This is a genomic window from Marinobacter alkalisoli, assembly GCF_045449855.1.
In the GTDB taxonomy this organism is placed as follows: domain Bacteria; phylum Pseudomonadota; class Gammaproteobacteria; order Pseudomonadales; family Oleiphilaceae; genus Marinobacter.
In genome coordinates, this window is record NZ_JBJJLC010000005.1 from 1 (window position 1) to 56574 (window position 56574).

At 59.7% G+C, this 56574-nt stretch carries 52 protein-coding genes (1 of these 52 only partly in view); 37 read left to right on the forward strand and 15 right to left on the reverse strand.

Annotated features, from left to right (window positions below; genetic code table 11):
- Positions 1-67 precede the first annotated feature (67 nt).
- From ACJO5Y_RS02140 to upp, 3 genes are read right to left on the reverse strand one after another with little or no spacing between them, the layout of a single operon-like run.
- Positions 68-922, reverse strand: a complete 855-nt coding sequence (locus ACJO5Y_RS02140; RefSeq protein WP_406984732.1) for a class I SAM-dependent methyltransferase — start codon at positions 920-922, stop codon at positions 68-70.
- Positions 903-2159 carry a uracil-xanthine permease family protein gene (locus tag ACJO5Y_RS02145; RefSeq protein ID WP_406984734.1) on the reverse strand — a complete coding sequence of 419 codons (1257 nt, stop codon included), beginning with the start codon at positions 2157-2159 and terminating at the stop codon, positions 903-905. Before ACJO5Y_RS02145 ends, ACJO5Y_RS02140 begins: the two co-directional genes overlap by 20 nt.
- A gap of 2 nt (positions 2160-2161) precedes the next feature.
- Positions 2162-2800: a uracil phosphoribosyltransferase gene (upp, locus tag ACJO5Y_RS02150; protein ID WP_406984736.1), complete on the reverse strand. Its 639-nt coding sequence runs from the start codon at positions 2798-2800 to the stop codon at positions 2162-2164.
- Positions 2801-2997: 197 nt separating this feature from the next.
- On the opposite strand from upp, the gene flhA reads away from it, so the two are divergent.
- The 14 genes from flhA to ACJO5Y_RS02220 all read left to right on the forward strand — a co-directional run bounded on the left by flhA (position 2998) and on the right by ACJO5Y_RS02220 (position 17215).
- Entirely contained in the window at positions 2998-5163 is a 2166-nt protein-coding gene (flhA, locus tag ACJO5Y_RS02155) for a flagellar biosynthesis protein FlhA (protein ID WP_406984737.1), read from the forward strand.
- Positions 5164-5224: 61 nt separating this feature from the next.
- Entirely contained in the window at positions 5225-6526 is a 1302-nt protein-coding gene (gene flhF / locus ACJO5Y_RS02160) for a flagellar biosynthesis GTPase FlhF (protein ID WP_406984738.1), read from the forward strand.
- A 103-nt stretch (positions 6527-6629) separates the two neighbouring features.
- Positions 6630-7442 (forward strand): MinD/ParA family protein, encoded by an 813-nt coding sequence (locus tag ACJO5Y_RS02165; protein WP_406984739.1) that lies wholly within the window; start codon positions 6630-6632, stop codon positions 7440-7442.
- Positions 7443-7472: 30 nt separating this feature from the next.
- Positions 7473-8219: an RNA polymerase sigma factor FliA gene (locus tag ACJO5Y_RS02170; protein WP_406984740.1), complete on the forward strand. Its 747-nt coding sequence runs from the start codon at positions 7473-7475 to the stop codon at positions 8217-8219.
- 140 nt (positions 8220-8359) lie between these two features.
- On the forward strand, positions 8360-8743 hold the full coding sequence (cheY, locus tag ACJO5Y_RS02175) for a chemotaxis response regulator CheY (RefSeq protein ID WP_012136125.1): 384 nt from the start codon (positions 8360-8362) through the stop codon (positions 8741-8743).
- A 21-nt stretch (positions 8744-8764) separates the two neighbouring features.
- Entirely contained in the window at positions 8765-9550 is a 786-nt protein-coding gene (locus ACJO5Y_RS02180; protein WP_406984741.1) for a protein phosphatase CheZ, read from the forward strand.
- Positions 9551-9566: 16 nt separating this feature from the next.
- Positions 9567-11657 carry a chemotaxis protein CheW gene (locus tag ACJO5Y_RS02185; RefSeq protein ID WP_406984742.1) on the forward strand — a complete coding sequence of 697 codons (2091 nt, stop codon included), beginning with the start codon at positions 9567-9569 and terminating at the stop codon, positions 11655-11657.
- Positions 11658-11689: 32 nt separating this feature from the next.
- Positions 11690-12847, forward strand: coding sequence for a protein-glutamate methylesterase/protein-glutamine glutaminase (locus ACJO5Y_RS02190; RefSeq protein WP_406984743.1), 1158 nt, complete (start codon positions 11690-11692; stop codon positions 12845-12847).
- On the forward strand, positions 12847-13587 hold the full coding sequence (locus tag ACJO5Y_RS02195; protein ID WP_406984744.1) for a flagellar motor protein: 741 nt from the start codon (positions 12847-12849) through the stop codon (positions 13585-13587). The genes ACJO5Y_RS02190 and ACJO5Y_RS02195 overlap by 1 nt, the downstream gene beginning before the upstream one ends.
- A 15-nt stretch (positions 13588-13602) precedes the next feature.
- Complete coding sequence (gene motD / locus ACJO5Y_RS02200) at positions 13603-14388, forward strand: flagellar motor protein MotD (protein ID WP_406984745.1); 786 nt, start codon at positions 13603-13605, stop codon at positions 14386-14388.
- A gap of 170 nt (positions 14389-14558) precedes the next feature.
- Complete coding sequence (locus ACJO5Y_RS02205) at positions 14559-15356, forward strand: ParA family protein (RefSeq protein ID WP_406985028.1); 798 nt, start codon at positions 14559-14561, stop codon at positions 15354-15356.
- Entirely contained in the window at positions 15349-16131 is a 783-nt protein-coding gene (locus tag ACJO5Y_RS02210) for a chemotaxis protein CheW (RefSeq protein WP_406984746.1), read from the forward strand. Before ACJO5Y_RS02205 ends, ACJO5Y_RS02210 begins: the two co-directional genes overlap by 8 nt.
- Before the next feature lie 129 nt (positions 16132-16260).
- A complete protein-coding gene (locus ACJO5Y_RS02215) occupies positions 16261-16749 on the forward strand; it encodes a chemotaxis protein CheW (RefSeq protein ID WP_406984747.1) in 489 nt (162 codons plus the stop codon).
- Between the two features lie 73 nt (positions 16750-16822).
- On the forward strand, positions 16823-17215 hold the full coding sequence (locus tag ACJO5Y_RS02220; RefSeq protein ID WP_406984748.1) for a DUF2802 domain-containing protein: 393 nt from the start codon (positions 16823-16825) through the stop codon (positions 17213-17215).
- An 18-nt stretch (positions 17216-17233) separates the two neighbouring features.
- On the opposite strand, the gene ACJO5Y_RS02225 is transcribed toward ACJO5Y_RS02220, so the two are convergent.
- Both ACJO5Y_RS02225 and fliK read right to left on the reverse strand, forming a co-directional pair.
- A complete protein-coding gene (locus tag ACJO5Y_RS02225) occupies positions 17234-17539 on the reverse strand; it encodes an EscU/YscU/HrcU family type III secretion system export apparatus switch protein (RefSeq protein ID WP_406984749.1) in 306 nt (101 codons plus the stop codon).
- Positions 17536-18882 (reverse strand): flagellar hook-length control protein FliK, encoded by a 1347-nt coding sequence (gene fliK, locus ACJO5Y_RS02230; protein WP_406984750.1) that lies wholly within the window; start codon positions 18880-18882, stop codon positions 17536-17538. Before fliK ends, ACJO5Y_RS02225 begins: the two co-directional genes overlap by 4 nt.
- A 202-nt stretch (positions 18883-19084) precedes the next feature.
- On the opposite strand from fliK, the gene ccmA reads away from it, so the two are divergent.
- The 9 genes from ccmA to ccmI are packed head-to-tail and all read left to right on the forward strand — an operon-like array spanning position 19085 to position 26249.
- Positions 19085-19720: a cytochrome c biogenesis heme-transporting ATPase CcmA gene (gene ccmA, locus ACJO5Y_RS02235; protein ID WP_406984751.1), complete on the forward strand. Its 636-nt coding sequence runs from the start codon at positions 19085-19087 to the stop codon at positions 19718-19720.
- The gene (gene ccmB, locus ACJO5Y_RS02240; protein ID WP_406984752.1) at positions 19710-20435 is read left to right on the forward strand and encodes a heme exporter protein CcmB; all 726 of its coding nucleotides are present in this window, start codon (positions 19710-19712) and stop codon (positions 20433-20435) included. The genes ccmA and ccmB overlap by 11 nt, the downstream gene beginning before the upstream one ends.
- A 20-nt stretch (positions 20436-20455) precedes the next feature.
- Positions 20456-21199 (forward strand): heme ABC transporter permease CcmC, encoded by a 744-nt coding sequence (gene ccmC / locus ACJO5Y_RS02245; protein ID WP_406984753.1) that lies wholly within the window; start codon positions 20456-20458, stop codon positions 21197-21199.
- 4 nt (positions 21200-21203) lie between these two features.
- Positions 21204-21443, forward strand: coding sequence for a heme exporter protein CcmD (gene ccmD / locus ACJO5Y_RS02250; RefSeq protein ID WP_406984754.1), 240 nt, complete (start codon positions 21204-21206; stop codon positions 21441-21443).
- Between the two features lie 15 nt (positions 21444-21458).
- The gene (gene ccmE, locus ACJO5Y_RS02255; protein WP_406984755.1) at positions 21459-21890 is read left to right on the forward strand and encodes a cytochrome c maturation protein CcmE; all 432 of its coding nucleotides are present in this window, start codon (positions 21459-21461) and stop codon (positions 21888-21890) included.
- Positions 21891-21914: 24 nt separating this feature from the next.
- Positions 21915-23918 (forward strand): heme lyase CcmF/NrfE family subunit, encoded by a 2004-nt coding sequence (locus ACJO5Y_RS02260; protein ID WP_406984756.1) that lies wholly within the window; start codon positions 21915-21917, stop codon positions 23916-23918.
- Complete coding sequence (locus ACJO5Y_RS02265; RefSeq protein ID WP_406984757.1) at positions 23915-24451, forward strand: DsbE family thiol:disulfide interchange protein; 537 nt, start codon at positions 23915-23917, stop codon at positions 24449-24451. The genes ACJO5Y_RS02260 and ACJO5Y_RS02265 overlap by 4 nt, the downstream gene beginning before the upstream one ends.
- Positions 24451-24930, forward strand: coding sequence for a cytochrome c-type biogenesis protein (locus tag ACJO5Y_RS02270; protein WP_406984758.1), 480 nt, complete (start codon positions 24451-24453; stop codon positions 24928-24930). Before ACJO5Y_RS02265 ends, ACJO5Y_RS02270 begins: the two co-directional genes overlap by 1 nt.
- 41 nt (positions 24931-24971) lie before the next feature.
- A complete protein-coding gene (gene ccmI, locus ACJO5Y_RS02275) occupies positions 24972-26249 on the forward strand; it encodes a c-type cytochrome biogenesis protein CcmI (protein WP_406984759.1) in 1278 nt (425 codons plus the stop codon).
- Positions 26250-26277: 28 nt separating this feature from the next.
- On the opposite strand, the gene ACJO5Y_RS02280 is transcribed toward ccmI, so the two are convergent.
- From ACJO5Y_RS02280 to ACJO5Y_RS02305, 6 genes are read right to left on the reverse strand one after another with little or no spacing between them, the layout of a single operon-like run.
- Complete coding sequence (locus ACJO5Y_RS02280) at positions 26278-28017, reverse strand: BatD family protein (RefSeq protein WP_406984760.1); 1740 nt, start codon at positions 28015-28017, stop codon at positions 26278-26280.
- Positions 28011-29822, reverse strand: coding sequence for a VWA domain-containing protein (locus ACJO5Y_RS02285; protein ID WP_406984761.1), 1812 nt, complete (start codon positions 29820-29822; stop codon positions 28011-28013). Before ACJO5Y_RS02285 ends, ACJO5Y_RS02280 begins: the two co-directional genes overlap by 7 nt.
- Positions 29815-30858, reverse strand: coding sequence for a vWA domain-containing protein (locus ACJO5Y_RS02290; protein WP_406984762.1), 1044 nt, complete (start codon positions 30856-30858; stop codon positions 29815-29817). The genes ACJO5Y_RS02285 and ACJO5Y_RS02290 overlap by 8 nt, the downstream gene beginning before the upstream one ends.
- A complete protein-coding gene (locus ACJO5Y_RS02295; RefSeq protein WP_406984763.1) occupies positions 30852-31319 on the reverse strand; it encodes a DUF4381 domain-containing protein in 468 nt (155 codons plus the stop codon). Before ACJO5Y_RS02295 ends, ACJO5Y_RS02290 begins: the two co-directional genes overlap by 7 nt.
- A complete protein-coding gene (locus ACJO5Y_RS02300) occupies positions 31319-32266 on the reverse strand; it encodes a DUF58 domain-containing protein (RefSeq protein WP_406984764.1) in 948 nt (315 codons plus the stop codon). The genes ACJO5Y_RS02295 and ACJO5Y_RS02300 overlap by 1 nt, the downstream gene beginning before the upstream one ends.
- 9 nt (positions 32267-32275) lie before the next feature.
- A complete protein-coding gene (locus ACJO5Y_RS02305) occupies positions 32276-33238 on the reverse strand; it encodes an AAA family ATPase (protein WP_406984765.1) in 963 nt (320 codons plus the stop codon).
- Positions 33239-33381: 143 nt separating this feature from the next.
- Between ACJO5Y_RS02305 and ACJO5Y_RS02310 the strand changes: the two genes are divergently transcribed.
- The 4 genes from ACJO5Y_RS02310 to ACJO5Y_RS02325 all read left to right on the forward strand — a co-directional run bounded on the left by ACJO5Y_RS02310 (position 33382) and on the right by ACJO5Y_RS02325 (position 40464).
- Positions 33382-38265: an NAD-glutamate dehydrogenase gene (locus ACJO5Y_RS02310; protein ID WP_406984766.1), complete on the forward strand. Its 4884-nt coding sequence runs from the start codon at positions 33382-33384 to the stop codon at positions 38263-38265.
- A gap of 66 nt (positions 38266-38331) precedes the next feature.
- On the forward strand, positions 38332-39009 hold the full coding sequence (gene can, locus ACJO5Y_RS02315) for a carbonate dehydratase (RefSeq protein ID WP_406984767.1): 678 nt from the start codon (positions 38332-38334) through the stop codon (positions 39007-39009).
- Positions 39010-39133: 124 nt separating this feature from the next.
- A complete protein-coding gene (locus ACJO5Y_RS02320) occupies positions 39134-39307 on the forward strand; it encodes a hypothetical protein (protein WP_406984768.1) in 174 nt (57 codons plus the stop codon).
- A 110-nt stretch (positions 39308-39417) separates the two neighbouring features.
- Positions 39418-40464, forward strand: coding sequence for a methyltransferase (locus ACJO5Y_RS02325; RefSeq protein ID WP_406984769.1), 1047 nt, complete (start codon positions 39418-39420; stop codon positions 40462-40464).
- Between the two features lie 87 nt (positions 40465-40551).
- On the opposite strand, the gene ACJO5Y_RS02330 is transcribed toward ACJO5Y_RS02325, so the two are convergent.
- The gene (locus ACJO5Y_RS02330; RefSeq protein WP_406984770.1) at positions 40552-40998 is read right to left on the reverse strand and encodes a hypothetical protein; all 447 of its coding nucleotides are present in this window, start codon (positions 40996-40998) and stop codon (positions 40552-40554) included.
- Positions 40999-41117: 119 nt separating this feature from the next.
- On the opposite strand from ACJO5Y_RS02330, the gene ACJO5Y_RS02335 reads away from it, so the two are divergent.
- Positions 41118-42275: a class I SAM-dependent methyltransferase gene (locus tag ACJO5Y_RS02335; protein ID WP_406984771.1), complete on the forward strand. Its 1158-nt coding sequence runs from the start codon at positions 41118-41120 to the stop codon at positions 42273-42275.
- Here ACJO5Y_RS02335 and ACJO5Y_RS02340 read toward each other — a convergent pair.
- Positions 42248-42868, reverse strand: coding sequence for a riboflavin synthase subunit alpha (locus tag ACJO5Y_RS02340; RefSeq protein WP_406984772.1), 621 nt, complete (start codon positions 42866-42868; stop codon positions 42248-42250). The two genes, ACJO5Y_RS02335 and ACJO5Y_RS02340, sit on opposite strands and share 28 nt — an antisense overlap.
- 178 nt (positions 42869-43046) lie before the next feature.
- On the opposite strand from ACJO5Y_RS02340, the gene ACJO5Y_RS02345 reads away from it, so the two are divergent.
- The 5 genes from ACJO5Y_RS02345 to ACJO5Y_RS02365 are packed head-to-tail and all read left to right on the forward strand — an operon-like array spanning position 43047 to position 47373.
- Complete coding sequence (locus ACJO5Y_RS02345; RefSeq protein WP_406984773.1) at positions 43047-43970, forward strand: hypothetical protein; 924 nt, start codon at positions 43047-43049, stop codon at positions 43968-43970.
- Between the two features lie 60 nt (positions 43971-44030).
- Positions 44031-44705 carry a TetR/AcrR family transcriptional regulator gene (locus tag ACJO5Y_RS02350; RefSeq protein ID WP_406984774.1) on the forward strand — a complete coding sequence of 225 codons (675 nt, stop codon included), beginning with the start codon at positions 44031-44033 and terminating at the stop codon, positions 44703-44705.
- 59 nt (positions 44706-44764) lie between these two features.
- Positions 44765-45271, forward strand: a complete 507-nt coding sequence (locus ACJO5Y_RS02355) for a L,D-transpeptidase family protein (RefSeq protein WP_406984775.1) — start codon at positions 44765-44767, stop codon at positions 45269-45271.
- Between the two features lie 56 nt (positions 45272-45327).
- Positions 45328-46578 (forward strand): mechanosensitive ion channel family protein, encoded by a 1251-nt coding sequence (locus ACJO5Y_RS02360; RefSeq protein WP_406984776.1) that lies wholly within the window; start codon positions 45328-45330, stop codon positions 46576-46578.
- Positions 46579-46590: 12 nt separating this feature from the next.
- A complete protein-coding gene (locus tag ACJO5Y_RS02365; RefSeq protein ID WP_406984777.1) occupies positions 46591-47373 on the forward strand; it encodes an S-methyl-5'-thioinosine phosphorylase in 783 nt (260 codons plus the stop codon).
- Here the strand turns inward: ACJO5Y_RS02365 and ACJO5Y_RS02370 are convergent.
- Entirely contained in the window at positions 47354-48043 is a 690-nt protein-coding gene (locus ACJO5Y_RS02370) for a CsiV family protein (RefSeq protein ID WP_406984778.1), read from the reverse strand. The genes ACJO5Y_RS02365 and ACJO5Y_RS02370 overlap by 20 nt on opposite strands.
- Before the next feature lie 58 nt (positions 48044-48101).
- The gene (gene mfd / locus ACJO5Y_RS02375; RefSeq protein ID WP_406984779.1) at positions 48102-51611 is read right to left on the reverse strand and encodes a transcription-repair coupling factor; all 3510 of its coding nucleotides are present in this window, start codon (positions 51609-51611) and stop codon (positions 48102-48104) included.
- 126 nt (positions 51612-51737) lie between these two features.
- On the opposite strand from mfd, the gene ACJO5Y_RS02380 reads away from it, so the two are divergent.
- From ACJO5Y_RS02380 to ACJO5Y_RS02395, 4 genes are all read left to right on the forward strand, one after another.
- On the forward strand, positions 51738-53249 hold the full coding sequence (locus tag ACJO5Y_RS02380) for a glyceraldehyde-3-phosphate dehydrogenase (protein ID WP_406984780.1): 1512 nt from the start codon (positions 51738-51740) through the stop codon (positions 53247-53249).
- Between the two features lie 381 nt (positions 53250-53630).
- Entirely contained in the window at positions 53631-54977 is a 1347-nt protein-coding gene (locus ACJO5Y_RS02385; RefSeq protein WP_406984781.1) for a Na(+)-translocating NADH-quinone reductase subunit A, read from the forward strand.
- Positions 54978-54981: 4 nt separating this feature from the next.
- Positions 54982-56187 (forward strand): NADH:ubiquinone reductase (Na(+)-transporting) subunit B, encoded by a 1206-nt coding sequence (locus ACJO5Y_RS02390; RefSeq protein ID WP_406984783.1) that lies wholly within the window; start codon positions 54982-54984, stop codon positions 56185-56187.
- Positions 56180-56574, forward strand: the 5' end (the start) of a protein-coding gene (locus ACJO5Y_RS02395) for a Na(+)-translocating NADH-quinone reductase subunit C (protein ID WP_406984785.1). 409 nt of this gene lie beyond the right edge of the window; the window shows 395 of its 804 coding nt (coding positions 1-395); its start codon is at positions 56180-56182; the stop codon falls past the right edge of the window. The genes ACJO5Y_RS02390 and ACJO5Y_RS02395 overlap by 8 nt, the downstream gene beginning before the upstream one ends.

Sequence of the window (56574 nt, forward strand, 5' to 3'; positions counted from 1 at the left end):
TGGGAGGGGGCAACCACAACCATCTTCCCCCATACCCATCAGGCTACAAGATCAAAAAGCCCAAAGCTCAAACCCGAGCACTAACAACCCGAACCATAGGATCATGGCGGCTTTCAGGAATCGGCAGCAGGCCATAAAACTCACGGGGATTGTAGACGCGAACCGAAGGAAACCCGGAAGCCTGGAAATGGTCACAGGCCTGCTGGTCGTCCTCGAAGTGGAAGCTGACCTGGCTGCGGGTCAGGGTGCCCAGGAGGCCGCCGAGGGTTTTCAGGGAGTTTCTTAGCAGCGGTTGCCTTGGCATCAGGTAGCTTTCGGACAGGTACACCGAGCCGGGGCGGTCGGCCAGGAGTTTGGCCAGGCGTTGCCAGAATTCGGTGATGACTTCCAGGGAGAAGTAGCTGGTCAGGCCCTCGGTGACCACCACGATGGGCTTGGTGTTGTCGAAGGCGCGGGCGACTACGGCTTCCAGGGTGTAGTCGCCGGATTCGGCCAGGATATCGATCGGGGTGACCTGGTGGTGCTCCCCAAGGTGACCTGCGGCCAGGAGACGGGCGGCTTTGCGGGTGGCCATGTCGGGCAGGTCGGCTTCCACCATCTTCAGGGTGGGGTGCTTCTCCCGCAGACGGATACCTCTGGGGGACATGCCGCAGGCGATTTCCAGGACCTGGTCGACGCCGTCCTCCTGGACAGCCTGGTCAATCAGGTGGTCGATGATCAGGTGGCGTTGCAGCAGGAAGGTGCGGATGTTGCCGCCGATGGCCGCCTTGCTGGCGGTTTCGAAGGGGCTCATCAGGTGGTAGAGCCAGCGGCCCTGTTCTGTGGACAGGGCGTCGTCGGAAAGCCCGTGCCGGTGCCAGACGGCACCGGTGTAGAGGGCAGTAAAGCTGATGCCGGAACTGTCAGTCGGCTTTTTGCTCATAAATGGCCTTTCCCCAGGCTTCACGTGTGCCCGGCAGTATCAGGTTAAGGGCAATCGCCACCACGGCGCTCAGGGCGATGCCCTCGAACTGGCCGATGGCCATGCCACCGATGCCGAACACCAGGGTGATGGCAACGATGACCAAGTTGCGCGACTGGGACAGATCGACCTGGTGGCGGATCAGGGTATTCAGGCCCACCACCGCGATCGAGCCGAATAGCAGGCAGAGGATGCCGCCCATGACCGGTACCGGGATGGTCTGCAGGGCGGCGCCAAATTTGCCGACAAAGGCCAGCACGATGGCGATGATCGCAGCCCACCACATCACTTTCGGGTTGAAATTGCGGGTCAGCACCACGGCGCCGGTGACTTCCGAATAGGTGGTGTTGGGCGGTCCGCCGAGCAGGGAGGCGGCGCTGGTGGCCAGGCCGTCACCCAGCAGGGTGCGATGCAGGCCCGGCTTTTCCAGGTAGTTCTTGCGGGTCACGTTGCCGATGGCGAGGATGTCGCCGATATGCTCAATGGCTGGCGCGATGGCCACCGGGATCATGAACAGGATGGCGCTCCAGCTGAATGCCGGTGCGACAAAGTTGGGAACGGCAAGCCAGGGCGCTTCCTGAATGGGTGTCAGATCCACAATGCCGGCGAACGCGGAGAGGGTATAGCCGACGATCACGCCAAACATGATGGGAATCAGCCGGAAAATGCCTTTGGCCCACACCGACATGACGACGGTTACCACCAGGGAGATCATCGCAATCCAGATGGCGGTGTCGTAGGGCACCAGTTCGGCGGCGCCGTCGCCGCTACGGCCCGAGGCCATGTGTACAGCGACGGGTGCCAGTCCCAGACCAATCACCATGATCACCGGGCCGATCACCACCGGCGGCAGCAACCGTGTGACAAAACCGGTACCACGGAGTCTGACGGCGCCACTGAGGATGATGTAGAGAATACCGGCAGCCATCAGGCCACCCAGGGTTTCTTCCAGGCCGAAGCGGCCCTTGGCGGCGATGACCGGGGCGATAAAGGCAAAGGAGGAGGCCAGGAAGATGGGGATCTGGCCGCCGGTGACAATGTGGAAGATCAGCGTGCCGAGACCGGCGGTAAACAGCGCGACGTTGGGATCAAGGCCGGTGATCAGTGGCATCAGCACCAGTGCGCCAAAGGCCACCAGCAGCATTTGCGAGCCCGCGACAACCTGTTTCCAGGTCGGGTCGGTGGTGTGATCCTGCATGTTCAGACGTCCTTTTGCTTGGTGCCGAAAATTTTGTCGCCGGCATCACCAAGTCCGGGAAGGATATAGCCTTTTTCGTTCAGGCGCTCGTCAATTGAGGCCGTATAGATGGACACGTCCGGATGTTTCTCCAGAACCTTCTGCACGCCTTCCGGCGCGGCCACCAGAATCAGCGCGCGAATTTCGGTGCTGCCGGCCTTTTTCAGCAAATCAATGGTGGAGATCAGGGAACCGCCGGTGGCGAGCATGGGGTCAATGATCATGGCCATGCGCTGATCCAGTTCACCCACCAGTTTTTCCAGATAGGTGCTGGCTTCCAGGGTCTCCTCGTTGCGGATCTGGCCGACCACGCTGACCCGGGCACCGGGAATGAGGCTGAGGACACCGTCCAGCATGCCCATGCCGGCACGCAGGATCGGCACGATGGTGACTTTCTTGCCCTGGAGCTGTTCGATTTTCACCGGACCGGCCCAACCCTCGATGGTTTTTTCCTGCAGGGAGAAATCCTGGGTGGCTTCGTAAGTCAGCAGGGCGCCAACCTCCTGTGCCAGTTCACGAAAATTTTTGGTGCTGATGTCCGCGCGGCGCATCAGGCCGAGTTTGTGGCGGATCAGGGGGTGTTTAACCTCGTGGATTGGCATGGGCTCACCTTTCATCTGTCGGCTGTGTCGGATTGGCGCAAGGATACCGTATCTGAAAGGTTGCGTCAGGCACTGAAAAGTGAAATCCCGTAAGGGCTGGTACGGATCTTGCGAAGACCCCTGCAAACGATGCGTCAGCGTCATAATTCCGACCCTTTGAATGCCATCAGGCATGGCCACGCGGAGAGTTTCCTGGCATGGACAGAGCTTTAGTCCTGAACAACGTCAAATCCCTGACACGGGGAAACCTGGGCATACCCATCATGCTGATGGGGCTGCTGGGAATGATGATCCTGCCCATGCCGGCGTTCATGCTGGATGTTTTCTTTACCTTCAACATCACCCTGTCCATCGTGATCCTGCTGGTGTGCGTGTACGCCTTGCGGCCGATGGAGTTCGCCTCATTCCCGACGGTGCTGCTGGTGGCTACGCTGTTGCGCCTGGCGTTGAACGTGGCCTCAACCCGGATCGTACTGCTGAACGGTCATGAGGGCGGAGATGCCGCCGGTAAGGTGATCGAATCCTTTGGTGCGGTGTTGATCGGCGGCAATTACGCCGTCGGCCTGGTGGTGTTCGCCATCCTGATGATCATCAACTTCCTGGTGGTGACCAAAGGCGCGGGCCGGGTTTCCGAGGTCAGTGCGCGTTTTACCCTGGACGCCATGCCCGGCAAACAGATGGCCATTGACGCCGACCTGAACGCTGGTCTGGTCAATCAGGAGGAGGCCAAGCACAGGCGTTCGGAGGTCGCCCAGGAGGCGGACTTCTACGGTTCCATGGACGGCGCCAGCAAGTTCGTGAAAGGTGACGCGGTTGCGGGCCTCCTTATCCTTGCCATCAACCTGATCGGCGGTATTGCCATCGGCATGTTGCAGCATGGCCTGGATTTTGGCACCGCCACGCAGAACTACGCCTTGCTGACGATTGGTGATGGTCTGGTGGCGCAGATTCCTTCGCTGCTGCTGTCGACGTCAGCCGCGATCATGGTGACCCGTGTAACCTCCAGCCAGGATATGGGTGGCCAGATTCTGCAACAGATGTTCAGCGCGCCCAAGGCGCTGGCTATTGCTGCAGCTATCCTGATTATTCTCGGGCTCATCCCCGGTATGCCCCACGTTGCGTTTCTGGGGCTTGGCGGTATCGCTGCCACCGCTGCTTACCTGATCTGGCAACGTGAACGCCAGACGGTCGAGGAAGATGGCGTGTTCCCTGTTCGCGGAGGCGCGCAGCCTGCGGGTCGGGATATTCCACCCGGAGGGGATGGCGGAGACCAGGGGCAGGCTCTGCCTGCGCCGGGCGAAACCCGCGAGCTGGGATGGGACGATGTGGCCACCGTCGACATCGTGGGTCTGGAAGTTGGGTACCGTCTGATCCCGCTGGTGGACAAATCCCAGGGCGGTCAGTTGCTGAGCCGTATCAAGGGGGTGCGCAAGAAGCTGTCCCAGGATCTGGGGTTCCTGATGCCTTCGGTCCACATTCGCGACAACCTGGACCTGATGCCGAACGTGTACCGCATCACCCTGATGGGCGTGACCCTGGCCGAGGCCGAGATTCACCCGGACCGGGAGCTGGCCATCGACCCTGGCCAGGTGTTTGGCAAGATCGAGGGAATTGCAGGCAAGGACCCGGCGTTTGGTCTGGATGCCAGCTGGATTGAGCCCGAAAAGAAAGATCAGGCCCAGACCCTGGGGTACACGGTGGTGGATGCCAGTACCGTGGTGGCCACCCACCTGAACCAGATATTGCAGAAGCATGCCCACGAACTGCTTGGCCACGAAGAAACCCAGAAGTGGCTGGACCAGTTGGAGAAGGTGTCTCCCAAGCTGGCGGAAGAGCTGGTGCCAACCACCATTTCCATCAGCCTGCTGTTGAAGGTGCTGCAGAATCTGCTCAAGGAAGAAGTGCCGATCCGTGATATGCGTTCGATCGCGGAGTCCATTGTTAACGTTCATCCGAAGAGCCAGGACCCGAAGCTACTCACCACCGTTGCCCGTCAGGCCCTGCGCCGAATGATCGTTCAGAGCATTTGTGGCAACGAGCAGGAGATCCCGGTGATCACCCTGGACCCGGACCTGGAACAGTTATTGCTAAAGTCAGTTCAGCAGAGTCAACAATCCGGCGGTCAGGAAGACATCGGGCTGGTGCTGGAGCCGAACATGGTGGAGAAACTGCAGCGATCCCTGCAGGAGAGCGTCCAGCGCCAGGAGATGCTTGGCAAGCCAGCGATTCTGCTGGTGTCAGGCCCGTTGCGACCGGTGCTGGCGAAGTTTGCCAGTTATGGGGTGGAGCGATTGCACGTACTGTCTTACCAGGAAATTCCGGATAACAAACAGATCACCATTGTGGCGTCCGTCGGGCAGTAACGGCGACGGATGACAAAGCGGACAACGCAGGCACGGCGTTGCCGGTGGAGGATGAGGCACCATGAAAGTAAAACGTTTTTTTGCTCAGACCATGGCAGAGGCCCTGAAGCAGGTACGGGAACAGATGGGCCCGGACGCCGTGATACTCTCCAATCGCCGGGTGGACGGCGGTGTCGAAATCGTGACGGCGCTGGATTACGACGAGAATATGGCGCGTCAGCGTCTTGGTGAGCAGGCCCGGGAGGCCACCAACGGGTCCCGTCTTGCGGAAATGCAGGCGGAACAACATCGCCGGTTGGAGCACGAGCTGGGGCGTTCCCGGGACCGTATTCGCGAGGTTCGCGAGAAGCGGGCAAGCGTTGGCGCCGGGTATGCCAATAACTCGGCGTTCATCGACGATTCGGCGCTGGGGCTTGAGTCTGCCGCAACGGAGTCCGGATCGGCTGCCTCATCCGGCGCACCGGGTGGTTACTCCGATGAGCTTGCACAGATGCGGGCCGAGATCAGTTCATTGCGGGACATGGTGGGAGCCCGGGCCGCCGAGCCGAAAAAACCGGCGACCAACGCGGTTCAGCAGCGCCTGTCCGAACGTTTGCAGGAATTCGGCCTGAGCCTCGATCTGTCCGGTTCCCTGTCCCGCCGCCATAAAGGCGGGCGCCTTGACGATGGCTGGAAGCAATCCCTGAAAATGCTGGCCACCGGGGTGAAAACCTCACGAACCGAGTGGCTGGATCAGGGGGGCGTATACGCCCTGGTGGGGCCCACCGGATCCGGCAAGACCACCACCATTGGCAAACTGGCGGCGCGCCATGTCCTGCGTCATGGTGCGGATTCCCTGGCGCTGGTCACCACGGACCGTTATCGCGTGGCCGCCCATGAGCAGCTGTTTGTGTTCGGTCGCATCCTGAATGTGCCGGTGCGGGTGGTGGATGAGAGCCATTCCCTTGATGATATCCTCGACGAGTTGTCGGATCGCCACCTGGTGCTGATTGATACCGCCGGCCTGACCAGCACTGACAAGGGCTATGAGCAACAGCTGTCAGAACTGGCCAGGAGCCATCACCGGATTCGTACACATCTGGTGGTGTCAGCGACCAGCCAACCGCGTATTATGAAATCAGTGTGGCATTGCTATAAGATGGCTAATCTTGCGGGCTGTGTGATGACAAAAGTCGACGAAGCCCTGACCCTGGGTGAATCTTTGGGGTTTGTCATGGAGTCCGGTCTGCCCGTGGCGTATTACACGGATGGCCAGAAGATTCCCGAAGATCTGCACCACGCCGAAGCGGTGCCCCTGGTTCGACTGGCCGTGGAGCGGCTTAAAACACTCCAGCAACAACAGGCGGTGGCAGAGGGGGCCTGAAACACTCCCCGGCCATACCGGATGACGGACTATCCGGCGTGAACAGGCGCCGTTGAAATACAACTGAGCCTTCGGTCAAACGTGGCGAGAGATAAAACCAAGTATGAGCAAACCACATCCGGTACAGGTGATTGCAGTTTCCGGCGGGAAGGGCGGCGTTGGTAAGAGCAACGTGTCAGTTAACCTGGGCATTGCCCTGGCCCAGAAAGGCCGTCGTGTCGTGTTACTGGATGCTGACCTCGGTCTGGCCAACATAGATGTTCTGCTGGGTATCACCGCCAATCGCAACCTCTCGGATGTGCTGGCGGGTGATTGCGACTTGCGTGATGTTCTGGTTGATGGCCCGGGCGGTATCAAGATTGTGCCGGCCTCCTCGGGAACCCAGCGCATGACCCAGCTCACCTCCATGGAGCACGCCGGTCTGATCAATGCGTTCAGCGAACTCGGTGACCAGATTGACGTCCTCATCGTCGATACCGCAGCGGGGATCTCCGAATCCGTCATCAGTTTCCTGAGGGCCTCCCAGGAACTGTTGCTGGTGGTGTGTGACGAACCCACTTCCATCACCGACGCTTACGCTCTGATCAAGCTGATGAACCGTGAGTATGGCACCCACCGTTTTCGTATTCTTGCCAACCAGGTCCGGAACGAGCAGGAAGGGAAACATCTTTTTGAAAAGCTGACCCGGGTCACTGAGCGGTTCCTAGACGTGGCACTACACTACGTGGGTATGGTGCCTTACGACGAAGCTGTCCGGAAAGCGGTGCAGAGGCAGAAAGCGGTGCTGGACGCCTACCCCAGGGCGAAAGCGTCACTGGCGATCAGGGCTCTGGCGGAGAAGGTCGATAACTGGCCGCTGCCGTCATCTCCCCGCGGACACCTGGAATTCTTTGTGGAGCGGCTCGTCGAAGTCTGACATTGATCCTGTCACCAAAAAGCTGGATACATGACATTGGCGAATAACCTGGGAATCTACCAAAAAACCGGCGTCGGGGGCGCTTCCCGGCTAGTGGAAGAACATGCTCCGCTGGTGAAAAAGATCGCGTTGCACCTGATGGCCCGGTTGCCGGCCTCGGTGCAGCTGGAAGACCTGATGCAGGCCGGCATGATCGGGCTGCTTGAGGCCGCTCAGCGGTACAGCTCCACCAAGGGGGCGACCTTTGAAACCTACGCCGGTATCCGTATCCGGGGCGCCATGGTGGATGAAATCCGCAAGGGCGACTGGGTACCCCGTTCCGTTCATCGTAATGCCCGCCGTATCTCCCAGGCCATCAAGGCTGTTGAGGATCGTCTTGGCCGTGAGGCCCAGGACCAGGAAGTCGCTGAAGAGCTGGAGATGTCCCTTGATGAATACCACTCCAGCCTGAGCGATGCCAACAGCGGCAAACTTTTTAGCCTGGATGAGCTCAATGAATCCGGCGACCTGCCGATAGAGGAAGCAGAGGCCAGTGATAATCCGCTGGACGATATTACGTCTGATGCTTTCAAGCGCAGTCTGGCGGAAGCGATTGGCGAGCTCCCCGAGAGGGAAAAACTGGTGCTCAGCCTGTACTACCAGGAGGAACTGAACCTCAAGGAAATCGGTGCTGTCCTGGGAGTGAGTGAAAGCCGGGTCAGCCAGATCCACAGTCAGGCCGCGCTGAGGCTTCGGGGCAGGCTGACGGGCTGGCGACACGAGCCCAACGTGTATTGAGGTTGGCTGTCTGTAGCTTTTGGTAACCGGCGCTTTACAACGGGTTCAAACACCACACAATAAGCGGTTAAACCACCGGCCTGCCAGAGTCTGGCAGAAAGATAAAACGCATTCCGGGTGTGACAAAACTGGAGGTCCCATTGGACAAGAACATGAAAATCCTCATTGTGGACGACTTTTCCACAATGCGACGGATCATCAAGAACCTGCTGCGTGATCTGGGATTCACCAATACCGACGAAGCGGATGACGGCAACACCGCGTTGCCCATGCTGCAAAGCGGTAAGTACGATTTCCTGGTGACTGACTGGAACATGCCGGGTATGTCCGGTTTTGATCTGCTGAAGGCTGTACGTGCCGATGAAAACCTGAAAACCCTTCCGGTTCTCATGGTTACCGCCGAAGCGAAGCGGGATCAGATTGTGGCCGCCGCGCAGGCAGGGGTGAATGGCTATGTCGTGAAGCCGTTTACCGCCGCTGTACTCAAGGAGAAGATTGAGAAAATCTTCGAACGAATCCAGTAACCAAAGGTCGGATGGGCTCTCATGAGCGATAGCAAAAAGAACCCGCAGGGCCTGGATCCGGAGGTGACGGAAAAGCTCCGCGCACAGGCCAACGAGCTGGTTGAACAGGTCAATGCCGGTGACTATGCAGGGGCTATGAACGTAATCAATGATCTCAGCGAAGTCCGGGATCAAAGCCTGTATCGGGAAGTCGGGCGGCTTACCCGCAGCCTCCACGAAGCCATTCGCAATTTCCAGATCGATCCCCGCAATGCCGAGCAGCAGGAAGCGCTGTCAAAAATGACCGATGCGTCCGACCGCCTGGAATACGTTGTGCAAATGACCGGTCAGGCTGCCAATCGCACCATGGACCTGGTCGAGGAAACCATGCCTCAGGCCTACGCCATCCGTGATGAGGCGGCGATATTGAGAGACGAATGGCAGCGCCTGCGTCGGCGGGAAATGGAGCCGGCGGAATTCCGGGACCTCTACGGCCGGATTGACCAGTTCTTTGTAACGCTGACCCGGGATGCCGACACCATGTACAACAACCTCTCGGAAATCCTGCTGGCCCAGGATTTCCAGGACCTGACCGGGCAGGTGATCCAGAAGGTCACCGACCTGGTGAAGGAAGTGGAGGAACACCTGCTAGGCCTGGTGATGATGGCGAGCCATGTCGATCAGCTGACCGGCACCGTGCATGAGATTGAATCAAACGAAGTGTCGGCAGAGCAGGGTGTAGGCCCGCAGATGAACGCCGATAAGCGTGAAGATGTGGTATCGGGTCAGGACGATGTTGACGATCTTTTGTCCAGTCTCGGTTTCTGAATTAAGAGGGTAACCCATGGCGTTTGATGCCGATGAAGAGATCCTGCAAGACTTTCTGGTTGAAGCAGGCGAGATACTCGAAAAGCTGTCTGAACAGCTGGTGGATCTTGAACAGAATCCGGATGACAGTGATCTCCTCAACGCCATATTCCGTGGCTTTCATACCGTAAAGGGTGGCGCGGGTTTCCTTCAGCTGGAAGCCCTGGTGAACTGCTGTCACTCTGCAGAGAACGTCTTCGATATTCTCCGGAATCACAAGCGCAAAGTGGATTCGGAGTTGATGGATGTGGTGCTGGAGGTCCTGGACAACGTCAATGCGATGTTCGAGCAGGTGCGTAACCATGAGGAACTGACGCCAGCTCCAGAAGCTCTGATTGCGGCCCTGGACGCCCTCGCCGAGCCGGAAGGGACATCCTCCGGGGGTGCCGACAAAGCCCCGGTGCAAACCACAAGTGACGCCGCCAGCGGTGATGACCATGGCGATATCACCGATGACGAATTCGAACAACTGCTGGACGCGCTGGATGGTGAAAAAGCCGAAGCCGACAAGGCATCCGGCCCGGGAGCTGCCTCTGATGCAGCAGGGGACGACAGCGCCGCCAGTGACGATGACATTACCGATGACGAGTTCGAGGCACTGCTGGATGAGCTCCATGGCAAGGGGCAGTTCGCCGGTGCGCCCGCCGGTGATGCTGATATCGAGCCACCGACCGAGTCCGGTGATCAGGCCAGCAAAAGCAGTGACGACCTGATCACGGACGATGAATTCGAGAAGCTGTTGGATGACCTCCACGGCAAGGGCGGCGGCCCCACGGCTGAGAGCAGCCCGAAGGCGGCCAGCAAGCCCGCGTCCGATACTGCGAAGTCGGCGCCGGCCGCCAAAGCGGAGACGCCCGAGAAGGCCGAGACCCGAGCACCCGCAGCATCGAAAGAACAGGCGCCCGCAACTGAGACCTCTGTCCGGGTGGACACCAAGCGCCTCGACGACATCATGAATATGGTCGGCGAGCTGGTGCTGGTGCGTAACCGCTTGCAGCGTCTGGGCGCCGCAAGCGAAGACGAACACATGCACAAGGCGGTGTCGAATCTGGATGTGGTCACCACTGACCTCCAGTCAGCGGTGATGCAGACACGGATGCAGCCGATCAAGAAAGTCTTTGGCCGCTTTCCCCGGGTGGTGCGGGACCTTGCCCGGAGCCTCAAGAAAGAAGTCAGCCTGGTGATGCACGGGGAAGACACCGACCTGGACAAGAACCTGGTGGAAGCCCTCTCGGACCCCCTTGTTCACCTGGTTCGTAACTCGGTGGACCATGGTATCGAGGCGCCGGATGTTCGTGAAAAGGCTGGCAAACCCCGGTGCGGTACAGTGACCCTGAATGCCGAGCAGGAAGGGGATCATATCCTGTTGTCCATCGAGGATGACGGTGCCGGCATGGATCCCGAGGTGTTGCGTCGTAAGGCCGTTGAAAAAGGCATATACGATCAGGACGCCGCGGACCGGCTTACCGAAAGCGAGTGTTTTAACCTGATCTTTGCCGCCGGCTTCTCCACCAAGGACCAGATTTCCGATGTGTCCGGCCGTGGTGTCGGCATGGACGTGGTAAAAACCAAGATCGGCCAGCTGAACGGTCAGTTGAATGTCGAATCGGAACTTGGCAAAGGCTCGCGAATTGTCATTAAAGTGCCGCTGACCCTGGCCATCATGCCTACGCTGATGATCATGCTGGGTGAACAGTCGTTCGCGCTGCCACTGGTGAATGTGGTGGAGATCTTCCACCTGGACCTCAGCAAGACCAACATCGTCGATGGCCGCGAGTGCATTGTGGTGCGGGAGAAGGTCTTCCCGCTGTTCCACGTCAAGCGCTGGCTGGTGAAGGGCGCGTCCGCTGAACCGGAGCCGGAGAACGCCCACGTTGTCATCGTCGCGATGGGCACCCGGAAAGTTGGCTTCGTTGTGGACCAGTTGATCGGCCAGGAAGAAGTGGTGATCAAACCCCTGGGCCGCGCACTCCAGGGCACGCCGGGTATGGCGGGGGCGACGATTACCGGGGATGGGCGTATTGCCCTGATTATTGACGTTCCCAGCCTGCTTCAGCAGTACGGTTGAGGCGCACGGCCTGCACGGTTTAGGAGAGTTGGATGACAGTTTCTGTCCTGGTTGTTGATGACTCGGGATTTTTCCGCAAGCGTTTGACGGAAATCCTGACGGCATCCGGTCAGATCAAAGTCGTTGGCGCGGCCACCAACGGCCGGGAAGGGGTGGAGCTGGCGGAAAAGCTGCGGCCGGACGTCATCACCATGGACTACGAAATGCCGATCATGGACGGCATTTCAGCCGTTCGCGAGATCATGAAGCGCCACCCGGTGCCGGTATTGATGTTCTCGTCCCTGACCTACGAGGGCGCCCGGGTGACGCTCGATGCCCTGGAGGCCGGCGCGGTCGATTTCCTTCCCAAGAATTTTGAGGAAATCGCCCGGGATTCCAGCCAGCTCCAGAAGATCCTGATTGGTCGTATACTGGATGTTGCCGGTAGCAGCCCGGGCGCAAAAGCCGCACCTGCTGCACCACCGGCGACAAAATCGGCCGCAGCGCCCGCGCCTCGTCAGGAAAGGGGGATACCCCGTGGGCGTCCCCGTACCGATACGCCTGCGGCGCGGCCCACGCAACCGGAACCCCCCGCAGAAGAGGAATCCTCCAGGCGCGCCACCCGCCGGGGGCCGGCCAGGCACTACAACGTGGTGGGCATCGGAACCTCCACTGGCGGTCCGGTTGCCCTTCAGAAAGTGTTAACCGCGTTGCCGGCCAGTTTCCCTGCGCCTATCGTGCTGGTTCAGCACATGCCGGCCAGCTTCACGCCTGCCTTCGCCGAGCGTCTGAACAAACTTTGCCGCATCGAAGTGCGCCAGGCCGAGGATGGCGATGTGCTCCGGCCCGGTCTCGCCCTGCTGGCGCCTGGAGGCCGGCAGATGATGATCGAAAATCGCAGTGGCCAGGCCCGGGTGCGCATATTGCCCGGCGACGACCGTCTCAATTACAAGCCCTGTGTGGATGTCACTTTTGGTTCCCTGGCCCGCAGTTTTCCCGGCAAGACCCTGGGCGTCATCCTTACCGGCATGGGGTCTGATGGCAAAGAAGGTTGCCGTTTGATGAAGCAGGGCGGATCCGTGATCTGGTCCCAGGATGAAAAATCCTCCGTGATCTACGGCATGCCCATGGCCGTTGCCAGGGCCGGGTTGTCCGATGAGGTGCTGGCCCTCAACGACATTGGTCCGCGGCTGGTGGAAGGTGTGAGTTAATGGATATTCTCAGCCTCCTTGGCATCATTCTGGCGTTTGCCGCCATCCTGGGCGGCAACCTGCTGGAGGGCGGCGCCCTCAGTTCCCTGTTCAATGCTCCGGCGGCGCTGATCGTCATCGGCGGCACACTGGCTGCCACCATCCTGCAGACCTCCTGGCCCCTGCTGAAGCGTGCGTTTGTCCAGGTTCGATGGGTGTTTTTGCCGCCCTATGTCAGTCTGGAAGATGGCATAGGCAAAGTGATCGACTGGAGCGTCAAGGCTCGCAAGCAGGGGTTGCTGGGGCTGGAGGGGCTGGCGGAAAAGGAACCGGAACGGTTTGCGCGCAAGGGCCTTCAGTTGCTGGTTGATGGCGCCGAGACCGAGACTATTCGCAGCATCATGGAGGTGGACCTGGACTCCCGCGAACAGCGGGACCTGGAATCGGCGCGGGTTTACGAAGCCATGGGTGGCTATTCCCCGACCATTGGCATCATCGGTGCGGTCATGGGGCTGATACAGGTGATGACCAACCTGGAGGACCCCCAGTCCCTCGGCAGCGGCATCGCAACGGCTTTCGTCGCCACCATCTACGGTGTGGCTCTGGCGAACCTGCTGTTTTTCCCGGTTGCCAACAAGTTGCGCGGAATTGTGCGGGAGCGTACCCGCTACGAAGACATGATGATCGACGGTATTATCGCTATCGCGGAAGGGGAGAACCCCAAATCCATCGAACTGCGGCTGCGGGGCTTCCTGCAGTGACAGCCGGGCGGGACTATGCGGCGTCGTAGACAACCACCTCAGGACGACCTCCACAACAAGGAACGGTGGCTGATCTCCTATGCAGATTTCATCACCCTCCTGTTTGCCTTTTTTGTGGTCATGTACTCCGTGTCTTCCGTCAACGAAGGCAAGTACAAGGTGCTGTCGGAAACCCTGACCGGCGTTTTCAATGCACCGCAACGGTCCTTTCAGCCCATAGAGGTGGGGGACCAGCCCCGGCGTGCAGATTCCGCGTCATCCGACAGTGTCATTGTGCCCGAAGTAACCGAGGCCCCGCGCAATCCGGAACTCAGTGAGCAGGGCCGGACCGAAGCGCTGCGGGCCATGGCTGACCAGCTCGCCCTGGAATTCGAGGAGCTGATCAACCAGGGCGTGGTGTCCCTGGAAAGCAATGACCGTTGGCTGGAACTGAATCTGCCCGACAGCCTGTTGTTCAGCAGTGGCGCCGCGGAACCCCACTACGATGGTTTCGCGGTGGTTGAAAAAATCGCCGGAGTTCTGCGTAACCGGGACAACGCGGTCAAGGTGGAAGGCTTCACCGATAACCGTCCGATTCGCACCAGTGCTTACCCCTCTAACTGGGAACTATCGGCGGCCCGGGCCGCGGCGGTGGTTCGAATGCTGACCATGGAGGGCGTGGAACCTGAACGGCTGGCCGCTGTCGGGTACGGTGCGCACCAGCCGGTAGCCCGTAACGATACCGAAGAAGGTCGCCGCCGGAATCGCCGGGTGGTTTTGCTGATTTCCCGCGATGCCAGCATCCGTGGAGTGATGCGGTAATCGCGTTACCGTTGGTTGGCATGGTTTCTGTATTGATCTTCCCTGTACCGTCTTTCGCGGCAAACACTTGCCGATAGCGTTCAAGTTGGGCGGTCCGCTGCCGATAACGATGGGTAGGGACCGCTGTGGTGCCATGGCATATCCGGGGATAAATGAGTGGAGAGCGTAACGTGCGAATCTGGGCAGTAGCCAATCAAAAAGGCGGTGTCGGAAAGACCACATCGGTGGTGGCGCTGGCCGGGCTATTGGCAGAGCGCGGCAAGCGGGTATTGGTGGTGGATCTGGATCCTCATGGCTCGCTGACCAGCTGGTTTGGCTATGATCCCGACACCATCGCCCAGAGTGTGTTCAATCTGTTCCAGCATCAGGGCAAGGTGCCGGACGGCCTCGCCGCCCAGTTGATTACCGAAACCAGCTGCAAAGGCGTGTCATTGCTGCCGGCCAGTACCGCACTGGCAACCCTTGAACGCCGGATGGTGGGCGTGGAAGGCATGGGATTGATCATCTCCCGCGCACTGGCTCAGCTCTGGGATGATTTTGATTATGTGATTCTCGACAACACGCCGTCCCTGGGGGTGTTGATGGTGAATGCACTGGCGGCCGCGCAGCACCTGATTATTCCGGTACAAACGGAATTTCTGGCGATCAAGGGCCTGGAGCGCATGCTACATACGCTGCAGATGATCATGAAATCCCAAAAGAACGAGCTGGCTTACACCATTGTTCCGACGCTTTTTGACCGTCGTACCCAGGCGTCCGTAAAAAGCCTGAACCTGTTGCGTAAAACCTATCCGGATACACTCTGGCGTTTTGCCATTCCGGTGGACACCAAGTTCCGCGACGCCAGTCAGGGTGGGGTGGTGCCTTCCTCCCTGGACGCCGGTACCCACGGAGTCCGGGCTTACAGCAGCCTGCTCGAGGATCTGATGGCCCGCACTGGCGTGGAGCGGGAGCGCAGGCATGGCTGACGAAAAATTGACGAAGCTGGCGGATCCCGCCAGTGCCATTGCCAGTTATCTCGACGAGCTGTTGCACACCGCGACGGATACGGCGCGCCAGGACAACGTCGCTGTTAGCGCGCCGGAAGTGGCGGCGGAACCGGAGCCAACGGTTGAACCCGCGCCTGATCCCACGCCGGTGATCACTGAACCAGCGCCCCGGGTTGAAACCAGCCGACCCGCGCCGGAGCCCGTCGCAAAAAAGGCAGCGGACATCCAGCAGACGCCTGCCGCATCGGTGCCGCAACCGAAGATTGAGCCTGAATCGCCCCCGTCGCGTCCTGAGTGGTCTGAACAGCCCTTTGAGTGTCTGATCTTTACCGTGGCGGGCCTGCAGCTGGCGGTGCCGCTGATTCTGCTGGGCGCCATTCACCGCATCGAAGAAAGCATCAAGCCGATTCCCGGCAGCCCCCGCTGGTACATGGGGATCCGTGCTGATCGCGATCATAACCTGCGGGTGGTGGACACTGCGGAGTGGATCATGGCGGGGCGAGCACCCGACAATGCGCGTGACAATTATCGTTTTGTGATCCGGCTGGATAACAGCGACTGGGGGTTGGCCTGTGATGATGTGGCCCAGTCCTTCACCCTGATGCCGGATGAGGTTCGCTGGCGGACAGCTCGCAGCAAACGCCCCTGGCTGGCGGGAACCGTGGTCAATCACATGTGCGCCCTGATTGATGTGCGCACCATGGCGAATTTGCTGGTCCGGGCGGAGCGGGAGCACCACCTGGATCTCAGTTAATAAGCCGTTACTGAATGAAACCGTGCGGTGCTGGCACGGTTTGTGCCCTTAACTATAGTATTGGGCGCTGATGATGATTTTTTGACGATCAGGTTGCCCGCCGGGCAGCCAAAGAGGAGAGACAACGCTATGGCATCCCCGAGCGGACACCAACATCAGGCCCAGGACGATCAGGTACTGCAGTACGTGACCTTCCGGCTGGATGACGAGACTTATGGTCTGAACGTCATGCAGATTCAGGAGGTGCTGAGATACACCGAAATTGCACCGGTTCCGGGTGCGCCGGATTATGTACTCGGCATCATCAATCTGCGCGGTAACGTGGTCACGGTGATCGATACCCGCCGCCGATTCGGTCTGGCGGACTCGGAAGTCACTGACGCGACCCGGATCGTGGTGATGGAATCCGCGGACCAGGTAATGGGAATTCTGGTGGATTCCGTGGCCGAGGTGGTGTACCTGAAAGCCAGTGAAATTGAAACTGCACCGAACGTGGGTAACGAGGAAAGTGCCAAGTTTATCCAGGGCGTGTGCAATAAAGATGGCGAACTGATCATTCTGGTCGAGTTCGACAAGATGCTGTCTGACCACGAGTGGGCTGAAATCGCGGCACTGTAATCCCGGAAACGCTTTCCGGAACAGGCCGGCATGATGGACGCCCCGGTGGTTAACCTACTTGAGGGCGTTCATCATGTTTGCAGAGTACTCTTCCCTGATTCCCTGGCTGCTGACAACAGCGGCCCTTGGCCTGATGGCGGTGCAGGCCATTGTGCAGCGTCGTGAGATCCGTCAGCTTCAAACCCGGCTCAAGGATCGTTGTGACACCCTCGGCCGCGAACTTCATGCCACCGCCAGCGGCAGCATGGGTGTCGGCCAGCGGCTGGTAGCCTGTGAGCGTCAGCTCCATGAGCTCGGCGGCGCACTGGATGAGATGCGCCAGAACGATCCCCTGCGAATTTCCTACGATGAGGCCTCAAGGCTGGTTGACCTGGGGGCGGATATCGACGACCTGATGAACACCTGTGGTATTTCCCGGCCCGAAGCGGAGCTGGTGTCTGCGCTCAGGAAGCGTGAGGCGGCTTAAGCCGGCTTTCGTCGGGCGTTACTCGCTCTCCGGGGTGGTCCTGCCGGCGTCCGCCGGTGTCTTACCCTGGAGGTTGAAGGCAAACGCCAGGATTTCCGCGATGATCTGGTACAGGGTCTCCGGAATTTCCTCGTTCAGTTCCAGCCGCGCCAGGACACTGGCCAGCTCCGGATTCTCGTAGAGAGGGACGTTGTGTTCCCGGGCGATCCGGACGATTTCCTCGGCCAGTTCGTGAGTGCCCGTAGCGGCAATGGTCGGCGCGCACTTGCCATCGTACTTCAGCGCCACCGCAGCGCTGGATTGCTGCTGATCCGTGTTGCTCATGCCTTGGTGTCCACCAGTCGGTGTTCCAGTCGTGTGGTTGCACCCCGGGGGCTGCCCCTGCGGCATTCCAGATCCGTTACCTCCAGCCCCAGTTCCGACAGACTCTGGCGCAGGGTTGGCAGGTCCTGTTGAACCCGTTGCAGGGTGCGTTGCTTTTCCGCCCAGACGCGGGCAGACACCTGCTCCTGGCGCAGGGCCACGTCAAAATGCACCGGGCCGGCCTCGTCAAGATCCATGGCCAGGGACAGTCGCCATTCCGCGACACCGGCACGTTTTCCGCCGGTGTGTTCATTGTCTGGCTGTTCGTGCTCAATTCTCAGCTGCGCAATCCTCGGCTCACTCTGTGGCGTCACCCAGGGCAGCTCCAGTAACAGGGTCGACACCGGTGCCGGCGTGTCTGCCGTGGTGCGCGTCGATAGCACCTGGCTGTGAAGCTGGTTGACGGTGATCCGGTTGAGCATACCGGCGAGCAGTCGCAGCATCTGCCCCACGGTCGGTGGTTCCGCCGAGCCCTGTGGCGCCGGAGGCGATAGCGTGTTGGGGAACTGCAGGGGCGCCTGGACCAGTTCGGGAGTCGCCAGCGGGGTCAGGCGGTTGAAGTGTTCCGGACTGCTGCCCTGGTGGCTGAGCAGTGCTGTAACAATCCGGCCCAGCGCCAGTTTGAGGTCGGGCAGGGCGGTCTCCCGACTCTGAGCGAGCCGGGCCTCGGCAAACAGCCCGCTTTCGGCAATCCACTGGCGTATCTGCTGCCCTGTCTCGTTTGCATTGCCTGGTGAGGCCAGTCCGGTACTGGCAGGCAGCCGGTTTACCAATTGCTCGATAACCTGTCGCACCGGTTGGGGCAGTGGTTGTGGCTGTCGTGCGGAGGGCAGGGTGGTCCCGCCCGCCTCTGGCCGGATACCCTGGGCCAGGCTGGAAAGAATTTTCGCCAGCCCGCCGTCGATACTCTGTTGCCACGGCAGCCGCTGGGCGAGTGCACGGGTGATACCGGCTTCCTGGGCCGGAGCGAGCTTGCCCATCAATTGCAACTCATTGCCGGCGCGCATGATTTTGACCCAGTCTCCGGGTTCCAGGGAGGTCTCGCCGATGGCGGCCTGCACGGTCAGGTTGCGGCCACGCACTTCCAGCAGCAATTGCTGCCCGGCATCCTGTTGACGATTGATGACTTCCGCGACCCGTGCCAGCACGCTTTCCCGGTTGGCGAGTTGTAACTGGTCCAGTTGCTGACGCGCCGACACGGCCCCGGAGCCCTGAGGTTGCGGCCCCCTGCTGGCCCCACCTGCGGGCAATCTGGTTTGTTCGCCGGACGGCGGCGGTGTCGGGTTACCGTTTGGTAATTTCATCGGTGCTGTTTTGATTCTCGACAAGAGTAATCAGGTCACGGTTTCGTTATAATACGCCGCGCTGGTAACTATTGCCTGTCTGAAATCTCTGTCCCTTCCTGATTCGCGGTACCTGCTTGATTCGCGACACCTGAACGGAGGCAGAATTGAATGTCCACAACGCCGGTTGTATCCACCGCGTTGTTCCAGATCTGGGGCCCTGATGTCTGAGCCGTTACTACAGGCTGTCAATCTGCAGTGTGAGCGCGACGACCGGATGCTGTTCCGGGAACTTTCTTTCTCCATACTGCCCGGTACTCTGACCCGTGTCGAGGGGCCCAACGGTTCCGGCAAGACCACCTTGCTCAGAATCCTGGCCGGCCTGAATGATGGCTGGTCCGGTGACCTGCTCTGGCTGGGACAACCCCGGTCCCGAGCTCGCGAAGAATTCGTGCGTAACATGCTGTACATTGGCCATCGCCCCGGCATCAAACCGCTGCTGACACCCATGGAGAATCTGCGTGCGCTGATGGCCGGCAGGAAAAAGGTCAGTGACAGCATGCTCGGACAGGCGCTGGCGGGCACTGGCCTGGCCGGCTTTGAGGACGTACCGTGCCGGCGCCTGTCGGCCGGACAGCAGCGAAGGGTGGCGCTGGCGCGCCTGCTGATTGCCGACGAGCCCCTGTGGATTCTGGACGAAGTGTTTACCGCAATCGATATTGACGGTGTGACTGCCCTGGAATCCCTGCTGGTGCAACGAGCCCGGGATGGTGGCGCCATTGTGGTGACCACCCACCATGACCTGCAGTTGCCATCGATGCAGCGTATCACCCTGGGAGGCAGCAGCGATGACGTCTGATTCCCGGGGCGGATGGCGACCGGTTACTGAAGCGGTCGGCACCGGTCACGCCATGAAGGCGGTGTTCCTGCGTGACCTCAAGTCGGCATTCCGGCAACGGCAGGATCTGCTCAACCCGTTGCTGTTCTTCGTCATGGTGGTGACGCTCTTCCCCCTTGGTGTTAGCCCGGAAGTGTCATTTCTACAGCAGGCGGGGAGCGGTATCCTGTGGGTAGCGGCGTTGCTGTCGGTGTTGCTCTCCCTTGATCATCTGTTCCGGCATGATTTTGACGACGGCACCCTCGAACAACTGGTGTTGCAGCCCCAGCCCCTGTTCCTGCTGGTGCTGGCCAAAGTGATCGCCCACTGGGTACTGACCGGGCTGCCGTTGGTGTTGCTGGCACCACTTTTGGGAGTCATGGTGCATCTTGAAGGGAACTCTATTGCGGTTTTGTGTCTAACGCTGCTGATTGGAACGCCGATACTCAGTCTGATCGGCGCCATCGGCGCGGCACTGACCCTGGGGCTGAGGTCGGCAGGGGTGCTCTTGTCTCTGCTGATCATTCCGCTGTACATTCCCGTGCTGATTTTTGGCACGGGCACCGTGGCTGCGGCGACGGATGGCGCCCCGGTGGGAGGCTATATGGCGTTGATGGGGGCGTTCCTGGCACTGGCGGTGACGCTCGCGCCCTTCGCATCGGCTGCGGCCCTGCGTATCAGTTTGTCTAACAGTTAATAGGTAGAAGGTAACACCTGATGTGGCAAATCTTTCACAAGCTGGGGTCGCCGAAATGGTTCTTCGGTATTGCCAACCGGCTGATGCCCTGGCTGTTGTGGGGCGGGGTGGCGTTGTTGTCTGCCGGCCTGGTTTGGGGGCTGGCATTTGCTCCGCAGGATTACCTTCAGGGCAACAGTTACCGGATCATCTTCATTCACGTGCCGTCGGCGTTCCTGGCCCAGTCCGTTTATATCATGATGGCGGCGGCGGCGGTGGTTACCCTGGTCTGGCGTATGAAGCTGGCGGATGTCTTCGTCAAGTCGGTGGCTCCGGTGGGCGCGGTGTTAACCTTCCTCGCGCTGTTTACCGGTGCGGTATGGGGCAAGCCCACATGGGGAACCTGGTGGATATGGGACGCCCGGCTTACGTCCATGCTGATTCTGCTGTTTCTGTATTTTGGCGTGATTGCCCTTGGGGCGGCAATCTCCGATGAGAAATCCTCGGCGCGGGCGGTTGCTGTGCTGGTGCTGGTCGGGGTGGTGAATATACCTATCATCAAGTATTCCGTGGAGTGGTGGAATACCCTTCACCAACCCGCCACTTTCAAGCTCACGGAGAAACCCTCCATGCCCGCGGAAATGTGGGTGCCCCTGTTATTATCCGTGCTGGGGCTTTATCTGGTTTTTGGCTGGTTTGCATGCTTGCGTATGCAAACGGAAATTCTGATTCGTGAACGCCGCACCCGCTGGGTTAAAGAGCTGGTGCAGGCGGGAAGGAGCTGACGGCATGGCGTTTGATTCTCTGACTGCGTTTATCGCCATGGAAGGGCACGGCCCTTATGTCTGGACCTGTTATGGCGCTTTCTTCCTGCTGCTGGGTGGGTTGGTTTACTGGTCGCTGCGCCAGCGCCGTCAGGTTATGGCAGCTCAGCGGCGTGAGTTGGCCCGGGCGCCGGCCAGCAACATGGCTGCGGGCGAGAGAACCCGGGCCGCCAGTTTTACGCGTGTGAACGCTTCTCAAGATTGAATGGCAGAAAAAACGATGCACCCGACTCGAAAAAAACGACTGACGATAGTTCTCTTCCTGCTGGCAGGGATTGCCGTTGCCGTTGGGCTGACGACGTTTGCCCTGCGCCAGAATATTAACCTGTTTTACGATCCCAGCCAGATTGCCGCGGGCGATGCCCCGGTGGACGTCAGGATTCGCGCCGGAGGCATGGTCGAGGAAGGATCGGTGCTGCGGGATACGGAAAGCCTGAAGGTGGAATTCAAGGTCACCGACTTCAATTCCTCGGTGCTGGTCGAGTACACCGGCATCCTGCCGGACCTGTTCGCTGAGGGGCAGGGCGTGGTGGCCATGGGGCGGCTGAATGAGAATGGCCGTTTTGTGGCCGACCAGGTACTGGCCAAGCACGACGAGAATTACATGCCGCCGGAAGTGGCCGAGGCCCTTGAGCGCGCGTCACGACAATAAATTTTTGATGTTTGGAGAGCTCTGATGTATCCGGAACTCGGACAGTTTGCACTGATACTCGCGCTGTTGCTTGCAGTGCTCCTTTCCGTGGTCCCGCTGGTGGGCTCGGTGACCGGTCGTGACACCCTGCAGGCGTTTGCGCGCCCGTTGTCCGCCGGACTGTTCGTGTTCATCGCCATTGCCTTTGCGATCCTGACCCACGCCTTTGTCACCGATGATTTCTCGGTCGCCTACGTGGCCAATAACAGCAACAGCATGCTGCCCTGGTACTACAAGTTCAGTGCGGTGTGGGGCGGCCATGAGGGGTCGCTGCTGCTCTGGATCCTGATGCTGGCAGGCTGGACGCTGGCGGTGGCCATATTCAGTCGCCGTCTGCCGTCGGTGATGATCGCCCAGGTATTGTCGGTCATGGGTATTATCTGCGTGGGTTTCCTGTTGTTCGTCATCATCACATCGAATCCCTTTGACCGCATGCTGCCCAACGTGCCGGCGGATGGTGCCGACCTGAACCCGCTGCTGCAGGACTTTGGCCTGATTATTCATCCGCCCATGCTGTACATGGGGTATGTGGGTTTCTCCGTGGCGTTTGCGTTTGCTATCGCCGCTCTTATCAATGGCCGCCTTGATGCGGCGTGGGCCCGGTGGTCCCGCCCATGGACCACGGTCGCCTGGTCGTTCCTGTCGCTGGGCATCGCTCTTGGCAGCTGGTGGGCCTATTACGAGCTTGGCTGGGGCGGCTGGTGGTTCTGGGACCCGGTTGAAAACGCCTCCCTGCTGCCATGGTTGTCCGGCACCGCATTGATGCATAGCCTTGCGGTGACCGAGAAACGGGGCGTCTTCAAGAGCTGGACTGTGCTGCTGGCCATTGTCACCTTCTCCCTCAGTCTGCTGGGAACATTCCTGGTGCGTTCCGGCGTGCTGACGTCCGTACACGCATTTGCCTCCGATCCGGAGCGGGGCACTTTCCTGCTGGCGCTGTTGGCCATCACCATCATTTCCAGCCTGACCCTGTACGCGGTGCGGGCGCCGGTGGTGCATGTACGGTCGCGTTATGGCTCCCTGTCCCGGGAGATCTTCCTGCTTCTCAACAATGTGTTGCTGGTGTCAGCCACACTGCTGGTCATGATCGGCACGCTGTACCCGTTGGTTCTGGACTATCTGGACATGGGACGCCTGTCGATAGGCGAGCCCTTCTTCAACCTGACCTTCAGCCCGCTGGCCCTGGCCGCAGGGCTGCTGTTGGGCGCGGGTATTTTCTCTCGCTGGAAGAAAACCGACGGCGGCTGGCTTGGCCGCAAACTGCTCTGGCCGCTGGCGGTCAGCATTGTGGCAACGGCGGCGGTCATGGTGGTCTATGGCGGGTTCAGGCCCTGGGCTTTTGCCGGCTGTTTCGTGGCTATATGGGTCACTATGGCTACCGCCTGGGACCTCTGGGACAAGTCGTCCTCGAAGAAGGGGCGGCTGCACGGCCTCAAGCGGCAATCCAGAAGCTACTACGGCATGGTTCTGGGGCACCTCGGGCTGGCCATTACCATGGCCGGGGCAACCGTGGTGTCGAACTATGGCGTCGAGCGGGACGTGCGAATGACACCCGGTGACACTGCGATGGTAGGGGACTACCAGGTACTCTTCACCGAAATTGGCGAACGCCAGGGCCAGAATTTCACGGCCCAGTACGGCTCGTTTGAGGTCACACAGGATGGCCGGCATGTGGCAACGTTGCACCCGGAGAAACGGCAGTATCAGGTTCAGCGCAATGTCATGACCGAAGCCGATATCGACGCCGGACTGTTCCGGGATGTCTTTGTGGCTATAGGTGAGCGCATCAGTGACGAGGCCTGGGCCATCCGCCTGCAGTACAAACCGCTGGTGCGCTGGTTGTGGCTTGGAGCGCTGTTCATGGCCGCCGGCGGTTTCCTGGCGATTGCTGATCGGCGATACCGCATCCGTGAGCGGGTTGCTGAAAAACAGGATTCGGGGGAAACGGGCCGTCAGGGTGATCGCGGTGTCGCAGAGGTGCTGTCATGAAGCGGGTATTGCTGTTCCTGCCACTCGTTTTGGTGATCGTGCTGGGTGTTGTGCTGTTTGCCGGGATTGGCAAGGATCCCACGCATCTGGATTCGGCATTGATCGGGAAACCGGTTCCGGCCTTCACGCTGTCCGACCTGGCTGAGGCCGACAAACAGCTGGATGCGGAGGTTTTCAGGGGGCAGGTCTCACTGCTGAACGTCTGGGGTACCTGGTGTCCGGCCTGCCGCGACGAGCACGACGACCTGGTGTGGCTCGCCGAAGAGAAGGGCATACATATTATTGGCCTGAACTATAAGGACAATCGTGAGGATGCACTGGATTGGCTTGACCGTCTGGGGAATCCTTACGCCCTGACTATCTACGACCCCAGAGGCACCCTGGGCTTCGACCTCGGGGTATACGGCGCTCCGGAAACCTACGTCATCGATGCCGAGGGCGTGGTTCGCTATCGGCACGTGGGGGTGGTCAATGAGAAAGTCTGGCAGGAAGACCTCGAGCCCCTGGTGAAGCGTTACCGGGAGGACACCTGATGGCACGACTGGTCCTGATCCTGCTCGCCGCACTGTTCTCGTTTCAGGTAGCTGCGGACGAAGCCAACTTGCATGGTTTCGGCTCACTCCAGGAAGAGCAACGTTACCGGGATCTGATTGCGGAGCTGCGATGCCCGAAATGCCAGAATCAGAACATTGCCGATTCCAATGCCCCCATCTCCAAGGACATGCGTGACAGGGTTTACCGCATGATGCAGGAAGGGGCCAGCGACGAGGAAATCGTCAACGCACTGGTGGAGCGCTTCGGCGAATTCGTCCGCTACAAACCCGAAGTAGATCGCCGCACCCTATTGCTGTGGGCAACACCCGCCATCGCGGTGGGAGGTGGTTTACTGGTGGTTGCCGGCATCGTGATTCGCTCCCGCCGACGCAACAGCCAGCAACCGCCGCTGACCGCGGAAGAAAGGGCCCGTGTCGACCGGTTGCTATCCGACGATGACCGGGATCCCCGCAGCTGAACTGACTACCCAACTCCCCACGGAAACTTCACGATCTTCTTATGACCGATACTTTCTGGATTATCGCCACAGCGTTCATTGTTCTGGCCCTGGCCTTTGTTATCTGGCCACTGTTTTCCCACCCGGCTAACAAACGGCAGCAAACGGATCTCCGTAATCAGAACCTGATGGCGTATCGCTCGCGCATGGCGGAACTGGAGAACGAGTACCAGGCCGGCATTCTTGATCAGGAGAACTATCAACAGCTGAAAGAGGAGCTGGCGGGCAGCATGCTTGACGATGTGCCCGATGCCGACAAGGCGGTGACCAGACCCGCGATGGCCGGGCGTGGCCGCCGCAGCTCGTTGGTGATTGCCTTTGTCTGTCTCTTGCTGGTGCCAGCGGCGGCGATTTTCCTGTACCAGCAATGGGGCGCGATGGACGATCTGGAACAATACCTGGCGATGCAGGAAATGACGGCATCGGATGGCGACCGCGTCGAACAGATGACGCGGCTGACGGCCCAGTTGCGGGAACGGCTGGAAGCCAAACCGGAAAACACCGAAGGCTGGGCCATGCTGGGCCGAAGTTACATGCGTCTGGAACAGTTTGAGGATGCCGCATGGGCATTCGAACGGTTGGCCGAACAGGTTGAAGACGATGACCGGGAGGAAGCCACGGCCTGGGGGTTGTCGGCCCAGGCGCTGTTCTTCAGGAGTCAGGGGGCATTGGACGCCGATGTCACGCGGGCCATCGAAAAAGCGCGCGCGCTGAATCCCGATGAGGTGAATGCCCTCGGGTTATTGGGTATTTCCTCCTTCAGCCAGGAAAACTATGAGGATGCCATCCGCTATTGGGAGCGTATTGTTGAGGCGGCGCCTGATCACCCCCAGCTTGGCTCGATTCGCCAGGGTATTAACGAAGCCTATGAACGTCTCGGGCGTGAAGCGCCGCATACCGCCGAAGAAGCCGTGTCCGGACCGGGGGTGACCGTCCGGATCGAGTTGTCGGAGGCCTTTGCGGGAGAAATCCCGGACGATACCACCCTGTTCGTTTTCGCCCGCGAGGCGGGTAGCCAGGGTTCGGCGCCTCTGGCAGTGGCGCGGTTGAGTGCCGGCGACCTGCCGGCGGAGGTCCGTCTGGATGATGGCAATGCCATGTCACCGGACAACCGGCTCTCCGGGGCTTCCGAAGTTCTGCTGGTTGCGCGCCTGTCCCGTTCCGGCAACGCCATGCCCCAGGCCGGAGACTGGCAGGGCGAGCTGAATGATCCGGTGGCCGTGACTGATGATGAAGGGGTGGCAGCGACCCTGGTGATTGATCATCAGCTGCGGAACTGAAAAAGGCCCCATCCGGGGCCTTTTTCAGTTACTGACTGATCAGTCCTGCCGGGTACAGGGGAGGCAGACCTTGTTTTTTTTCCGGGTGGTTGGCGTCCTTCCCCCGCAGTTTCTTCAGGGCGGTTATCAAAGGCTTGCCGTCCCATTCCACATTACTATGATGCCTGCCGAACAGCCGCCGCTGTAGCACTTCCAGCTCCTGGGTCAGCGTGTCGTCCGCTGCAAAGCGAACGACATCGGCAGCACTGTCAAACTGCTGGTCCTGGAAACAGCGGCTGGCCCACCTGGGTAGCAGTTCAAGGGTTCGCACGGCTCCTGCATCCGCAGCCTGGCACAACTCCCGGAACAGCGCCTTTTCCTGGTGATCGACAGAAGGATGCGCCGATGTCGCAGGCTGTCGTTTCCCGCGGTTCTTCCACCAAGCGAGTGCGGTCACCAGCCAGCCGATGGCCAGTATCAGGCTGAGGATTGGCCAGAACAGGGATGTGGGCGCAGGCTCGCTGTCCTCATCCCCCTCGCGCCTGCTTGCGGCGTTCTCCCCCTGTGTTGGATCTTCTGAGTCCCGAACGGATGTGGAGGCTTGTCCGGGCGGGGCGCTGACTGACAGGGTCCGGGCGGGGATAACGGCGATTTTCTCTTCGTCAGCTTCGGTGTCCCACCACGGAATCCGGATTTCCGGTAACACCAGATCACCGTCCTGAACCGGGACCAGTGCGGTAGTCTGTGTCAGGCTGGATGTTATGCCATCCCGGTCGCTGTCCGCAGCGCGTGCAGGCTGCTCCGGGTAGGTGCGAATGCCGGGAATGCCCTGTTCGGGGAAGGGCGGCAAGGTCTCGGAAGGCAAGCCATGGGCTTCCAGTACCAGCGTTCGGGTCAGGTTTTGACCGGTGGCAAGAGTCTGCTCGTTCGGCAGGCCGGATTCCGAAAGCTCCAGTTGGCTGGCCGGAAGCCAGGTATCACCGCTGAAATCGGCCGGAATGGCTTTGACGGGGATGTCGAACAGCTTTTCGCTGTCACGGAGGAATTTCAGTTGCCCCTCGGGCGTACGGGCACGGCCCTCGAAACGGATGGCGTCGAGGCTGAGTTCCCCGGTCTGTTGCGGGTAAATGGCGTATCGCCTCTCAACCACACGAAAACGGACGCCGTCGCGGTAACGGCTGTATTCCCTCTGCTTACCCAGGCTTTCGATGATGGCGTCCGGATGCTCCGGCTCCGACAGTTCGCCGCGAATGAGATTGCCACTGAAAAACAGTTTGATGGTCAGGACGAGCTGTTCCTGCACATACACTTCGTCCTTGTCGGCAGACAGTTCGATGAAGCTGTCACGGGGCTCGGATTGCTCATCAGGCGACGTTCCGCTGATAACGTTGATATCGACCGGATCGGACCGGGCATCCTGAAAGGTGAGTGCGGGAATGGTCAACTGTCCGGTTTTTTTCGGAGCCAACTGGTAGGTCCAGGTGATTTCGCCCACCATTTCGTTATTCACGGTACGAATACTGTAGCGCTGGTTGCGGCCGACAATGTCGAAGTCTTCTTCCACCTTGTCTATATCCGGTGAGGGCAGGCTGGAGACATCCAGGTCAAACAGATTGCCAAGGTTTACATCGATCTTCATGCTGCCCCTGACGGTCAGTGTCAGGGCCTCGCCCTCGTAAAGCCGGGTGCGGTCTGGCTCCACCGTCAGGTCACTGTCTGCGCTGGCTGGGCCGGCCAGTGCGAGCAGTAGGGTGATCAGAATAAAGGGGATCGCATGCCGTCTTACCATGGGGTGTCGCCCTCATCGGGTTGGGTATCTCGTTGCTGGTATTGCTGGAGAAATTTTCGTTTCAGGAGCCCGCCGGGGTCATCGGGTATTCGTCTCAACCATTGCTCCTGTCCCTGGGTCAGCGGTTCCTCGGAGAGTTCCGCGGGCGCCTGCCGGGTTTGTTCGGCGGTTTCATTCGAGCCGTCTGCCTGGCTGCTACCCTGTTGTTGCTGGTCTTGTGGCGAGGACGGCTCCTGGTCCTGATTGCCGCTCTGTTCGCCCTGCTGGCTCTGTTCGTTGTTCTGCTGCTGGTCGCCGGATGGGTCACCCTGCTGATTGTCCTGGCTTTGCTCGCCGGAGCCACCGCCATTGGATTCCTGCTGTTGCTGTTGGTCCTGTTGGTCCTGTTGCTCATTGTTCTGCTGATCGGAATCGTTGCCTTCTCCGGAATCATTTTGCTGCTGTTGTTGCTCCAGCATTTGCTGAACGATGTCGCGGTTGAAGCGGGCGTCCTCCATGTCTGGCTGGGCCGTCAGGGCCTGATCGTAAGCACTGATCGCTTCCTCGAGTTTGCCGGACCTGGCCAGCGCATTGCCCCGGTTGTAGTGGGCCCGGGGACTGTCGTCGGTGGCAAAGGAATCCACTGCTGCGTCATAGTCGCCGGCACGGTATTGGGCGAAGCCCCGCCATTGCGGGTTCTCCAGCCGCCGGGCTGCCGATTCGGGATCCGTGGCAATCATTTCCGGAGCCCGCTGATCCTCCCGCGACCACAGTTCGGACCATTCCAGCGCAAGGGCTGGCCGGGGAGTCAGCGGAAGGATTGCAAGCAGCGCGACGGCCAGGGCTCCCCGGCGCCAGCCAATGAGTATCAGGGGCAGTGCCAGCCAGAGCAGCCAGTATCCATCATCCTGCCAGCGATCCACCGTCAGGTCCCGTTCACTCTCCTGCCAATCTTCGGCATCCTCGGCCAGCAAGCCCAGGTTGCTGATGTCGGTATCGTCGATGGTCAGTAGATGACTGCTGCCGCCATTGCTTTGGGCCAGGTGCTGTAATGCCGACGGGCTCGCTTTGGTAATCACTATGTCGCCATTATCCCGGATGAATCCCCTTTTGGGCAGTGGAATCGGGCCGCCTTCCGCTGTGCCGACGACGAGGGTGTTGAGGGCAAAACGGCTGCCCTGGAGTTGTTGGGCAATCCGATCCTGGTAGTCATCACGGACATTGTCGGTAATCAGCAGCATCCGGCCTTTGCCCGGGGCCCCCTGTTTCAGCAGTTCCAGGCCCCTGGCAATGCCAAGATCGGCGCGATTGCCCGCCGCCGGCATGATCACCGGGTCGAGTATCTCCAACATACCGGTGATGGTTCTCCGGTCATCGGTCAGAGGGCTGACGGCGTGGGCATCGGCGGCATAGACCACCAGAGCGGTAAGGCTGCCTTCCCGTTGCCTGAGAATATCGCGAATTTTACGTTTGGCCAGTGTCAGCCGGTCTGGCTCAACATCGGTCGCCAGCATGGACAGGGACAGGTCCAGTACGATCACCAGGCTGTCGTTCTGTTGCTGCAGTGGTGTCGGGGCCTGTCGCCAGGCCGGTCCGGCCAGGGCGACGGAGAGAATCAGCAGGGCCGCCGCCGCAGGTAGCACAGGGGAACGTGTGCGGGAGCCTGATTGACCAAACCGGCTGATGAGCGGGCGTAGCATTGGTTCGGGAATGATACGCGACCAGCCGCTGTCGCTTTGGCGTGCCTTGCGGTAGAGCAGGGGCATCAGCGGTATTGCCAGTATCAGCAGTAGCCACAACGGGCGCAGGAAATGGAAATCAGCCATGGGGAGACCTCTGCGCTATGCCGCCGGAGCGTTCACGACCGGATGAGCGTCGGCCAGAGGCACGGGCCAGTTTTAGCAGTTGCAGCAGCAACCACAGCAAAACCGCTGCCGCAGCGGGCCAGACATACAGGTCGGTGACCGGGCGATAGTGTTTGCCCTCCAGCTCGATGGGTTCAAGCTGGTCGATGTTCTCGTAGATCAGTTCCAGTTCCGGCAGGCTGCGGGCCCGGAAGTACTCACCGCCGGTCTGTTCCGCCATGCGCTTCAGCAGGGCTTCGTCCAGATCGCGAGAGGGGTTCACCTGCCTCGATCCCAGCAGACCACGTTGCACCATTGATTCGGCCCCGATGCCGATGGTGTAGATACGCACGCCGGTCGCTTTCGCGATTTCGGTGGCCTTGTCCGGGGTGATCTCACCGGCGGTGTTGGCGCCGTCGGTTAACAGTATCACCACTCGTTGTTCCTGGGGGCGGTCTCTCAGGCGCTTGACGGCCAGGCCGATGGCATCGCCAATGGCTGTAGCGCGTCCGGCCATACCGATACCGGATTCGTGCAGCAGTGTCCGGACAGTGGCCAGGTCAAACGTCAGCGGGGCCTGGATGTAGGGCTCGGTGCCGAATAGCAACAGCCCGAGGCGGTCCCCTTCACGGCGCTGGATGAAATCGTCAACGACCCGCTTGACGGCCTGCAGGCGGTTGATGCCCCGCCCCTGAATGATCATGTCCTGTTCGTCCATGCTGGGTGAGATATCCACCGCCAGTAACAGGTCGCGGCCGCTGACCAGCAACTGAACCGGTTCGCCCACGTGTTGCGGTCTTGCGGCCGCGATCACCAGCAACAGCCACATGACCAGTAACAACGCAACCTGCCACCAGGGCAGCCGGTTTCCGCTGCGGCTGACTCCGGGAAGCTCGGACAGCCAGTGACCCACCGGTAACACCGGCGCATCCACGGACTGCCCCGTGCGCCTTGCAAGCTTCACCAGCAAAGGCGCCAGCACCAGTATCAGTACCCAGGGATAGGCGAGGTTCAGCATTTCTGCCCCTCCAGCCAGGCTCGTGCGAACGCCAGCGCCTGATCCGGCTCGGCGTCGGCTACCGGCTGCCAGCTGCTGTTAATCATGGCATCCACAACGGTGCGTGCTGAAGCACGTTCTTCCGGACTGGTACGGATCAGGAAATCAGCCCACCGCTGCCCACTCATGGCTTCCGGACGTTCGGCGGGATAACGTTCCCGGGCACACTGCTTCAACAATGTATTGAGTTGCGCAAACCACTGAGGTTCCCGCGCTGCGTGACTGGCGAGCTGGTTAAGTTCCCGGCGGGCAACCCTGAGCCAGCGGTTCTTTCTACGCTTGCGACGGACGAACAGCAATCCTGCGATCACCAGCAGCACGCCAAGTGCCAGCAATACCCACCAACCCGGCGCAGGCGGCCAGATGCCGCCGGTTTCCGGCAGATGTATGTCACGGAGCTGGCTTAGCGGATCCTGTTCCATCAACCGATCCTCCCTCGCGGGCCCAGCAAGGATTGCAGGATCACTGCGGGTTCTTCGCCGGTCATCACCGTGGCCGGAGTCACGCCGGAGGTACGGAAGCAGTCCGCCAGTTGTGTTTCATGGTGTGCCACTTTGTCGTGCCAGGCCTGCTGGAAACGTGGGTTGTCGGCATCGAACCACACCGGGCCATCTTCACCGGCAACCGCAAACCGCCCGCTTTCCGGCAGATGAAGTTCCAGGGGATCCGCAATACGTAGCGCGCTGACGGTGTTGTGTCTGGCCAGGGCGCCAAGGAGCCGGGAGGTTTCGGCACTGATGGTGAGGAAGTCGCTGAGCACGAAGATGCGGCTGCCGGTATGGGCGACGCGGCGGGCTTCCCGCAGGGCGGTGTCGAGATTGGCCGTCAGTGATGACACCTGAAGATCGGGGGATTGCCCGGTTTCCGGCGTTTTCTGCAGTCTGGCCAGGGTGTCGAGCAGCTGGAGCACCGATTTCTTGCGGCGGGCGGGACGTAGTACGGTCAGTTCCCTGCCATTGAAGACTATGCCGCCCACCTGATCGCCGGACCACAGCGCCAGCCATGACAGGATGCCGGCAAGCTGGGCGCAGCGCACCTGTTTGTAGGCGCCGGTGCTGGCAAAGAACAGGCTCGGGCCCAGGTCGCATAACAGCAGGACGGGGCGTTCCCGTTCCTCCTCGTAAAGCTTGGTGTGGGGCGACTGGCGCCGCGCGGTCACCCGCCAGTCAATACTGCGAATATCGTCTCCCGGCTGGTATTGCCGGATCTCGGCAAACGCCATGCCCCTGCCACGCATGGGGGACCGTTGCAGGCCCGCCTGCTTGCTGCGCACGGGGCGGGCAGACGGGAGCTTCAGGGCGCGGGCATCGGCCTGGAGACGGATCAGACCGGAAAGGTCGATATGGGTGGCGTCTTGCGCTTGCATCATCGGCTGTAATCAGGCGGTGACAGGGACATGATCGATCAATCGCTGGATCACTGCATCGGCGGTCATGCCTTCGGCCTCGGCTTCGAACGTCAGTAGGATACGATGACGGAGCACATCAAACGCGATGTTGCGGACATCATCCGGACTGACATAGTCACGACCTTCCAGCCACGCCAGGGCGCGTGCGCAGCGGTCCAGGGCGATGGTGCCTCTGGGGCTGGCGCCGAAGGCGGTCCAGCGGGCCAGTTCCGGGTCCAGGCCTTGTGGGTCACGGGTTGCCAGCACCAGCGCCAGCAGGTACTGCTCGACCGGTTCGGCCATGTAGATGTCCGCAATGTCACGCCGCGCCTCGAACACCTGATCCGCACTCAGACGAATCGCGGCGGCAGGCTGACCCTGGCGGTAATCGTTCCGGGCCAGGTGGAGGATGGCCCTTTCGGCATCGGCGGAGGGGTAGTCAATGACCACGTGCATCAGGAACCGGTCCAGCTGCGCCTCAGGCAGTGGATAAGTGCCTTCCTGCTCGATGGGGTTCTGGGTCGCCATCACCATGAACAGCGGATCGAGCGGAAATGTGCGCATGCCCACGCTGACCTGTCGTTCGCCCATGGCCTCCAGCAGTGCCGACTGTACCTTGGCCGGCGCGCGGTTGATTTCATCGGCAAGCACCAGGTTATGGAAGATGGGGCCGTGCTGGAAGTCGAACTGGCCGGTTTCAGCGCGATAGATTTCGCTGCCGGTGACATCCGATGGCAGCAGGTCCGGAGTGAACTGGATGCGGTGGAAATCTCCGTCCAGATGATCGGCCAGTGCCTTGATCGCAGTAGTCTTGGCCAGACCGGGGGCGCCTTCGACCAGCAGGTGTCCGTCGGCGAGCAGGGCGATCAGCAGCCGGTCCACCAGTTTTTCCTGGCCTATAATCCTTTTCGCTAACTGAGACCGGAGTTCCCCAAACGTATGCTGTAGTGACATGGGTAGTGGTTGTTCCTGTGTGGAGGCTCTTTACCTAAGTATTTGCCGCAGTTTTCGCATCTGGGCGGCAAAAATCAAGGGCTTGACTATGCTTATGTGACAATACCCTGATTACGTTTAATTCACACTTACTGAGGTCGACTATGAATGCGCTGACGGTTGCCAGCAAGGAACAGTTTTTTGAACAGCTGGCTGATGCTTTCGCTCAGAAAATCGCGAAGACGGAAGCAAAGAGAATCAGTGAATTTGCCAAGCAGCATTACGCCCATATTCCCCTCGAAGAGCTGGTGAGTCGACGATTCTCGGATACCTACGGCGCCATCCTTGCAGCCTGGCAATTCCTGCAAAAACGCGGCACCGAGAAGACGCCGGTATCGGTTTTCAATCCGGATCTGGAGAGCGATGGCTGGCAGTCGACCCATACCGTCATCTTTATCCTGCACCCGAACATTCCGTTCCTGATTGATTCTATTCGTATCGCCATCAATCAACGGGAAATCGGCACTCACTCGATCCAGCATTCCATCCTGCGGGTGGATCGCGATGAGGGTGGCAAGCTTCAAAAACTGCACTCCACCAAGAAATCGAGTGCGGGGTCCGAGTACGAAGCCTTCATCGTTCTGGAAATTGACCGTCACAGTGCCACGGCCGATCTCAAGGAGCTGGAGGATGTCCTGCAGACCATTCTCCACGAAGTGAGGATTGCGGTTGAGGATTTCCCGGTGGTGACCGGCAAGGTGAATGAAATCATCTCCGAACTGGATGCCACCAATGCCGGGATCAGTGATGAAGACAAAGAGGAGGCCCGGGCATTCCTTAACTGGCTGGTCTCTGACCGGTTCACCTTCCTGGGGTATGACGAATACGATTTCGCGAAGGACAAGAGCGGCATGGTGGTCCGTCGCGTGGAGAATTCCGAACTGGGGATATTGCGGGTCAACAACGAACGCCCCGACAAGGTTCGGCTGAACGAACTGCCCCAGCGCACACGCCACGAAATGACCCGTAGCGATGATATTTTTATCTTTGCCAAATCAGCGCAGCGGTCGCGGGTTCACCGCCCGGCATACCCGGACTACATCGCGGTCAAGAAATTCAACAGCCAGGGCGAAGTGGTGGGTGAGCGGCGTTTCCTGGGCCTGTATACATCCCGCGCCTACAACGAACGCCCAGATGAAATCCCGCTGCTGCGGCGCAAGTTCCAGACCGTAATGAAAAGATCCGGTTTTCTGCGGGATGACTACGCCGGCAAGGAACTGGAACAGATCCTGACCCTTTATCCACGGGATGAGCTGTTCCAGATTGAACCCCAGGAGCTGCTCACTGTTGCCAAGAATATCCTCTATATCCAGGAGCGGCGTCGCATCGAGCTGTTCATGCGGGAAGACGTGTACGGCCAGTTCGTGACCTGCCTGGCGTTCTTCCCGAGGGATATCTACAACACCGAGTTGCGCCTGAAGGTGGAGCAGGTCCTGCTGGACCGGCTGGAAGCCGAAGACATCGAGTTCGTCACCCACTTTTCAGAGTCGGTGCTGGCGCGGGTGCAGTTCACCATTCGCGTTCCCCAGGTTGAGAATCGCCAGCTGCCCATTGCCGAAATTCGCGAGAAGGTGATTGAGTTGGCCCAGTCCTGGCGTGACGGGCTGGCCGAGGCGCTCAACGAAGTCTATGGCGAGGAGCAGGGTAACGAGCTGTACCGGTTATATTCCGGCGGCTTCCCGCCCAGCTATACCGACATGTTCTCCCCCCGGCGTGCCGCCATCGACCTGGAGCACATCACCGGCGCCGCCGATGGCCAACTCACGATGAGTTTCTACCGCGCCCTGGAAGAGGACGAGAACACCCTTCACTTCAAGCTGTTCTATGCGAATGAACCGTTGCCCCTGTCGGACGTCATGCCTGTTTTCGACAACCTGGGGTTCCGGGTGATCGGGGAGCATCCCTTCGAGGTGACCGACCGTAACGGCAAGGTCGTGTGGATCCACGATTTCACCCTCCAGGCGTACAGTGGCAATGTGGTGGATATCCACCGTATTCGCCCGATTTTCGAGGATCTGTTCCGCCGGGTCTGGTATGGCGATGCGGAAAACGATGCCTTTAACCGGTTACTGCTGTCTTCCTACATGAGCTGGCGGCAGATTGCCCTGTTACGGACCTACGCCCGTTACATGAGGCAAATTCGTTTCTCCAACAGTCAGACCTTTATTTCCAACACCCTGGTCAATCACGTGGACCTGGCCCAGGCACTGCTGGAGTTCTTCGAGGTCCGCTTCAATCCGGATCGCTACCAGAGCGAGGGCAAGAGCAGGGCTGCGCAACAGAAGCTGGAGATAGAGTTCAGCGCCGGGCTGGATGCGGTCGAGAACCTGAGCGAGGACCGCGTGCTGCGGCTGTACCTGGAGTTGATGCAGGCGACCCTGCGAACCAACTACTTCCAGCTTGACGATCAGGGCAGCAACAAACCCTACATCAGTGTGAAATTTGATCCGACCCAGATCCCCGACGTGCCGCTGCCGTTGCCGATGTTCGAGATCTTTGTGTATTCACCCCGGGTGGAGGGTGTGCACCTGCGCGGCGGCAAGGTGGCCCGGGGCGGGCTGCGCTGGTCGGACCGGTTCGAGGATTACCGTACGGAAATTCTCGGTTTGGTGAAGGCCCAGCAGGTGAAGAATGCGGTGATTGTACCGGTGGGCGCCAAGGGCGGTTTTGTCGCCAAGCGCCTCCCCGATCCTTCTGACAGGGAAGCCTTCCAGGCGGAAGGCATCGAGGCCTACAAGACGTTCATCCGTGGCTTGCTGGATATTACCGATAACCTGGTGGACTCGGGCATTGAGCCGCCGGAGCGGGTTATCCGTCACGATGAGGACGACCACTACCTGGTTGTAGCGGCGGACAAGGGCACCGCGACCTTCTCCGACATCGCCAATGGCCTGTCGGCAGAATACGGTTTCTGGATGGGCGATGCCTTTGCCTCCGGTGGCAGCAACGGCTACGACCACAAAAAAATGGGTATTACCGCCCGGGGCGCCTGGGTGTCCGTTGAGCGACACTTCCGCGAGATCGGCATCAATCCGGCTCTCGATGAGTTTACCGCCATCGGTATCGGTGATATGGGCGGTGACGTGTTCGGTAACGGGCTGCTGTGTTCCGAGAAGACCCGCCTGGTGGCGGCGTTCAATCACGTTCATATCTTTATCGACCCGACACCGGATGTCGAAAAGAGCTATAAGGAGCGCAAGCGGCTGTTCGGGCTTCCCCGCTCCGCCTGGACGGATTACGACAGCAAGCTGATTTCCAAGGGTGGCGGTGTGTTCAGTCGCAGTGCCAAGTCGATACCGGTCAGCCCGGAAATGAAGAAACTGCTGGGTATCAAGTCGGACCGGGTGCCGCCGAATATGCTGATCACTCACATCCTCAAGGCCCAGGCGGACCTGTTGTGGATTGGCGGTATTGGCACCTATGTGAAAGGCAGGAACGAATCCCACAGCGATGTCGGTGACAAGGCCAATGACGGCCTGCGCATCAATGGCGCCGAGCTTCGTTGCAAGGTGGTCGGCGAGGGCGGCAACCTGGGTATGACCCAGCTCGGCCGCATCGAGTTTGCGCTCAACGGCGGACGGCTGAATACCGATTTCATCGACAACTCTGGCGGCGTTGACTGCTCCGACCATGAAGTGAACATGAAGATCCTGCTCAACCGGGCGGTGGCCCTGGGGGATCTCACCTCCAAGCAACGCAACATCATGCTGGAGGACATGACCGACGATGTGGCTGCCCTGGTGCTGAAGAATAACTACCGTCAGACCCAGGCCATCAGTATCGCCAATGAAGAGGCGAGCACGCGGATGGAGGAATATCGCCGGTTGATGAACACCATGGAAAGCGAGGGCAAACTCAACCGTTCTCTGGAGTTCCTGCCGGACGACGAGACCCTGTCCGAGCGCAAGCTGGACAAGAAGGGGCTGACGCGTCCGGAGCTGTCGGTGCTGATCTCCTACGTAAAGGGCGACCTGAAACAGGCGCTGATCGACAGCACGCTTCCCGATGAGCCGTTGCTGGCCGGTGAAATGTACAAGGTGTTTCCCCAGGCGCTGACCCGCAAGTTCTCCCGGGAGCTGGGCGAGCACCAGTTGCGGCGGGAAATTATTGCCACCCAGATCGCCAATGACATGGTCAACCACATGGGCATTACCTTTGTGGAGCGCCTGTCGCAGTCCACGGGGGCGGACTCTGCCTCCATCGCCCTGGCGTGGATCATTGCCCGGGATGTATTCCGGCTGGATACCTGGTGGGACAAGATCGAATCCCTGGATTTCCATATTCCGGCGCCGTTGCAGATGGAGTTGATGAATGACCTGATGCGGTTGATTCGTCGTTCGGTACGCTGGCTGCTGCGGAATCGCCGTGCCGAGCTCAGTATCCAGACCCACATGGAACGCTTTGCCGACAGTGTGTGGAAAATTACCACCGATCTGCCGGACTATCTGGGCGAGCAGGCGCGGGCCCACTGGGACAAGCGGTTCACCCAATTGACCGGGGCGGGGCTGCCGAAAGAGTTGGCTTCGGTGCTGTCCGGTACCAACTATCTGTATTCCTCATTGGGCATTATCGAAGCCCGCGAGGCAACGGGTATGCCCCTGAAAACCGTGGCCAACCTTTACTATGACCTCGGTGAGAAGCTGGATCTGAGCTGGTTTGCCAATGCGATTGCGGCCCTGCTTCCGGTCTCTCACTGGCAGGCCCTGGCCCGGGAAAGTTTCCGCGAAGACCTGGACTGGCAACAGCGGGCACTGACCACCGGCGTACTCAGACTCGCTGGCAAACCCGGTGAAGTGCCGGCTTGCGTGGACAACTGGATGGCCCGGCACGACACCATGATCAGTCGCTGGAAATCCATGTTGACGGAGCTGAAGGGTGTTCGCGAGCCGGAGTACGCCATGTTCTCGGTGGCCCTGCGAGAGTTGCTGGATCTGGCCCAGGCGACCATGCACAGTTCACACGGTGACGACGATGCTGCGACCAACTGAGTATTGCGTTAATCCGCTGATTACCGTTCAATTCCGTTATCGGAATAACCAGCAGGAGAATGGTATATGGGGCAATTGGATCATCTTCTGAAAAATAACGAGTCCTGGGCGGATGGCATAAAAGCGCGGGACCCCGAGTTTTTCAATCGCCTGGCGAATCAGCAGGCGCCGGAATACCTCTGGATTGGTTGCGCGGACAGCCGCGTGCCCGCCAACCAGATTGTCGATTTGCTGCCCGGTGAGCTGTTTGTGCACCGGAACGTGGCGAATGTGGTGGTTCATACCGATTTCAACTGTCTGTCGGTGCTCCAGTTCGCCATCGACGTGCTTAAGGTCAAGCATGTGATGGTGGTGGGGCATTACGGTTGCGGTGGTGTCCGGGCAGCCTTGCTGAATGAAGGTTTCGGACTGATCAGCAACTGGCTGCGCCACGTTCAGGATGTGCGGGACAAATACCTGCCGGTGCTCGACGAGATCTCCAGCGAACAGGATCGGGTTGATCGCCTGTGTGAACTCAACGTGGTTGAGCAGGTGGGGCACGTGTGCCAGAACAGCATTGTGCAGGAAGCCTGGCGTCGCGGTCAGCCGTTGACGGTCCACGGATTTGTCTACGATGTTGCTGACGGTTTATTACGGGATATGGGGCTGTCCATTTCCGGTGAACAGGAGCTTGAGGGCGTGCAGCAGAGCAGTGTGGATGAGCTGATTCTGCGTCCGGTACGTGCCAGTCGCCAGAAAAAGTAATTCGGAAACTGTCAATTTGTGTCAATAAATCGTGACGAGGGTCACTTGTTGACCCCTGTCGTCATCACAGATAGCCTCCGGTGGTTTCGGTACACTTGTACCGTAGTCAGTCAGGAGGTGAGCAATGCGAGAATTGATGCAAAAAGCTCTGGATGCATTGAACCAGCGCAAGAGCGTTGACGATTCTGTCGAGCATAACCACAGGCGCGAGCAACCCCGCCCACCCGCACAACGGGAAGACTGGGGGATGTCTCCGGAAGACGCCCTGCGGGTCGGTACCGTGGCACGGTACAAGTAAGCGCATTCCTGTTCATAGCTCCCCGGCCTGGAGTCTGATGGACCGAGACTCCAGGTCCGAATCCGGTTAGAGTATGCCGCCTGTAAACCAGTTCGGGATATTCCAAACCAATGTCTGCATTACCCAATGCCCATGAGGCCCTGCTCAGAAATCGCGACCTGATCCGGGGACGCCTTGCCCTGATCGGGCTCTCCGATGCCGCCCTGTTGTCCCGTTTGCCCGCCGGTGGGCTGGCGATGACCGAACACGCGGGAGTATTTGCCCAATTTCCAGTACTGAAAGGCTGGCTTCCCGCCTTTGGTTATGACGACCAGGCCCTGCAATCGGCTTCTGCCGATACCGTGGTGGTATTCCTGCCCAAGGCACGCGCGGAATTGACCTTCCGGCTGGAACTGGCGCGTTGGCTGGCGGATGACGGTGCCAGGCTGATCCTGATTGGTGAGAAACGCGAGGGGATTGCCGGGGCGGTCCGGCAACTGAAGGAGGTTGCTCCCGATGCCGCCAAGGTGGATAGCGCCCGCCATTGCCAGGTGTGGCTGGCTGAGTCGTTCACGCCGGTCTCCGCCTTTGACCTTGAGGCCTGGATGCAATGGCATGCAGTGGAATGTGCAGGGGTAAACGTGGATGTGGCCGGCTTGCCCGGGATCTTCAGCGACGGGGAGCTGGATGACGGCACGGCGATGTTGCTGCGTAGCCTGGCCGAACAGCCTCTTTCCCGCGGGCATGCACTGGATTTTGCCTGCGGGGCTGGTGTTATTGGCAGCTGGCTTCAGTGCTGGCAGCAGGCGCAGGGTATTGAGCCTTCCCCGGTTGATGCGGTAGACGTCCAGTCCCAGGCGGTGATCTGCGCGAAGGCGACATACGCCAACGCCCGGGCCCTCGGGGATGTTGTGGCGTCTGACGGGTTGGCGGGCGTGACCCGGAAGTATCGTGCCATAGTGACCAATCCCCCGTTTCACGCCGGGGTGCGAACAGACATTTCAATGACCGAGCGCTTTCTACAGCAGGCGGCAGTGCACTTGCAGCCGGGGGGCGAACTGAGGCTGGTGGCCAACAGTTTTCTGCCCTATGAGGCGCTGATGGCCAAGTGCATTGGTCCGGTGACGCGGCTGCAATCCGACAAGCGTTTTACCGTGTATTCCGCCAGGCGCCGATAACCGGCGGAACGTTTCTCCGGACGAAAAAAAGCCCCTGGGGTGAGGGGCAAAAAGGCTGCTTCCAAAAGAAAGGGAGACAACCTGAAATCATTCTTCCCGGCTGGTGTCGTCCTGCTCGCGGGCGGTGCGGCGTGGCGTCAGTTCCCGTACCTGCTCAAGCAGGCGGCGTGCTTCGGATTCGGCGCGGTTACGGGCTTCGGTGAGCTTGGGCTTGACCTCGGCCTCGTAGGTTTTGCCCGCCTTATCGGTAAAGTAGGCGGTCATCATGTTGGCATCCCACCACAGTTTCTTGCGCAGGTCGTAGGTGGCGACATCCAGACGCAGGGTCAGTTCGCGGAACGTCGGGTTCTTGCTGCGAATCTGGCTGACCACGTCAGACAGGCTGCGGGGCTCGGATACGTCGGCGCCCATATTGGTCAGAACCTTTTTCAGTTCGGCGGATGCCTTGTCGAGCTGCGGGCGCAACTGGCCTTCAACGCGTTTGCCGGCGGCCTGGACGGACTCAAAGCGGTTCTTGATGGAATCGCGAATCATAGTGGCTCTCTCATCTGAATCGGTTGTAAATCAACTTGACGGGCACTTTAGGGTTAATTTCTAGAATAATCAGCCTAGAATGGTCCCGCCCTGTAAAACCGCCTGATCTGGTGCCCGAAATGACAAATGACACCCTGCAAACGCCGAAAGGCGCTCTGACCCTGAAACGCCCTGGCAACACGGATCGCAGCCTCCGGGCCTGGGATGCTGCCGATGAGTTGCTGCTGGAACAGGTGTATGCCCGGATGCCGGAGGCTGTCGGTTCGCGGGTGCTGGTGGTGGATGACCAGTTCGGTGCGCTCACCCTGGGGCTCGGCAGCCTGGGCCCGGAATCATTGGCAGACAGCGCCAGCCTGGGAGAGGCCCTGGTCCTGAACGGTCGCCTGAACGGAGAGGTCCGTGTGGCAGCCCCGGAGAGCTGGCTGACGCCGCCCCAAGGGCTTTTTGATGTCATCGTCATGCGGATTCCCCGGCAGCTGGATTATTTGAGCTGGCTGCTGCGCTGGGCAAACGATGTGCTGGCTCCCGACGGCGTCCTGATTGCCGGTGGTATGATCAAGCACCTGCCGGACCGGAGTGTTGAGTTGTTCAGCGACCTGGTTCGGACGAAGCAGGTCTGCCCCGCACGCAAGAAAGCCCGCGTGGTGATATGCGGGCCGGGCGAGCAGGGGCTGGAAGATTGGCAGGGGCAGTGGAAAGGCTACCCGTTGGGTGAGGGCGGTAGTGTCAGTGGCCTTCCCGCAGTATTTGCGCGGGAGCGTCTGGATATCGGTACCCGGCTGTTGCTGCCGGACGTTCGTCATGGGGCCGCCAGGCTGGCGCCCGGGGCAAGAGTGCTGGACCTGGCCTGCGGCAACGGCGTTCTCGGGCTTGAGGCGTTGGCCGCCCAGCCGGCGCTCAGCGTGGTGTTCAGCGATGTATCCAGTCAGGCAGTCGCCAGTGCGCGGCACAATGTTGAAAGGTTGGCGCCGGATGCAGAGACCCGCTTCTGTCATGGGGACGGGGTTCCGGAAGACGCGGGAGAGTTTGATCTGATCCTGCTCAACCCGCCATTCCATGAGGGCGGCGTGGTGGGCGATCACATCGCGCTGCGATTATTTCAGCAGGCTGCCCGGCATCTGGCGAAAAGCGGGCAGCTGTTGATGGTGGGTAACCGGCACCTGGGTTATCACCGCAGCCTGCAACGGTATTTTCCTGTGGTTACCCAGTTGCAGGCCGATCCCAAATTCGTGGTGTTTTCAGCCCGCCATCAGTCCCTGGGAGCGGGGCGGTCATAACCCAGCCTGTCGAGGGTGTCCACAATGGTCTGGGTCTGGCTGTCGATCTCGATATTAGCCACATCACCTTCCCGAATATCGCCAAATGTGGTGGCCCTCAGGGTTTCCGGGATCAGGTGGACGTTAAAGCGATTGCCGGTCACCTCGCCAATGGTCAGGCTGGCACCGTTGATGGCGATGTAGCCCTTGGGGAAGATGTACCTTGCCCAGGCCTCCGGCACTTCAAACTCGATGGTGACGTTGTTCTCAGGCCGCTCAATGGACGCCACGGTCGCGGTGGTATGGACGTGGCCTGACAGCAGGTGGCCGCCGATTTCATCACCGATGCGCGCTGCCCGCTCGAAGTTCACCCGGTCGCCCTGGGTCAGCTTTCCCAGTGTGGTCAGTCTCAGGGTTTCCTGCATGGCATCGAAGTACAGGCAGTCGCCTTCCTGACGGGTGACGGTCAGACAGGCTCCGTCAATAGAGACAGAAGCGCCAATGGTCACGCCTTCAGTCCGGTCCGCCGGGAGCTGGATGGCGTAAGTGTTCAGGCCGGGGGCCGTGGACACTTCCTGAATGGTGGCAACGCCTTGAACAATGCCAGTGAACATGGACTACCCTCATAGTGGGGCCGGCAGCTTCGGGCCGGCGAAATACCGGCAAAGCATAGCGACCTGGTGCCGTGATGCCAAGGGGTCAAGGTTATCGTAAAGTGGTCGATACACAAGTATTGGATAATCGCGGGGCCGGTTTGAGCGGTCACTGGCAAGGGCTTGGTTGGTAGGGGCTATGGCAGAAAAACGACAGACAGCGCAGAATCCCGGAGAGCCAGTGTTGCGGCAGGGCCGTGCGGCGGATCCTGTGCCTGCGGCCGGCGCTCCGAATGTGCCCGCCGAAGCCAGGGGCGATGCCCGCGTTGCCAGGCAGTCTTTCCCGTCGACCGATCGGGCGGTGGAGGCTGCGTCGGAAGCGGAGAGCCGGGCAGAGGAAGCGACAAGCGCCGATGCAGTGGCTGATGAAGTGCAGGGCGGTGCCGCCGAATCATCGGAGGAACCAGCAGCCATTGAAAGAGCTCTGGCGGAGTCCCGTCAGAGGAAGCTGCGATTGATGCTGAAGCAGTGCGACCGCGTACTGCTGATGGATTTCGATACCCTTGCCATGTCGGGATGGCCTGACAATTATTCCCTCGCCACCGCCAGACGTAGCCGGGACCTCTGGCTGTTCAGCGCGCTGGTGGCTGCGCTGATTTTCCTCAGCGGACTGACCGGGTTTGTGCCGGCATGGATTGCCGGCGGCGGCTTTGGCGCGTTCGTCATTATTCTCATGCTGGGGGTGCCGGCCGTTCGCCGAGTCTACACTTCGCGCCCCTCCTACCTTGATCTCATCGTGATGCGGCAGCGGTTGTTGCGGGATGCCCGCAAGCATATCGAGCATCTGGAAGGAAAGGAGGGGCTGATCTGGCAGTGTGCCCGCATGGCGGAGTTCAATACAGCCCTGCGTTCGTCGCGGTTCAGCGAGCTGCTGGCCCTGTCGGAACACCGGACCCTGGCCCGGAACATGACTCGCCGCGAGTATATCCGGCTTTATCTGATCTACCTGATGGAGGCGGAAAAGGCCTACGACCGGGTTCAGAAAGCCTTTTTTGATGGCAATCAGGAGGCGATTGACCGGGGCTGGGCGTCAGTGGCGGCATCACCCGAGCAGAGAGCTTGACATGAGGGTGTCTCAAACGTATGTTTCAAACAGACGTTTGCTAGAGGCACTGATAACAATATGGCTCAGTCTGATACCGTTGACCGCATCCTGGATGCCGCCGAGGAGCTGTTTGCAGACCGGGGGTTCTCCGAAACTTCGCTGCGGATGATTACCAGTAAGGCTAAAGTAAATCTGGCCGCTGTCAATTATCACTTTGGCTCAAAGAATGCCTTGATCCACGCCGTGTTTGCCCGGTTCCTGACACCGTTTTCCACCACCCTGGAAACGTCGTTTGATGAGCTGGAGGAGCGTTGTGAGGGCAAACCGCCGACTCTCAATCAGACCCTCTGGGCATTGACGGAAAGCGCCGTGCGCATGCCCCAGCGTAACGAGAAGGGCATTTCCATCTTCATGCGCCTGCTCGGGCTCGCCTATACCCAGTCCCAGGGTCATCTGCGCAAGTTCCTGGAGCAGGAATACAGCCAGCCTTTCAGTCGCTTCATGAGCCTGCTGAAAGAAGCCACGCCGCAATTGTCGGCGGTGGATCGATACTGGCGGATACAGTTCATGCTCGGGGCCACCGCGTTCACCATGTCCAGTAGCGATGCGTTGCGGGATATTCTCGAGAACAAGCTGGGTGTGGAAACCTCCGTCCAGGAAATTGCTGCACGCCTGGTGCCGTTCCTGGCAGCTGGCATGCAAGCCGAAGACACCATGCTGATGCCGTCATTCGGTCAGGCTCCGGTTGCCTGACTTGCTCTCTCTCGGTTAGGCTTCAGCACTGGCATTGTCAGTCGGGAGCTTAACTGCAGATGAACTCGCCAGAGGGGGCCTTTCCCCATCTCCACATCAGTATCGCCTCCCAGTCCCTGACGCTGATTGGCGCCGGTGGCGAACCGCTGTTTCAGGCCCCGGTATCCACGGCCCTGAACGGTCCGGGAGAGCAAAACGGCAGCGGTTGCACTCCCCGTGGCAGGCATTATGTCCGCGCCATGGTGGGTAAGGGGCAGTCGTCAGGTACCGTGTTTGTTGCCCGGCGACCAACCGGTGAAATCTACACCCCTGAACTTGCCGCCCGCCATCCTGAGCGGGACTGGATTCTCTCCAGGATACTCTGGTTGTGCGGTTGTGAATCGGGTATAAACCGTGGCCCCGGGGTCGATAGTTTCCGACGCTTCATATACATTCACGGCACACCGGATACCGAACCCATGGGGAAACCCAGATCCCATGGCTGCATCCGCATGCGCAATACCGATGTGATCAGACTTTATGATCTGGTCACCCCAGGCACTGCCGTTACCATCGAAGAATCCTGAACGTCGCGCATTGGTGCGACCCTGCTGGCATTGATTTTTTACGACTGAGGACGTCCATGATCAGCGAACTGCAAGCCACCATTGATGGCTGGATTGAGAATTGGGAATTACTGTCCGAAAGCTGGCGGGTGGGTGTTGTCGTTTTCGCCCTGGTGTTCGGAACTGCTGTTGTGGCTTATATTGCCAGCCATGTCGTGAGCGCACTTGAAAGGCGTTTCAGTAAAACCAGGAACCTGTGGGACGATGCTTTTCTCCACGCGGCGCGCAAGCCGGTGGTGGCATTTGTCTGGATTCAGGGCGTTTATTGGGCGGCGGAAGTCGCCTATCACTATTCCAAAGCAGAGATTTTCGCGGTCAACGAACACCTGCTCAGGATCGGTTTTGTCTGGGCGCTGGTATGGGCCATTCTTCGTTTCGTGAAGGAAGGTGAGAGCATTCTTGTCTCCCCGATCAAAATGAAGAAACCGATGGACTACACCACGGTTAATGCCATCAGCAAGCTGTCCCGCGCGGTGGTGATCATTACAGCGGTACTGATCATCATGCAATCCATGGGTTACAGTCTTTCCGGTGTACTGGCGTTCGGTGGCGTGGGGGGTATTGCCGTCGGCTTTGCCGCCAAGGACCTGCTGGCCAACTTCTTCGGCGGTTTCATCATTCACCTGGACCGACCCTTCAAGGTTGGTGACTGGGTGCGTTCCCCGGACCGCAACATCGAGGGTACCGTTGAGCACATCGGCTGGCGGCTGACCACTATCCGGACCTTCGACAAGCGCCCGCTGTATGTGCCAAATGCTACGTTCACCACGATTGCCGTGGAAAATCCTTCCCGTATGAGTCATCGCCGTATCTCGGAAACCATCGGCATCCGCTACGCTGATGTTCGTGAGATGGCCACCATCGTCTCCGAAATTCGCACCATGCTGGAAAATCACGAGGAGATTGAGAGCAGCCAGACCCTGATCGTGAATTTCCTGGCGTTCAACGCCTCGTCCCTGGACATCATGGTGTACACCTTCACCAAGACCACACAATGGGTGAAGTATCACGAGGTGAAGCAGGATGTGTTGCTGAAAATCAGTGAGATTATTGAGGGCCATGGTGCGGAAGTGGCGTTCCCGACGCGCACCTTGCATGTGGCGGACAGCGTGCGGCTGGCCAGCGCCGACAACGGAAAAGCCAGCGAGGCCAGTGACGATGAAGGTCCTATCGAGAACAGCGACGAGGGGTCGGACAAATCCCATGCCTCCCAGCGCACCCGGTACGGATCGGCTGTGGAAGCGACGGGCGGCGGCAATGGTGATTGACGGGAGCGAGGCATGACGAACGAACAGACACCGGCGGCAGTCGGCATTATTGGCGGGACGGGGCTGACCACCCTGTCCGGGCTGGAAATCACCGGCGAACGCGAAGTGGACACCCCCTGGGGTAAGCCTTCATCGGCTCTGGTTGAGGGGCGGCTGGGTGATCAGCCGGTCATTTTCCTGTCCCGTCACGGCAATCCTCACCGCATTCCGCCGCATCAGGTGAACTACCGGGCAAACCTCTGGGCCCTGCACCACGCTGGTGTCAGGACCGTGGTTGGTGTTAATGCCGTGGGGGGTATTCACGAGGCCATGGGGCCTGCCCACATCGTGATCCCGGAGCAGATTATTGATTACACCTGGGGACGCGGGAGCACCTTCTTTGAAGGTGAGCTCGAGGAAGTGACCCACATCGACTTCACTTTCCCCTACGCCGAGCCTGCACGGCAGGTCCTGGGTGAGGCGGCAAGGGCGCTGGGCCTGTCGTTTTCCGGTTTCGGCGTCTACGGGGCAACCCAGGGCCCGCGTCTGGAAACAGCGGCGGAAATCGCCCGGATGGAGCGGGACGGGTGCGACCTGGTAGGCATGACCGGTATGCCCGAGGCGGCCCTGGCCGCCGAGCTCAAGATGAATTACGTGTGCCTGGGGCTGGTGGTCAATTGGGCGGCCGGCAAATCCGATCACATCATCACGATGGAAGAGATAGAGGCCGCCATTGAACAGGGTATGTCCGGGGTGAAGCGGATTCTTGAGGAGTCCATGGCCGGGCTGGGGGCGCTCAGCCCTCAACCGGCCTGAAGAACACCAGAACCCCGATGGTGGGGGAGTCCAGGAAATGGACTTCCTCGCTGCGCATACGACGCGTCTCGCGGATCCAGGTGAGCAGCTCCGCCGGGCGAACGCTGCCTGCGGCTTGTTGTGCATCACCCTCAGCGCTCGCCTGAACGGGATAAACCGCATTGGCGGCCGGCTGCCAGTGGTTCAGGTGCACGTCCACGTGCAGATAGCGTTGGCGGTCAATCGTAATCTGGCCTTCCACTTCACGGTGGCCGGCGCCCGCCAGCCAGTCACCAACGGCGATCTGCATCGGTTCGCCGTCATAGTCCGGCGGGAATGACTGGTACCAGCCTGCTGTCATCAGTACCCGGTAACGCCCACTGTTCTCCAGGCGCTGGGCGACAGACTGCAATCTCAGGTCGCTGTCGGGCGCCAGTCGGAGCGTAGTGCCCACGCTGCCGTCCTCGCGGATCACTTTCACCTGTTTCGAAACATTGGTCGCCGGCTCGGGCATCCGGCTGGCCATGCGCTCCTCAACGTTTCCGGGATCCACAATCCGTTCAACAATGACGATTTCCGCCCGGTAGAGATGCTCACGTCCCTCCTGGGCAGTGGCAAGCAACGGCGCAAGCGCCAGCAGGGCAGCGGTGAAGGTGATCAGGGCCTTTCCGGGCAGGGCATAACCGGGCATTCGCAAGGGCTTTACTCCACAATGTCAGTTGCTGTCGTTTGGCGGGCAGGCCTGAAATTCAGGACGTCAACTGCCCGAGCATGTCGGAAATGCCGTCGAGTTTACCACTGGTTGAGTCATCCTTCAGCCGGAACCGGAAACTGTTGGCTCCTTCCAGGCGGTACTGGTCCGGTGCGGATTGCACTTTTTTAACCAGAACGAGAGGATCGACCGGTGTCGATGCCCCGAACTCCAGCCGGGCCCACTCCTTGCCAGCGTCGATCTTGACGATGCCGAGGGCTTCCGCCCGCAGCCGAAGCTCGCTCTGGTGGATCAGGTTTTTGGCCGGGTCCGGTAATAATCCGAAGCGGTCAATCATCTCAACCTGAAGTTCTTTTAATTCCTCTTTATTGCTGACGCTGGCGATGCGCTTGTAGAGCATCAACCGGTTATGAACGTCCGGGAGGTAATCGTCCGGGATCAGCGCGGGTATGCGCAGGTTCATCTCGGTGCCGTGGCTCAGGGGCAGGTCGGCGTTGGGGGTGCGGCCCTCGCGGATGGCCTTGACCGCCTCATCCAGCAACTGCATGTACAGGGTGAAGCCAATACTCTCGATCTGGCCGCTCTGCTCCTCTCCGAGCAACTCGCCGGCGCCACGGATTTCCAGGTCGTGAGTAGCCAGCATGAAGCCGGCGCCCAGATCCTGGGCCTCGGAAATGGCTTCCAGGCGCTTTTTTGCGTCGGTGGTGATCGATCGCGGAGGCGGTGTCAGCAGGTAGGCGTAGGCCTGGTGGTGCGAACGGCCAACCCGGCCCCGCAACTGATGCAGCTGAGCCAGGCCGAACTTGTCGGCACGTTCAATGATGATGGTGTTGGCGCTGGGGATGTCGATGCCGGTTTCCACAATGGTGGTACACACCAGCACGTTGAAGCGCTTGTGGTAGAAATCCGACATGATCTGTTCCAGCTCGCGTTCCCGCATCTGGCCATGGGCCACGCCCACACGGGCTTCGGGAATGAGTCGGCGCAGGTCTTCGGCGGTTTTCTGGATGGTGGCCACGTCGTTGTGGAGGAAGTACACCTGGCCGCCCCGCAGGATTTCCCGCAGGATCGCTTCTTTGACCATGGCGTCGTCCCGCTGGCGTACGAAGGTTTTCACCGACAGTCGGCGCGCCGGGGGCGTGGCAATGATGGACAGGTCCCGCAGATGGCCCATGGCCATATTCAGGGTGCGTGGAATCGGCGTGGCGGTGAGCGTCAGCATGTCCACTTCCGCCCTCAGCGCCTTGAGCTTTTCCTTCTGCTGCACGCCGAAACGGTGTTCCTCATCAATGATTACCAGTCCCAGGTTTTTGAATCTGATGTCGCCCTGCAGCAGCTTGTGGGTGCCGATCACGATATCTGCCTTGCCGGCCTCAATGGCTTCCATGGCCTTGCTGGTCTGGGCGCCACTGCGGAAACGGCTGAGCAGCTCCACGGTCACTGCAGTATCGGAAAAACGGTCGCGGAAGGATTCGTAATGCTGCTGTGCCAGCAGGGTGGTCGGCACCAATACCGCCACCTGCTTGCCGGAGAAGCTGGCCATGAACGCCGCCCGCATCGCCACTTCGGTTTTGCCAAAGCCCACATCGCCACAAACGAGTCGATCCATGGGTCGCTCGCTGGTCATGTCCTCGAAAACGGATTCAATGGCTACCTGCTGATCCGGGGTCTCCTCGAAGGGGAAGCCGGCGGCGAAGGCGCGGTAGGCTTCCTGGGGGTCTTCGAAAGTAAACCCTTTGCGGGCCTCGCGGCGGGCGTAGACATCCAGCAGTTCGGCGGCGGTGTCGCGGATTTTTTCCAGGGCTTTCTGTTTGGCGTTGCTCCAGCGCTCGGTGCCGAGTTTGTGAAGCGGGGCGTGTTCAGTGTCGGAACCGGTGTAGCGTGAGATCAGGTGGAGGCTGGACACCGGAACGTACAGTTTCGAGCCGCCGGCGTACTCCAGCATCAGGAACTCACTGGCTTCGCCTTCCACGGTAATGGTTTCCAGGCCCTGGTAGCGCCCGACCCCGTGGTCGATGTGAACCACTGGCGCGCCAATGCGCAGCTCGGACAGGTCGCGGTAGCCGGAATCGTCCACTTCCGTCGGCTTTTCCCGGCGCCGACGCTGCAGCACCCGCTCGCCGAACAGGGCGGTTTCGGTGACCAGCGCCAGATGTTCTCCCGGCAGCACCAGTCCCTGTTCCATGGGAGCGATGGTAATGCCCAGCGGGCAGTTGCTGTCTTCCAGGAATGCCTGCCAGCTGTTCAGCGTTGCCGGTTTCACATTGTGGTCAGCCAGGTTGTCGATCAGGGCTTCCCGGCGACCGGAGGACTCCGCGCACAGCAGCACGCGCCCGCCGAAAGCTTCAATGAACCGTTTCAGGCGAGCGGCGGGGTCCGCTGCACGACCGTCCATGGCGACATCGGGCAGTTTGTCGGTGTTGCAATTCTCGGCGCCGGTGGTGCTTGCCGTATTGGCCGTGAGGGTCACCCGGGGAAAACGCTTGAGTTGCCCGAACAGCTCGTCCTGCTGCAGGAACAGCTCGGTTGGCGGCAGGATCGGACGCAAACGGTCGTGACGCCGGTCTTCGTATCGCGCCCGGGTGTCCGCGTCAAAGTGGGCGATGGCGTCGTTCAGTTCGTCGGCAGTGAAAACGTGGGTGCCTTCCGGCAGGTAGTCGAACAGCGTCGCTGTTTCATCAAAAAACAGCGGCAGGTAATACTCGATGCCCGGAGGCGTGATGCCCTGGCTGACGTCCTGGTAGATCGGAGCGTCCTTGTCGGCATTGGGGAAATGCTCGAACCAGCGGTTGCGAAAACCGGAGCGGGCTTCCTTGTTCCACGGGAATTCGTTGGCCGGCAGCAGTTCGATCTTGTTGATGCGATCAATGGAACGTTGGGTTTCCGGGTCAAAGGTCCGCAGGGTTTCGATTTCGTCATCAAAAAGGTCGATCCGGTAGGGCTGCGTCGCGCCCATCGGAAAAATATCCAGAATGGCGCCGCGAACGGCGTATTCACCGTGTTCGTAAACATTCTCGGTGTGGCGGTAGCCAGCGGATTCCAGTTGCAGGCGCCACTCGTCTATTTCCAGTGTCTGTCCCACCTCCAGCAGCAGGGTGCTGCCCTGCAGGTATTGAGCCGGGGGCAGGCGATGCATCAGGGTGCGTGCCGGGACCACCAGAACCCCGTGGCGGGTTGATGGCAGTCGGTGCAGGGTGCGAATCCGGCGGGATGTAATATCCTGATGAGGTGAAAACAGATCGTAGGGAAGGGTTTCCCAGTCCGGTAGTGACAGCAGTTCAAGGCCCGATCCGGTCACGGCCGTGCCGTCTTCCTCGGCTGGCAGCCCGAGGTAGAAGCGCATGGCCTGTTCCAGGCGAATGGCCTCGTCGGTGCTGCGGGTAATCACCAGCGTCAGGCCCCGGTGCCGGTTTGCGCTCTCGCAAATGGCCAGTGCATCGCTGCTGCCGTGCAATTGGCCCCATGTGCGGTGGTCGGTAGCCTTTGCCGGGAATTCCGGAGCCACCAGGGCAGGGCGGGAGCGTAGTGAGGATGCACCGTCAGTCATGGGCGTTTGTCTTCTCCTGCAGTTTAAGTCCGGGGCGGCGAGGCGCGTATTCTACCGGTCGCAAGGGTGGCTGTCATGGTAGGTATGCTGGCAGTATTTGCGGTCTGGCATTTTAAATTGGATAATATGCGCCCAACTTTTCCAAGTGCCAACTGCAGAGGTTCAAGCGTGAGTCACGAACAGATTAACCAGCACCTGTCTAACTGGACCGAGAGAGAATCCACTGCGGAAGCCATGATTCCGCTGATCGGCCGTCTATACCGCAAGAACAATGTGGTCACTTCCGTATACGGTCGCTCCATCATCAATCAGTCAGTTATCGGCATCATTCGTGCTCACCGCTTCGTCCGTCAGGTAGAGGACAGCGAGCTGTCGGTTCACGACACCCTGCCGATCCTGCAGGCCATGGACAGCATGGATCTGGGACGTGCCCACGTGGATATTGGCAAGCTGGCGGTCAAGTTCAAGGCCGAAGGCGGCTCACTGGAGGATTTCCTCAGTCGCGAAATTGGTCCGATCGTGGGACAGTACGCTACCCAGTCCGAGGAAGACGCCGGCAATGGCACCAAAGACGTGGTTCTGTATGGCTTTGGTCGCATCGGTCGCCTGCTGGCGCGCATCCTGATCGAGAAAGCCGGTGGCGGTAACAACCTGCGCCTGCGTGCGATTGTGGTTCGTCAGGGCGGTGCCGAGAACGACCTGGAGAAGCGTGCCAGTCTGCTGCGCCGCGATTCCGTGCACGGTCCCTTCGACGGCACGATCACCGTGGATGAGGAAGATTCGGCGCTGATCGCTAACGGCAACTACATCAAGGTGATCTACTCCAAGGGTCCGGATCAGGTGGATTACACCCAGTACGGTATCAATAACGCCATCGTTGTTGATAACACCGGTATCTGGCGTGACGAAGATGGTCTGGGGCTGCACCTGAAATCCAAGGGTGTCAGCCGGGTCATCCTCACCGCACCCGGCAAGGGCGACATCAAGAACATCGTATACGGCATCAACAACGACTGGATCACCAACGAAGACAAGATTCTGTCGGCCGCTTCCTGTACTACAAACGCGATCACTCCGGTCCTGAAAGCGCTCAACGATGAGTTCGGTATCGAGGATGGTCACGTTGAAACGGTACACTCCTACACCAACGACCAGAACCTGATCGACAACTACCACAAGGGTAGCCGTCGTGGCCGCAGTGCCGCTCTGAACATGGTTATTACTGAAACCGGTGCTGCCAAGGCGGTTGCCAAGGCTTTGCCGGAACTGAAAGGTAAGCTCAGCGGCAACGCCATCCGGGTTCCGACCCCGAACGTATCCATGGCCATCCTCAATCTGAACGTGAAAACGGATGTGAGTGTCGAGAGCGTGAATGAATACCTGCGCGAAATGGCGCTGCATTCCGAGCTGCAGAAGCAGATCGATTTCGTGAACTCCCCGGAAGTGGTGTCCACTGACTTCGTCGGATCGCGCCACGCCGGTATCGTTGATGCCCAGGCGACCATTGCCAGCGGTAAGCGCATCATCCTGTACGTGTGGTACGACAACGAGTTCGGTTACAGCGCCCAGGTGGTTCGCTGCGTCAACCAGATGGCAGGTGTGACTTACCCGATCTTCCCGAAGCGTGCCCGCGACTGATGCCCTTGGCGTAGAGCGCCAGTCGTTGTGGAGCACCTGACGGTCCTTCGCAGTGGCAAATTGGTCAGAAACCCCGCCAGCTTTTGCTGCCGGGGTTTCTTTTTGGCCTGAATTCCACCATGGTCGTGTTACGTTAGAGCACAAACTCCACCGGGTTTCTGGTGGAAATAGGATGACTTAATCTCTATAATTGGCGCGATTTTGGGTACGTCTGGCACCCGTTTCTCATCTTTCCCTTTTGCCGAAAGCAAGGTGAATCTCAACCTGTAAGCTTTCGCTGCGTCGGTGCAGCCAACCTGGTGCATCCCGGAAAGGGAATCTGGGCCACAGGGACCGACGTTACAAATCCATCGAATAGTTTCTGATGATTGGATAAGGCTAATGATCAAGATCAAAAAAGGCCTGGATCTTCCCATCAGCGGCGCTCCTGAGCAGACCATTACTGACGGCAAACCCGTTCGCCACGTGGCGTTGATCGGTTTTGACTACAACGGCATGAAGCCGACGATGGCTGTGAAAGAGGGAGACCGTGTCAAGCGCGGTACGCTGCTGTTCACGGACAAGAAGACCGAAGGCGTGCGTTATACCTCCCCGGCTGCCGGTGTGGTAAAAGAAATAAATCGTGGTGAGCGTCGTGTTTTTCAGTCGATGGTCATCGAGATCGATGGCGACGATGCCGAAACCTTCGCCCGTTATAATGAGGCGGACCTGGCTGGGCTGGAGCGCCAGCAGGTAGTCGACAACCTGGTGGAGTCCGGCCTGTGGACCACGCTGAGGACACGTCCTTACAGCAAAGTGCCGGCTATCGACACGGCCCCCCATTCCATTTTTGTGTCCGTGATGGACACCAACCCGCTGGCCGCTGACCCGACCGTTATCATCCGGGAAAGCAGCGCGGCGTTTGAAAAAGGCCTGAAAATTCTGAGCAAGCTGACCACTGGCAAGGTGTTTGTCACCGGTAAGCCTGGCTCGGACGTGCCTGTTCCCAAAACGGATAGTGTCGAAGTTCACCAGTTTGATGGTGTTCATCCGGCCGGTAACGTGGGCACTCATATCCATTACCTTGACCCGATTGCCGGTGACAAGGTGGTCTGGTCGATTGGCTACCAGGATGTGATCGACATCGCCAAGCTGTTTGAAACCGGTGAGCTGCCGGTGGAGCGGGTGGTTGCCATTGGTGGCCCCAAGGCGCTTAAGCCGCGTCTGATCCGCACCCGTATTGGCGCCAACCTGAACGAACTGCTGAAGGACGAAGTGGCCACCGACTGCGATGTGCGCATCATCTCCGGCTCGGTGTTCGGCGGTCGTCGTGGTGACGGTCCCTGTGCTTATCTTGGTCGCTTCGCCAACCAGATATCCGTTCTGGAAGAAGGCTATAAGCGTGAGTTCATGGGCTGGTTGTCTCCGGGCCCGAACAAGTTCTCGGTGCTGAACATCTACCTGTCCAAGCTGGCCAGCAGCAAGCTGTTCAACTTCACCACCACCACCAATGGCAGTGAACGCGCCATGGTGCCGGTGGGCACGTATGAAGAGGTCATGCCCCTGGATATCCTGCCAACTCAGCTGCTGCGCTCGCTGATTGTGGGCGACACGGAAACGGCACAGAAGCTGGGTGCACTGGAACTGGATGAAGAAGATCTGGCGCTGTGTACCTTCGTGTGCCCGGGTAAATACGAATACGGTCCGATTCTCCGCGAGAACCTGACCCGAATCGAGATCGAGGGCTAATACGATGGCAATCCGACAGTTTCTCGATGGCATCGAGCATCACTTTGAAAAAGGTGGCAAGTACGAGCGCTGGTACGCGCTTTACGAAGCCGTCGATACCATTTTCTACACGCCAGGCAGTGTAACCTCCACCACGGCTCACGTTCGTGACGGCGTTGACTTGAAGCGCATCATGATCACCGTGTGGTTGTGTACCTTCCCGGCCATGTTCTTCGGTATGTGGAACATCGGCTTCCAGGCCAACAGCTTCCTCGCTGAAAATCCGGATGCCCTGATGGGTGACGGTGGCCTGCGTACTGCGTTCATCAGCGCCCTGGCGGGTAATAACGCCGCCAGCATCTGGGATAATTTCGTCTATGGTATGGCGTACTTCCTGCCCATTTACTTCGTGACCTTCGTTGTGGGTGGTTTCTGGGAAGTGCTGTTTGCCACCGTTCGCCGCCACGAAGTCAACGAAGGCTTCTTCGTAACCTCCGTGTTGTTTGCCCTGATCTGCCCACCGGACCTTCCACTGTGGCAGGTGGCTTTGGGTATCACCTTTGGTGTGGTGATCGGTAAGGAAGTGTTTGGCGGTACCGGCAAGAACTTCCTCAACCCGGCGCTCACCGGCCGTGCGTTCCTGTACTTCGCATACCCGGCACAGATCTCCGGCGATACCGTGTGGACCGCCGTTGATGGCTTCAGTGGTGCAACGGCACTGAGCTGGGCGGCCAGTGGCGGTCTGGAAGCCCTGCAGGAGCAGATTGGCTGGATGTCCGCGTTCATGGGCACCATTCAGGGCTCCGTGGGTGAGACCTCGACCCTGGCGGTTCTGATCGGCGGTATCATCCTGCTGATCATGAAGATTGCGTCATACCGCATTGTCGGGGGCGTGCTCATCGGCATGATTGCCATGGCTCTGCTGTTGAACATTATTGGTTCCGACACCAACCCGATGTTTGATGTGCCGGCGCACTGGCACCTGGTCATGGGTGGTTTTGCCTTTGGTATGATGTTCATGGCAACCGACCCCGTGTCTGCCGCCATGACCAACACCGGTCGCTGGTGTTTCGGTATCCTGGTGGGCGTGATGACCGTGCTGATTCGCGTTGTTAACCCGGCGTTCCCGGAAGGCATCATGCTGGCCATCCTGTTCGCCAACCTGTTCGCACCGTTGATGGATCACTACGTGGTTCAGGCCAACATCAAACGGAGGCTCGCTCGTGGCTAAAGCTAAAGAAACCGTCTCCAGAACGCTGCTTGTTGCCCTGGTACTGAGTATTGTCTTCTCGGTTGTGGTTTCCACCGCCGCGGTGTCTCTCAGACCGGCACAGATCAAGAACCAGAATCTGGATATCAAAACCAACATCCTGGCGGCCGCTGGCATGTTGAAGCAAGGTGCCAGCGCCGACGAGATCGAGGAGGAATTCTCCCGTTTTGACGTGCGCTTGCTGAACCTGGACAGTGGTGACTACGTCGAACCCTCCGAGGTCGGCGTAGAGGACCCGATGAAGTACGATATGTACAAAGCCGCGTCTGATCCTGCCATGTCCACCAACATTCCGTCGTCGGAAGACAGGGCGGGTATCAAACGTCGTCCGAATGTGGCCAAGATATA

Bases quoted from the DNA above. Each gene is read 5' to 3' on its own strand.
- ACJO5Y_RS02140 (WP_406984732.1), bottom strand. From the start codon at position 922: ATGAGCAAAAAGCCGACTGACAGTTCCGGCATCAGCTTTACTGCCCTC.
- ACJO5Y_RS02145 (WP_406984734.1), bottom strand. From the start codon at position 2,159: ATGCAGGATCACACCACCGACCCGACCTGGAAACAGGTTGTCGCGGGC.
- upp (WP_406984736.1), bottom strand. From the start codon at position 2,800: ATGCCAATCCACGAGGTTAAACACCCCCTGATCCGCCACAAACTCGGC.
- flhA (WP_406984737.1), top strand. From the start codon at position 2,998: ATGGACAGAGCTTTAGTCCTGAACAACGTCAAATCCCTGACACGGGGA.
- flhF (WP_406984738.1), top strand. From the start codon at position 5,225: ATGAAAGTAAAACGTTTTTTTGCTCAGACCATGGCAGAGGCCCTGAAG.
- ACJO5Y_RS02165 (WP_406984739.1), top strand. From the start codon at position 6,630: ATGAGCAAACCACATCCGGTACAGGTGATTGCAGTTTCCGGCGGGAAG.
- ACJO5Y_RS02170 (WP_406984740.1), top strand. From the start codon at position 7,473: ATGACATTGGCGAATAACCTGGGAATCTACCAAAAAACCGGCGTCGGG.
- ACJO5Y_RS02180 (WP_406984741.1), top strand. From the start codon at position 8,765: ATGAGCGATAGCAAAAAGAACCCGCAGGGCCTGGATCCGGAGGTGACG.
- ACJO5Y_RS02185 (WP_406984742.1), top strand. From the start codon at position 9,567: ATGGCGTTTGATGCCGATGAAGAGATCCTGCAAGACTTTCTGGTTGAA.
- ACJO5Y_RS02190 (WP_406984743.1), top strand. From the start codon at position 11,690: ATGACAGTTTCTGTCCTGGTTGTTGATGACTCGGGATTTTTCCGCAAG.
- ACJO5Y_RS02195 (WP_406984744.1), top strand. From the start codon at position 12,847: ATGGATATTCTCAGCCTCCTTGGCATCATTCTGGCGTTTGCCGCCATC.
- motD (WP_406984745.1), top strand. From the start codon at position 13,603: ATGCGGCGTCGTAGACAACCACCTCAGGACGACCTCCACAACAAGGAA.
- ACJO5Y_RS02210 (WP_406984746.1), top strand. From the start codon at position 15,349: ATGGCTGACGAAAAATTGACGAAGCTGGCGGATCCCGCCAGTGCCATT.
- ACJO5Y_RS02215 (WP_406984747.1), top strand. From the start codon at position 16,261: ATGGCATCCCCGAGCGGACACCAACATCAGGCCCAGGACGATCAGGTA.
- ACJO5Y_RS02220 (WP_406984748.1), top strand. From the start codon at position 16,823: ATGTTTGCAGAGTACTCTTCCCTGATTCCCTGGCTGCTGACAACAGCG.
- ACJO5Y_RS02225 (WP_406984749.1), bottom strand. From the start codon at position 17,539: ATGAGCAACACGGATCAGCAGCAATCCAGCGCTGCGGTGGCGCTGAAG.
- fliK (WP_406984750.1), bottom strand. From the start codon at position 18,882: ATGAAATTACCAAACGGTAACCCGACACCGCCGCCGTCCGGCGAACAA.
- ccmA (WP_406984751.1), top strand. From the start codon at position 19,085: ATGTCTGAGCCGTTACTACAGGCTGTCAATCTGCAGTGTGAGCGCGAC.
- ccmB (WP_406984752.1), top strand. From the start codon at position 19,710: ATGACGTCTGATTCCCGGGGCGGATGGCGACCGGTTACTGAAGCGGTC.
- ccmC (WP_406984753.1), top strand. From the start codon at position 20,456: ATGTGGCAAATCTTTCACAAGCTGGGGTCGCCGAAATGGTTCTTCGGT.
- ccmD (WP_406984754.1), top strand. From the start codon at position 21,204: ATGGCGTTTGATTCTCTGACTGCGTTTATCGCCATGGAAGGGCACGGC.
- ccmE (WP_406984755.1), top strand. From the start codon at position 21,459: ATGCACCCGACTCGAAAAAAACGACTGACGATAGTTCTCTTCCTGCTG.
- ACJO5Y_RS02260 (WP_406984756.1), top strand. From the start codon at position 21,915: ATGTATCCGGAACTCGGACAGTTTGCACTGATACTCGCGCTGTTGCTT.
- ACJO5Y_RS02265 (WP_406984757.1), top strand. From the start codon at position 23,915: ATGAAGCGGGTATTGCTGTTCCTGCCACTCGTTTTGGTGATCGTGCTG.
- ACJO5Y_RS02270 (WP_406984758.1), top strand. From the start codon at position 24,451: ATGGCACGACTGGTCCTGATCCTGCTCGCCGCACTGTTCTCGTTTCAG.
- ccmI (WP_406984759.1), top strand. From the start codon at position 24,972: ATGACCGATACTTTCTGGATTATCGCCACAGCGTTCATTGTTCTGGCC.
- ACJO5Y_RS02280 (WP_406984760.1), bottom strand. From the start codon at position 28,017: ATGGTAAGACGGCATGCGATCCCCTTTATTCTGATCACCCTACTGCTC.
- ACJO5Y_RS02285 (WP_406984761.1), bottom strand. From the start codon at position 29,822: ATGGCTGATTTCCATTTCCTGCGCCCGTTGTGGCTACTGCTGATACTG.
- ACJO5Y_RS02290 (WP_406984762.1), bottom strand. From the start codon at position 30,858: ATGCTGAACCTCGCCTATCCCTGGGTACTGATACTGGTGCTGGCGCCT.
- ACJO5Y_RS02295 (WP_406984763.1), bottom strand. From the start codon at position 31,319: ATGGAACAGGATCCGCTAAGCCAGCTCCGTGACATACATCTGCCGGAA.
- ACJO5Y_RS02300 (WP_406984764.1), bottom strand. From the start codon at position 32,266: ATGATGCAAGCGCAAGACGCCACCCATATCGACCTTTCCGGTCTGATC.
- ACJO5Y_RS02305 (WP_406984765.1), bottom strand. From the start codon at position 33,238: ATGTCACTACAGCATACGTTTGGGGAACTCCGGTCTCAGTTAGCGAAA.
- ACJO5Y_RS02310 (WP_406984766.1), top strand. From the start codon at position 33,382: ATGAATGCGCTGACGGTTGCCAGCAAGGAACAGTTTTTTGAACAGCTG.
- can (WP_406984767.1), top strand. From the start codon at position 38,332: ATGGGGCAATTGGATCATCTTCTGAAAAATAACGAGTCCTGGGCGGAT.
- ACJO5Y_RS02320 (WP_406984768.1), top strand. From the start codon at position 39,134: ATGCGAGAATTGATGCAAAAAGCTCTGGATGCATTGAACCAGCGCAAG.
- ACJO5Y_RS02325 (WP_406984769.1), top strand. From the start codon at position 39,418: ATGTCTGCATTACCCAATGCCCATGAGGCCCTGCTCAGAAATCGCGAC.
- ACJO5Y_RS02330 (WP_406984770.1), bottom strand. From the start codon at position 40,998: ATGATTCGCGATTCCATCAAGAACCGCTTTGAGTCCGTCCAGGCCGCC.
- ACJO5Y_RS02335 (WP_406984771.1), top strand. From the start codon at position 41,118: ATGACAAATGACACCCTGCAAACGCCGAAAGGCGCTCTGACCCTGAAA.
- ACJO5Y_RS02340 (WP_406984772.1), bottom strand. From the start codon at position 42,868: ATGTTCACTGGCATTGTTCAAGGCGTTGCCACCATTCAGGAAGTGTCC.
- ACJO5Y_RS02345 (WP_406984773.1), top strand. From the start codon at position 43,047: ATGGCAGAAAAACGACAGACAGCGCAGAATCCCGGAGAGCCAGTGTTG.
- ACJO5Y_RS02350 (WP_406984774.1), top strand. From the start codon at position 44,031: ATGGCTCAGTCTGATACCGTTGACCGCATCCTGGATGCCGCCGAGGAG.
- ACJO5Y_RS02355 (WP_406984775.1), top strand. From the start codon at position 44,765: ATGAACTCGCCAGAGGGGGCCTTTCCCCATCTCCACATCAGTATCGCC.
- ACJO5Y_RS02360 (WP_406984776.1), top strand. From the start codon at position 45,328: ATGATCAGCGAACTGCAAGCCACCATTGATGGCTGGATTGAGAATTGG.
- ACJO5Y_RS02365 (WP_406984777.1), top strand. From the start codon at position 46,591: ATGACGAACGAACAGACACCGGCGGCAGTCGGCATTATTGGCGGGACG.
- ACJO5Y_RS02370 (WP_406984778.1), bottom strand. From the start codon at position 48,043: ATGCCCGGTTATGCCCTGCCCGGAAAGGCCCTGATCACCTTCACCGCT.
- mfd (WP_406984779.1), bottom strand. From the start codon at position 51,611: ATGACTGACGGTGCATCCTCACTACGCTCCCGCCCTGCCCTGGTGGCT.
- ACJO5Y_RS02380 (WP_406984780.1), top strand. From the start codon at position 51,738: ATGCGCCCAACTTTTCCAAGTGCCAACTGCAGAGGTTCAAGCGTGAGT.
- ACJO5Y_RS02385 (WP_406984781.1), top strand. From the start codon at position 53,631: ATGATCAAGATCAAAAAAGGCCTGGATCTTCCCATCAGCGGCGCTCCT.
- ACJO5Y_RS02390 (WP_406984783.1), top strand. From the start codon at position 54,982: ATGGCAATCCGACAGTTTCTCGATGGCATCGAGCATCACTTTGAAAAA.